Raw genomic sequence first — 57671 nt, 5'->3', positions numbered from 1 at the left:
ATACTAATTATGTTGTAGGGTGTGACGCAACGCTCGATTTCGAATCGGAGGTAACGATGGGCTCGGCAGATCCGGTCGGGTGGACTTCGCTAGGTGATGTCCTGCGGGAGCACAGGCGCAGTCGCGGATCGATGACTGCGCTGGTAGATGGCAAAGTTAGGCTTGATTACGTCACCCTCGACGATCGCGTCACCCAGTGGGCGAACGTGCTTTCCGAGCGTGGTGTGGGGGCCGGGGAACGGGTGCTCTGGATCGGTCAGAACTCCTTCCGGCTCCTCGAGACTCTGCTCGCCTGTGCCAAATTGGGTGCACTCCTAGTGCCGGTCAACTGGCGGCAGTCGGCCGCCGAGCTCGCTGCGGTCATCGACGATGTGAATGCAGCTGTGGTGCTCTGGCAGAAGAGGGATATCGGTGAGCTGGTCGAGCGGGCACATGCTCTTGCGACCACCGACGCGGAGTGGATCCAGCATGACTCCGTCGCCGCCGACGGTTACGAAGCCGTCCTCGCTACGGGGTCCACAGTCGATGCCGAGAAACCGATCGACCCTGATCTGTCGGTCCTGGGCATTTACACGGCGGCTTTCGGCGGCCGTCCGCATGCGGCGGCGCTGTCGCATCGTGCGACCCTCATCGAAGGCCTGGTGATTGCGCGAATCGCCGAGATCAGTGATGAGACGGTGTTCCTCAATTCCGGCCCGCTGTTCCACCTGGGCACCCTGATGACGACGCTCGCAACGTTCCTATTGGGTGGCACGAATGTAGTGGTGGCGCGGACCGAGGCCGAGGAGATGTGCGAGGTGATCGACCGGGAGAAATGCAACCGCGCATTCATTATGGCCCCGACTGTCGAGGCGATGCGCGAAGCGAACCAAAACGGCCGGTGGGATCTTCGGAGCTTGTGGCCGGATCCTGACCCGGCGACGTGGACGATGTGCACGCCGAGCGCGAACCCGACCAGCGGACGCGCTGGCGGGTATGGACAATCCGAGGTCACGGGCCTGATCACCAGCTATGGACTGGGTTCGAAGGCGGACTCGATATACGGACGCACCACTCCACTGGGGCAGGTTCGCATCGTGGACGCCGCCGGTGTCGAGGTGCCGACCGGCGAGACCGGCGAGATCATCTGCCGCGGCCCCGTGGTGATGAACGGCTACCTGAATCGCGATGAGCTCAACGCCGAGCGCCGCTTGAACGGATGGCATCGCACCGGGGATCTGGGGCGCCGGGAGAAGGATGGCTCGATCACGTTCGTCGGGCCCATGATGAAAATGATCAAATCGGCCTCGGAGAACATCTATCCGATCGAGGTCGAACGGTGTCTGGGCGCTCATCCCGCAGTGTCGGACGTGGTCGTGCTCGGGGTGCCCGATCAGCGGTGGACGCAGTCGGTGAAGGCCGTGGTTGTCACTGTCCCCGGCACCACGGTGACCGGGGAGGAACTGATCGAATACTGTCGCGAGCACATTGCTTCGTACAAGAAGCCCCGGTTCGTGACTTTCGCGACGGCGTTGCCGAAGACGAAGACCGGTCAGGTGGATCGCGATGCGGTCGACCGCGAATACGGCGGCGGTGGATATCCGGGGCAGGTGTCCAGCGGAAGGCGTGACGTTCCGGTCGGCCCGGCGACGGGAGCGGTGGCACGATGAGCGAGATGTTGGCCAGCAAGCCGGAACACGACGCCGATCTGGATACCTACCGCGCGAATGTGCGCCGATGGCTGGAGGCCAACACCCCGGCCGGGTGGGAGCAGACCCTTCCCTTCGCCGATGACGACGAGGTCGCCGAGTTTTTCGAGAACTGGGCGCGCACACTGCATTCCGCAGGGCTGCTGGTCGCGCACTGGCCGGAGCGATTCGGCGGCGCCGGCGCCTCGGTGGCGCAGCAGTTGATCTTGCAGGAGGAGATGACGCGAGCCAACGCGCCACGGCCTCGATACCTCGCGATCTCGCTGGGGCACGCCGCGGCCACACTGATGGAGCACGGCACACCTGAACAGCAGAAGCTGCTCGACGGAATCCTGGCCGGTGATATCTGGTGCCAGGGCTTCTCCGAGCCGGGCGCGGGCTCCGATCTGGCGTCGCTGCGCACCCGCGCGCGGCGTGAGGGGGATGTCTACGTGGTCAACGGCCAGAAGATCTGGTCCAGTATGGGCTTGTATGCGAAATGGGGCCTGCTTCTCGCGCGGACCGACGCGGAGGCTCCCAAACATCGCGGAATCTCCATGTTCATCCTCGATATGCAGAGCCCGGGTGTGGAGGTTCGACCGATCCGCCAGGCGACGGGGGCAAAGGAGTTCGCCGAGGTATTCCTCACGGATGTGCGGATCCCGGCGGACCGCCTGATCGGGGCGGAGAACAACGGATGGCGGATCGCGCAGACCACGCTCAGCACCGAGCGGTATTCGCAGATGATCGAACTGCAGGAGGGACTCCGGTCACTGGTGGCCCAGTTGCTCTCGCAGGCCAATGCCTCTGGTGTGAGCGCTGATTCGGCCTTCCGGCTCGAACTCGCGCGGTTCGCCGGGGAGGTCGAGGTATTCGGCCTGATGAACGATCGAGTCCTGGGTCAGCTTGCCGAGGGACAGGATCCGGGTGCGGCCGGTTCGGTGCTCAAACTCCAATTCAGCCAGATCCTGCAGCGTCTCACCGAATTCGGCGTACAGACCAATGGGTTGAATGCCCACATCGATCCGCAGCGCAAGAACGACATCAGCTACACCTCCGGAGACTGGATGCTCGATCACATCCGGTCATGGACGTGGACGATCGCGGGGGGCACCTCGGAGATCCAGCGGAACATCATCGGAGAACGGCTGCTCGGCCTGCCCCGCGAACCCAAGTGACGCCGGACGCGTCACGTACCACGAAAGAAGAGCAGTGAACGAACCCAGCGTTGCGGAACTGGCCGATCTCCGTGCCAGCGTGCGTGGACTTCTGGAGCGGCGGCTGCCGATGTCGCGAGTTCGGGAGATCGCCGCCGACGACGGGCAGGATTTCGACCGGTCCCTGTGGGATGCGCTGAACAGTGAGGTCGGCCTGTCGGCCATGGCGGTGCCGGAAAGCCATGGTGGTCTGGAGGCCGGACCCATGGCCATGGCGGTGATCGGGGAAGAGTTGGGTCGCGCACTGGCGCCGGTTCCGTTCCTGTCCAGTGCTGTTCTGACGGTGGGCGCGCTGGCGGCCTACGCGAGCACCGACGTGGCCGCGGCGTGGCTGCCGCGGCTGGCCGAGGGACTTGTCGGCACAGTCGTACTCAGTGACCGTGACGGCAACCCCTCGATCGAGGGCGCTGCTGTCGAGGCGATTTCGGATGATTCGGGTGTCCGACTGTACGGTGAGTGTGGTTTCGTCCCAGACGCCGCCTCCGCGTCGGTTCTGCTGGTTGCCGCACATACCGGTGACGAGACCGTCATCTACGCTGTCGAACCCGATCGCAATGGGACGACGATCTTTCCGGTGCGTGTACACGACCGTACTCGCAGACTGTGCACGGTAACTTTCTCCGGAACCGCCGTTGAACCCCGTGACCTGCTGGTTCGCGGACAGGAGGCGATCGATCTGGTCGACCGTCTGACGTGTGCGGCGTCGGTCGCACTGGCATCCGATGCTGCCGGCGGGGCCGATCGTTTGCTGCACATGGCCGCCGAATATGCGATCGAGCGGACCCAGTTCGATCGGCCGATCGGTTCGTTCCAAGCCGTGAAGCATAAGCTGGCGGACGATTTCGTGCAGGTCGAGGGCGCGGTTGCGGCATCCGCCGGTGCCGCGCGCGCCTTGGCGGACGGCGATCTCGTGCGAGCTCGATTGGTGGCGGCCTTCGCTCGCGACGCATATGTGAAGGTGGCCGGCGACGCGATTCAGGTTCACGGCGGTATCGGCTACACGTGGGAGCACGACTGCCATCTGTTCTTCAAACGTGCTCAGCTGGACCGGGATCTGCTGGGAAGCGCGAACTGGCACCGGTTGAACGCCGCAGCGAGTCTGATCGACGCGGCGTGACCCAGGGGGAGGGGTGCCGGGTGGACTGCGGCATGCCGAGCTGACGTGAGTTTTTTTGGTGTTGAACAACATGTACCCCGCCAGGCGGAACACCGCCTCCCGAAACCGGTGATCGGCATGTTGTCCACGGGCAGGTGCATAGCAAGAGGCGGCGGCACCTGCGAACTCCAAGCTGCCGCGGCTGTCAGCATGATTCTTGATCGAGCGGCTCCATATGTCGCTCGCTGTGCCGCAGATCCTCGGGCACAGTTCGCGTTCCCAGCGCAGTCGCCGGTGATCTTTTAGCCGGTCGCCCCGGAGTGGCGTGTCCGGCCGCGGGCGGTAGACAAGCGCCAGCCGCGACGTTGCCGTCGATCGACTACGACGTCGCCGCACGAGAAGGTCGTTTGACCGGGATCTGCTGGAAAGCGCGGACACACATCGATCGAGCGCTGTGGCAGACCCGGTCGGTGTGATGCGACAGCGAACGTATGCGCCTGGCGGGCAACAATGCCGTCAGGCGCATCGTGGTTGCCCGCCTACTTCACGTAGTTCAACCGCTCAATCACCGAAACGTCGCTGCAGGCTCCACAATTGGGGCGCGCGCTCCAGCAATACCGCCGCGCGCGGCGTCGGTGCGGTCTCGGCAACGGTGCGGTAGGTCCACGTGACCGCCCGGGACAGCCGTGCGTCCGGTCCCGCACCCGCCGCCGTCTGGAGCGCGGTCGTGTCGAGTTCGGCCGCAGGCACGGCTCGCCATGCGAAGCCGGACGCGACGGCCTGCTCGGCGTTCATCTCCTGGTTGAACAACGCGATCGCGGCTCCCGCTACTGCCGACAGGTTCTGCCGCAACATGGTCAGATGGCCGCCTCCAGGGTGGACGCCTGCCCTCCCGAAGCCGATGATCCGTACGTTGTCGGCGACCAGGCGCAGATCGCAGGCGAGCGGCAAATTGATTCCAGCGCCCACGACAGTGCCGCTGACCGCCGCGAGAGTCGGAATCCGGGCGTCGCGCAGCCGCTCGAACATCGAGTAGATCTTTCCGATAGCGGCGTAGTTGGCCTCTTCGAGAGGATCCGCGGCCACCGTGCTCAGAAGTTCGAGATCTGCACCGCTGCAGAAGGTTTTCCCTTCGGAGCGGATCAGCACCGAGGTGATCGTGTCGTCCTTTTCGGCACTCTCCAGGTTCGCGACCAACGCGTCGGCGAACTGAGGTGTCAAAGCGTTGCGGTGCGGTGCGTCCAGGGACAGGACCGCCACCGTGTCCTCACGGTGGAAGGTGATGCCGGTCGAGTTATCTGTCTCGCTGTCTGTTGTCAGCTGAGCCATGTGCGGAAGACCTCCTCGTTGTCGGCCCCTACGGGGGAGCACACGTCTGCGCCGGTACCCGGCCGGGTACCGGAATCCATCCACCGGATGGGCGACAAGATATTGGGAACGGTGCCGTGCCAGTTGCGTTCGAGCAGGCCGCGGGCCGTCGTGTGCTCGAAATTCGCTAGGTCGTCGGGAGTTTCGACAATTCCGCCAGGGACATCCCATTCGATGAAGCGGTCCAGCCACTCTTGCGCGGTCGCGGTTCGGAACACGGTGTCGAGTTCGGTTCGCATACTCGCGTCGCCGTAGTCGACGCTTCCCCCCACGGGGCTCGACCACCGTGCGAGCAGGTCTTCGCGCCCGATTCCTGTGCAGAACGCAGCGAAGAACTTCCGCTCGATCGCGCAGATCACCACGTCCCGTCCGTCCGAGGCACGATAAATGGCGTAGAGGGACCATTTGTCCATTGATACCGGACGAGGTGCGTCCATCGCGGCTCTGTGCGCGATTGCGGCCCGACTCATCTCGACTGCCGCATCCCAGAAGGAGATATCGATCCACGCACCGATTCCGGTGGTCCGTGCGCCGAACAACGCGGCCATCGTGGCGGTAGCAGCAGCTGAGGCGCCAGCCTCGGAGCTTATACTGGAGGAGGGGCCGCCATCAGCGAATTCGGTACGGTCCGGCTTGCGATCGACAATCGCGGTACCGGCGAGTGCGTCCATGCTGTAGCCGTGGGAAGGCAACGTCGCCAACGGTCCGGTCTGTCCGAATCCTGTCATCGAGCAGATCACCAATTCCGGCCGCTGGCGGCGCATCTCGGCGAAATCGATACCCATCTGCTGAAAACGTCCGGGCTGTGAGACCTCCATGATGGCGTCGGCTTTGTTCGCCAACGCGTGGAAATCCCGCAGGCCGGCCTCGGTGCGCAAGTCCAGCGCGACGCTCTTCTTACCGCGGTTCAGTGCCAAGTGATGGTAGGAGTCAGGCCCATACATGGGCGGAATGTTGCGTAGGTAGTCCCCTGTTCCCGGCAGTTCCACCTTCACCACTTCGGCACCCAGGTCGGCCAAGATGCGCGTGGCGAGGTCGCCCGGGATCAGTTTGGCCATGTCCAAGATGCGGACACCGGACAGCGGCAGGTAGTGAGCGGTCTGACCTTCAGTCATGGAAACAGTGTACTCTATCCATGATTCCGGCAATCGACGCCGAGGAGGCAGACGTGGATGTTTCGACCCGTATCCGTCGAGTGATGGCCGTGGACCCGGCCGTACCCGTCGTTGATTACGAGGGGCAATGGTCGACGTGGGGAGACGTCGAGTTCGTCACCGGGGAACTGCAGCGCGCGGCGTCGGGATTGCCCGCGAACGCGGTGATAGCTGTGATCACGCGCAACAGGCCGACGATCGCCGCCGCGATCCTCGGTTTGCTCGCGTTGCGTCGCGCTTGCGTGACGATCAACGGCATGCATCCGGATGCTGCCATGGTGGACGAGATCGCGACCCTACGCCCGGCTATCGTCGTGGCCGACGAAGAGGACTGGAAGCGGGATGGTGTTGCCGGGGCGGTTTCCGCTACCGGTGGCCTCGGATTGCGGATCGCCGCGGACCTACGGGAGGTGTCGGAGGTCGTCGCGGCTTCTCCGGGCGCGGACTTCGGCAAGGTCGAAGAGGACACCGCGATCAGTTTGCAGACCAGTGGCACGACCGGCCCGCCCAAGCGGGTTTCGATGACCTACGCCAATATCGACGCGTCTGTGGCCGGCGTGCTGGGTCACTACGGCCCCGGGGGTGAGCCCGAACTGAAGCTGCGTCCGGGGGTCGCTGTGCAGATGCTTCCCCTTGGACACACGAGTGCCCTGCTCGCGCTGTGTGTGATGGCGGTCGAGGGGCGGAGAATGGTGCTCCTCGACAGGTTCGATCCGTGGAAGTGGGCGGCGGCCGTCCGGGATCATGAGATCGCCGTGTCCGGGATGCCCCCTGCCGCGCTGCGTATGGTTCTCGATGCCGACATTCCGAAGGAGTGGCTCGGGTCGTTGCGGGCGGTCCGAGCCGGTACCGCGCCCCTGCCCCAGTCGCTCGCCGACGAGTTCACCGCCCGCTACGACATTCCGGTGATTCAGGCATACGGGGCGACCGAGTTCCAGGGCGTTGCGAGTTGGACGCTACGGGACCACAAGAAGTTCGGCCCGAGCAAACGGGGCAGTGTCGGTAGGGCTCATCCCGGTGTCGAACTGCGGGTTATCGACGGGGCCACCGCTGCGGAGGATTCTGCTCCCGCAGTACTGGGTCCGGACTCGGTTGGAATCCTCGAGGTTCGTTCGGCGCAGGCCGCAGGTGATCGCGCCGGGCAATGGATCCGGACGAGCGATCTGGCCCGTATCGATTCGGATGGGTTCCTGTACATCGAAGGGCGGGTCGACGACGTCATCAACCGTGGTGGTTTCAAGGTCGACGCGGGAGAGGTGGCTGCCACATTGCGGGCCCACCCTGCGGTGGCGGACGCTGTGGTCGTGGGCGCGCCGGATCCCCGACTGGGTAGCGTGCCGGTTGCTGTGGTGACTCCCGCGTCTGGCGGTGCGCCGGAGGAGGAGGAACTGAAATCATTCGTCCGGGAGCGCCTCGAGGCCTATAAGATTCCGGTCGCGATAGCGGTTGCCGATGAACTTCCGCGAAACGCGGCGATGAAGGTGGGGGTGCGTGAGGTGTTGCAGCTCGTAGGCCGCACTGCGGATCGAGATGCCTCCCTACGGAGTTCAGAAGCCTATTGAGGCTACTGAACTAATTGCAGGGGATGGTTTGCCGTCCGTTGGGCGGTGCTTAGTTCTACGGCACGGATGCCGGTCCGCCGGCCAGTACCCGAATCGGGCGGACGACGTCCGGTAACAGCTTCGGATCGTCAGGAGACGCGCTCGCTTCGAAATTCGGCATGAGCATCCAGCCGGGCTGCGGTGTCGGTCGGTGTCGTTGTGCGGCTAACCCTTCGGATTGCGGTGTGCGGGCCGCGCCGAAAGTTCTCGGTGGTCGCTTCTGAGCGACCGTCGTGTCCGAACGTCCCGGCACGGTCGCCGACTATTTGGCCGGGGCGGGGCCGGGCGGGGGGCTGTTGACGGTCGTGAAGTATTGGATGGCGGCCATGATCGCGACGGGCGCGGTCACCGGTAGCTGTCCGGCCGCGGTGCCGAGCGCTCCGACGGCCATGATGCCGTCGAGGCAGCCAATGGCGGCGGCCGGGATGAACGGGCCGAACATGCCGACGATGGTCGCGGCGGCGACGGTCGCACCCGCGATGCCGCCGAGCACACAGCCGACCGCCGCACCGCCGAGCCCGCCCACCATGGTTCCGATGGTGGCGCCCGCCGTGATCGTGGTGACCAGGCGACTCCAGGCGGCCTGCTCGCGGTCGTATTGCGTTTTCCGAAGCGCCTGCTCCTCGCATGGCAGGCTGACCGGTCGATAGCTGGCGTGGGCGAGGTCGAACCGTGGGGTGAGCGTCGCGGTGCGGTAATTGATCTGGACGTCGATGGGGAAATCGGTGGTGACCGTCCCGGTGGGTGTTGCGGAGGTCGTGTAGTGGATCGCGTCCGGTGGGTCGTCGCGTGCGGTGGGCGATCGTCGAACTTGTTCGACGTTGTCGATTCACGCGCGCGCAAAATCTATGGTCGTGAAACCTGATTGATCATCTCGAGAGTGTCGCCAGGTTTCGTGCTGCTCGGCGTGGGAGGCGCTTCGAGCATAGACTCGAGAGTCCCAGTGTCGGCCGGGGTCTCCACACCGCTGCAGTCGCTGTTCGGTGGTGCCGCTCCGATCGTTGTCGGTGCGATGCTCGGTCGGCTCGGGAGCTTCGTTCCGGTCCTCATCGCATTGGCACTGGTGAGCACGGTGGCTGCGATCATGGCACTCCTCGCCCGACCACCACACACGCACACCGCGCCGGCTCTTCAGCCAGCGATGCAGTAGCACGCGCCGAGACCGGCGGGGCCGAGATGATCGGCCCCGCCGGCCTCGACAATCTGACTGTCAGCTCGCCGCCAGCGCATCGGCGACATTGATCAGGTCGTTCTGCGCCTTGATGATGGCGCCGTCGTGCACCATGTACATAACGTCCTTGGTGTTGAACAGCCGCTTGTACTTGGGGTTCGAGTTCTCCTTCGTGAAGTCGATCGGACTCGGGTAGGTCTCGAGCTTCATCGCCGTCGTCTTCTTCAACTGGTCGATCACGCTCGATGCGGTCACCGGACCTTGGATCTGTTTGGCCACCTCGATGAATACGGTTGCTGCGGACCAGGCAAGCTCGGCGCTCGTATCCACCTCGGCCTTCGGATTCTGTGCCTTCAACTGCGCCACGAAATTGGGTGTATCGGTCGGGTTGGGAAGGACCTTGCTGTCGGGAAGCAGGACGCCTTCCATGGCTGCACCCGACGAAGCCAGGACACTCGGTGGAACATTCGCCAGGCTGGCTGCGATCGGGAGCTGTGGGTTACTGCTCTGGCGGGCCGCCATGATGAATTTCATCTGTGCTGCGGCGGGAAGGGCCACGCCGACGCAGCGCGCGCCTCCTTGCAACAGGGTGGAAACCGCAGGTGCGAGGTCGGGAGCATCACTGGTGACACCGATCGAGGAAGTAACTTGTCCGCCACCGGATTTCACCCCTTGTTCGATCAGCTCCGCCGAAACCTGCGCGGCCGCGCTGTCCGAACTGGATATGATCCCTACTTGTTTGCAGCCTCGCTGCGCCAGCGCCAGTCCAGCTGCGGTGAATTGCCCTGGATTGCCACCGTCGGCCGGGTACGAGATCGGGCTGGTGAAATCGGCACTGGTCAATGGAAGTGCGCCGATCAATGGAATGTGGGCAGCTTCCAACACGGGCGTGACGCCGGTGTTGAACAGCGAGATGCTCCCGAGGACCGCGGCGGCGTGTTCCGTCACTGCTCGTCGTGCACATTTCGCGGCGACGTTCGGGTCGCCCTGGTCGTTGCAGGTCGTGAGTTCGATCTTCTTGCCGTTGATGCCGCCCGCGGCGTTGGCGGCATTGATCGCCCCCTCCACTGCGTCCTTCATTTCGGGGAAGGAGAATTGGGACGACTGGTACTGCCCCATGGCCATCACCTTGATGGTGCTTCCGTCGGACCCGCCCCCTCCGTCGGAACACGCTGTCATCGCGGTGACCAATCCTGCCACCGTCATGCCCACCAGGGCAGTTTTTACTTTTGTCCGCATGGCAGACTCCATTTCTCGAATTTCTTTTGAGAAATTCGATTTGATCAACTGAAATTTCTATTCGGATGTGCTGGGGCCAGCGAGGTAATTTGCCTCGATATCACCGATGCGCGAGAGCAATTCGGCGGACGTTCCGGTCATGACCACACGGCCGCGTCGAAGTACGTATCCACGGTCGGCGATGGACAGTGCGTTGCGGACATGCTGCTCCACGAGGATGACGCCGATCCCGGAGTCGGCCGCCTTCCGGACGGCGTCGAGCAGCCGCCGAGCCATCTTCGGCGCAAGGCCCAGTGACAATTCGTCGGCGAGCAATACCGCGGGGCGGGCCGCGATGGCCCGGGTGAGGGCAAGCATCTGTTGTTCGCCGCCGGAGAGCAGCCCAGCCTTGCGATCGAGGAGCTTTTCGAGCTCAGGGGTGATGTCGAGTGCCGCGCGAACCCCGCCCCGCCCGAGCCGAAGATTTTCCGCGGTGGTCAATTTCGTGAATACGGCACGTTCCTCGGTCAGGAACGCCATGCCTTCTCGGCTGCGTCGGTAGGGAGGCGTCCGGATGGGACGGCCTTTCCAAACGACCTGGCCCTGAAGCGGTCGGAGATTGCCGGCCAAAGTCAGGAGTGTCGTCGTCTTGCCCGCGCCGTTCGCCCCGAGCAACGTCACGACCTCACCAGGCTCGACATGAAGACAGACGTTCTCCAGGACCGGGATGCCGTTGTACCCCGCGGCAATCTTTTCGGCCGCCAGCAACGTGTTCGATGTGGTCATGACCGGACCTCCTGGGAATCGATTCGGACGGAGCGGATTTCGTCGTCGATCGCGATCTCTTCGGTCGCCACTGCGCCGAGATAGGAGGCGACAACCGCGGCGTTCTCGCGAATTTCGGCGGGAGACCCTTGTGCGATCACCTGGCCGAAATCGAGGGCGACGATCCGCTCACACAACCGCATGACGAGTTCCACGTCGTGCTCGATCAGCAGGATGGCGATCCCGCGCTCGCGTGCGAGGTGAGTGACCAGCTCTCCGAGTTCGTCGCGTTCCACTTCGCTCAAACCCGCCGCGGGTTCGTCCAGGAGCAAGACGGAGGGCTCCGACGCCACCGCGCGGGCGATGGCGACCAGCCTGCGCTGGCCGTACGGTAGTTCGCTCGGGCGCTTGTCGAGTACTTCCCCGAGGCGGAATACCTCGATCGCCTCGGCCATCGCCGGTGAGGTGGTGGGGTGGCCCGGGAAAATAGGATCGGTGATGTAGTTCCACCATCGGCAGCGCTCGGCGGCTATCCGGAGGTTCTCGAGCACCGTCATGTCGTCGAACAGTTCGAGCGACTGATACGACCGCGCGATCCCGGTCCGAGCACGCTGGTACGCAGCGCGGTGGACTGGTTCGCCGTTCAACTTCACAGTGCCGTGCGAGGGAGTGACGAAGCCGGTGATCACGTCGATCAATGTCGTTTTACCTGCTCCGTTCGGCCCTATCAGGCCCACGACGGACCCGGGCTGGACGTCCAGCGATACGTTCCGTAGTACTTCGGTTGCGCCGAAGCGCACCGCGATATCGCTGATCTCGAGCGCCTGCTCGGTGACCCTGGTCGCCTTCCGGGCGACGGCATCCGTTCCGGTTCCCGCGTTGGCGGCGGGCTCAGACACACTGACGTCAGCAGGCCGGTTTCGGCGAATCCTCCCCGTGATCCTCTTGCCGACGCTGCTCCAACGCCGGATTTCCGAGGCGACAACACCGTCGACATTGGCGACCACCGTGAGAATGAGCAGCGGACCGCTCGCCACCAGGAGATACTGTTCGATTCCCTCTCCGAACAGGTTGCCGAGGGTGGTTCCGACGCCGCCGGGTTGCAGGGCCGAACCCACCAATGGGCCCGTGACGAAGCCGAGCCCGCCGATGACGGCATAGCCGACGACGGTGACAGATTGGAATGCCGGATAGTCGCTGAACAGGACAGCGGGGTTGCGGAACGAGAAGACCACCCCACCGACCGCGGCTACCATCCCGGCGAAAGCGAATGCGTAGAGCTTGCCGCCGGTGACCGACACGCCCAGCGACGCGGCGGCCCGTTCGTTCGATCGCAGCGCTAGTAGTCCGCGCCCGGCGCGACCCCGCCGCAGGTTGGCCACGGCCACCGCACAGATCGTGAACAGGCATATCGAGACCACCGCGTAGGACCGCGGATGGATTATGTTGTCGACATCGATCCCGAAGACGGTGGGGAAGCCGACCTGCAACCCGGTGCTGCCGCCGGTGAGTGCAGGCGAGTTGAAGATCAACTGCTCGATCGCGACGCTGACGCCCAGTGTGACGATCGCCAGCTGATCGCCCCTCGATCGCAAGGCGGGTAGTCCGATGACCACCCCGATGGGAATCATGACCACCACCGCGATCAACAGCGCGGCCAGCATCGAGAATCCGGCAGAAGTGACCAGTTTCGCGGCGATCCAGGCCCCCAAACCGGCCATCATCCACTGTGCGAGCGATACCTGGCCGGCGTATCCGGTGACGACCACGATGGACAGCACCACAATCGCGACGGTTATCGATACGGTGATGCCATCGACCCACTCCGGTGGGACCACCTGTACCAGACCGATTACGACCGCCAGTGCGATTGCTAGGAGCCATAGTCGGATTCGACCCAGGCCGACTGCCGGCATCCGTTGTGATTCGGTGCCGCGCGTCGGGAGTCCGGTCCCTCGCAATGACAGCATGACGATGATGACGAAGAAGGGGACTGCGTTGGCCCATCCCGGCGAGCTTACGTAACGAGTTATCTCGGATTGCGCGACGCCGATCAGCACACCTGCCAGCAGCGTCACCGGGAACGACAGCATCCGCCCCACCACGGCCGCGGCCAGTGCCGGGATGACCAGCAAAGTCAGGCCGGCCACCGAAAGGCCGGTGATCGGAGCGAGCAATATCCCCGCCAGACCCGCCAACATCGAACCCATCGCCCAGTTAGCGCACGCGATTGCGGTCGGCGAGTGTCCCAGATGCGCTGCGGCACGCGGATTTTCGGCAACTGCGGCGGTAGCTATGCCGAACTTGCTGTAACGGTAGAGGGCGAACAAGATCGCGACGAGCACTACGACCAAGGCGAAGATGAGCAGGCGGTCCCACCCGATGACAGCACCGGCGATCTGCACCGTCGACCGAGGTAGTGATGACGCGACCACGACCGAGCCCGAGTGGTACCGAAGGCCTGCCAGTCCCTCCAGGGTAGTCAGCACGCCAAGGGTGGCCAGCAGTTTGGCAAGGCCTGAACTGTGCTGTAGTGGCCCCATGACCAGCAACTGAATCGCGACGCCCAGCAGGGCGCACACGACCAATGCCGGTACGGCGGCCGATGCGAAGCTCCAGTGGCGTACATCGTGGAGCTCGTAGAACGCGAATGTGCCGATCATCCCCACGGCGCCATGTGCGAAGTTGATGACTCCCGAACCTCGATAAACCAACACGAGTCCCAGCGCGGCAAGACCGTAAGCGGCACCTGCCCCCAAGCCGAGCAACGCGAATTGTATTGGGACAGTCACAGGAGCCTCCACAATGAGGACTGACACTCCACTTCTTAAGAGTGTACTAATTGGGCTCAGAGTAGACGTGGGTCACACTTGGCGCAACGGTCAGATTTTCTGCCCGATTTTTACTAATTGACGCGTCATTGACGCTACTATGCGCGCGATTCTGGCAGGGTTCATCGCGTAGGTGGGTCAAGTTGGTGACGGAAGATCTCAAGTCTTCCCGAGCAACAGTGTCCTCATTTATACTGAGTAACTATCGCTCGCAGCGCTGCGGGCCTCGTGGTCACCACAGGAGCCTCATTGACGCGGACCAGCCCTGCGCCCATGTTCCTCGGCATGTTCGCCGAGCGGACCCCAGACAAGCCGGCCGTGGTGATGGCCTCCAGCGGCGCGACACTCACCTACGCCGAACTCGAGCGTGGGTCGAATCAGGTCGCGCAGGCGATGCGTCGTGCCGGGCTGCGCCGCGGCGACCATGTCGCGTACCTTCTGGAGAATTGCCCGACCGCCTTCGAAATCATCTGGGGCGCAACGCGTGCTGGCTGTTACTACACGCCGATCAATGTCCGGTTGAGTGCCGCTGAAGCGGCGTACATCGTGCGCGACTCGGGTTGTACGGTGCTGTTCGTGTCAGCCCGCTACTCGGCGACTGCCGAGGAGATGATGCGGCTGGTCCCAGAGGTGCCCCTGCTGATTTCCGTCGAGGGAACGATTCACGGATTCCGCACGTACGAGGAGACGGTGCGAACCGAACCGACGGAACCGATTCTCGATGAGTCGCAGGGAAGTTCGATGAAGTACTCGGCCGGCACCACGGGGCGCCCGAAGGGGGTGAAGCGGCCCCTCCCGGAGGGTGCGTTCGCCGCGGCGGATCCCTGGCTGGACAGTCTGTGCGAGCTCTACGGTTGGGGTTCCGACACCCGATACCTGTGCCCGGCTCCGCTGTACCACGGTGCAGGGCTTTGGTACACAACCGCGATGCACCGGATCGGCGCGACGGCGATCGTGATGGAGCGCTTCGACGCCGAGGGAATGCTGCGGGGCATCGAGCAGTACGCGGTGACGTGCGTTCAGGTTGTGCCTACCATGCTCATCCGCGCGCTGCGACTTCCCGAAGACGTGCGCACCAGCTATGACCTCAGCAGCCTCTCGTCGGTAATCCATTCCGCGGCACCGTGCCCCATTCCGGTCAAGGAGGCGATGCTCGACTGGCTCGGCCCCATCGTCTACGAGTACTACGCGGGTACCGAGGGCATCGGATACTGCTGGATATCGCCGCAGGAGTGGCTGACGCATCGGGGCTCGGTCGGCCGGCCGAAGGTCGGCGTCGCCCATATCGTCGACGGCGACGGCAACGAACTTCCTGTGGGGGAGACCGGCGCCATCTACTTCGAGACTGTCGGCGAGCCGTTCGCGTACCACGGAGACGCCGAGAAGACTGCGAGGTCGCGGCATCCGAAGGGCTGGACGACAGCCGATGACGTCGGCCATCTGGATGCCGACGGCTACCTCTACCTGAGCGACCGCCGATCGCACCTGATCATTTCCGGAGGCGTCAACATCTATCCGCAAGAGGTCGAGGACTTCTTGATCACTCACCCCGCCGTCGATGACGCCGCGGTCATTGGAGCTCCCAACGACGAGTTCGGCGAAGAGGTCAAGGCCGTGGTGGTGACCACACCTGGCGCGGCCGCGGGGCCGGAACTGGCGCGACGATTGATCGAAGACTGCCGCCGTGCCCTCGCGCATTACAAGTGCCCCCGGACAGTCGATTTCGTGCCCGAACTTCCGCGTGGCGAGAACGGGAAGCTGTACAAGCGGCAGATCCGCGACGCTTACTGGCCCCAACGGTAACGCTGCGCGAAGCTCACAGGCCCGCCGGAGTCCTCGCGTCTGACGCCTACACAACACCAGTGCTGAACAAACAATAGGAGTGCCCATGGGACCGCTGTCCACCGTCCGCGTCGTCGAGCTTGTCGGGACCGGGCCAGGGCCCTTTTGCGGCATGGTGCTGGCCGACCTCGGCGCCGACGTTCTGCGGATCGAGCGTCCCGGGCGGAAGCCGAGGTCCGCGGCGGACGCGCGGGCCGATCTGATGAACCGCGGTCGCCCATCGGTCGGTGTGGATCTGAGCTCACCCGACGGTGCCGAACTGGTGCTCGACCTGGTCGCACAGGCGGATGCTCTCATCGACCCATTCCGTCCCGGCGTAGCCGAGCGCCTGGGTGTGGGTCCTGAGCAGTGCCTCGCGCGTAATCCGGGGCTGGTCTTCGCGCGCATGACCGGATGGGGCCAGACCGGGCCGATGGCTCCGCGCGCGGGGCACGACATCAACTACATCGCGCGGGCTGGGGTACTCGGCCTGTTCGGTCGCGCCGGAGAACGCCCGGTGCCGCCGATGAATCTGGTCGGTGACTTCGGCGGTGGCGCGATGATGTGTGCGGTCTCCATCCTGTCCGGAATCACGCACGCACGGGCGACCGGCACAGGGCAGGTAGTCGATGTCGCGATGGTGGATGCGGCCGCCTGGCTGGCGACCGTTGTGCACACGCTGCGCGCGATGGGACAGTGGCGAGGTCGTGGCGAAAACCTTCTCGACACCGGCGCGCCGTTCTACGAGGTCTACGAAACCGCCGACGGGCGATACCTGAGCGTGGGCGCTATCGAGCCGCAATTCTTCGCGATCCTCGTCGAGGGGATGGGGATCGCGGATCAGGCGCTACTCGATCAGCAAAACGATCGAGATCGGTGGCCTGCTTTGAAAAAGCGGTTCGCCGAGGTCTTCCTGACTCGCACACGTGACGAGTGGATGGCGGTGTTCGACGGCGTGGATGCCTGCGTGGCTCCCGTGCTGGACATCGATGAGGCCATCACCGATCCGCACATGCGGTCACGTGGCACATTCGTCGATGTGCACGGCGTCGTCCAGCCCGCACCCGCGCCCAAATTCAGCGCCACCCCGGCCGCGATCGGTGCGGCGCCGGCGGTACCAGGAGAGAACACACGCGCGGGTCTGCTCGCCTGGGGGATCGCGCCGGACCGGGTCGACGCGTTGATCGCGAACGGTACTGCGCTGGAGGCGGAGTAGGACAAAGAGCGTGGCCCGAGGCAAACACTGCTCGGGCCACGTTCCGTCAGTGGCGAATGGTCAATGATCCGTTGCTGAGCACCGGTTCGGCGCGCTCTTTGCTCGACACCTCGACTCCGATCCGATCGGCGTCCTGCCATGTCGACACGATGAGAGTCTCCCCGGGGTAGACCACGCCGGAGAAGCGCCCGCTCCACGAACCAACTGCGGTGGTGTCGCCGCCGAGGATCTCGTCCACCACCAGTTTGCACGCCATGCCCCATGTGCACAGGCCGTGTGTGATGGGGCGCTGGAATCCCGCTCGTTCGGCGAACTCGGGATCTATATGCAGTGGATTGTGATCGCCGCTGAGCCGGTAGAGAGCGGCCTGCTGTGGAAGCGTCCGCAATTCATACACGGCATCCGGGGCCCGGGTGGGTGTCCTCTTGCTCGTCGCCGGTCCCGGATCGCCACCGAATCCGCCCGCACCTCGCAGAAAGCTGCTGAATCGGTTGGTACACAACGGCCCGTCGCCGTCGGCCAGCACCACCTCGGTCACCAGGACCGCGGCCTTGCCCTTGTCGTACAGGCCGACGATGCGACCGGTGCTCGTGGTGCCCGCACCGAGCGCCGGCAGTCGACGATGGACCACGAGTTCCTGTTCACCGTGCAGCATGAGCATAGGGTCGAACACTATTCCGGGTGCGGTGAGCATCTCTCTCGCCACCGGCTGCGCGGTGATCACCCCGAAGGTGGGCAGTACCTTCAGGTCCGCTTCGAAGACGTACCGCAAATGCTCAGTGTCGACCGGGTGTGCGCCTGCGCCCAGGCCAAGGTGGTAGAGGATCACCTCCTCTGGTTTCCACTCCGTAGGCCGCTTGATGGGCTGCGTGGCGAGCACCGTATCCGGATCCATCGTCACAACCTCTCTCCTGTCGACATTCGAACCGCGGCCGGTCGGTGAATTCACCTGCACCGCAGTGGATGTCTTGGTCCATAACTACGAATTCAACATCGAACGCATGGCGCGCTCGGTCTCTTCGTCGGTGGCGGACAGACTCTTCTCGATGAGCTCTTCGGCATCCGGGCTGCCGTACCACCGGAGCCGGGGAGTCTCCTCGGCCAGCGCCTGGACCACTACCGCCGCCACCTCGGAGGCGGGGTAGGGCGTCGTTCGCTGTGCCGCGACCGTGGCCATGAAACGACGGCCGATCTCGTCGTAGGGCGGCCGGTCCAGACCGGCGACCTTCCGGTTCTGCGGGAAGTTGGACTCGACCGCCCCAGGTTCGATGAGGATCACTCGGATCCCGAGATGTCCTACCTCCCAACGCAATACCTCGGTCAGCACCTCCAGAGCATGTTTGGTCGCGGAGTACCAGCCGAGAATCGGCCGGGCGCGGGTGCGCCCTGCGGCCGACGACATATTGACCACGGCGCCCCGGCCGCGTTCGCGCATCGCCGGCAGGAACGCCTGAGTCACGCGCACCACGCCCAGCACATTCGTCTCGAAGATCGACTGCACCGCATCGAGTGGTGTGGTCTCGATCGGCCCCCATACGCTGATTCCCGCGTTGTTGATCAGGACATCGATCGGTCCGGCCGCTTCGACCGCTGCGGCCACTGACGCATCGTCGGTCACGTCCAGGCAAAGCCGTTGCGCGACATCGAGATCGGCCAGCCGTTCCTTGTCGCGTGCGGTCGCCACCACCTCATATCCCTTGCGTGTCAACTCTATTGCCACTTCACGGCCGATGCCGGTCGAGCAACCTGTGACGAGGACCCGCTCCATAATCACTCCTTCATCGAGCAGAGGACAGCATCGAAATCGACTGGTCGACTTCGGTACGCAGTCGTTGCGCCTGCATGCGCAACTCGTCGCTGTCTGGGCGCAGCGGCTTTCGTTTGAGCAGCAGCGCACCCGCGGAGGCCTGTTTGAACCGGACCAGCGCGGCGAACCACGCCAGGTCTGTCACCGTCGTGCGGGAGGACTCCTCATACATGGCCACGATGCGGTCGACCGACGGCATCCCGGGCGCCGTGCATTGCTGATGAGGGTTGCCCGCGGTGTCATGGTGCAGGAGGAACCAGCCCAGATCCAGGCGTGGGTCGGACATGGCCCACAGCTCCCAGTCGACGATCGCGTTGACCTCGCCGCCCTGGCACAGCATATTGCCGAGACGGTAATCGCCGTGCACCAGCGATGTGCGGGATTGCTCAGGCACGTCCGCTCGCAGTAGCGCAGCCGCCTCGTCCGCCCTGCCGCGAAATTCCTCGGGAACGGTACTGAATGCGCGCACCCACTTGTCGATCTCCGCGGTCAGTGCGATGACCGGCTCGTCTCCCAGGCCGATTTCATTCGGGCTCACACGGTGCAGAGCGCCGAGCATCCAGGCGGCCGCCATAACCCGGTTGCCCACCTCGGTCGGCGAGGGCAGCGGGCCGTATCCGAAGATCGGCTCCAGACACTCTCCCGGTTCGAACGACATCGCGAACAGCGGTGGCACACTCGGTGGTTCGCCTTCATCGACGAACAGGACACGCGGCACGCGTACCTCGGGCACGGCCGCCAGTCCGGAGATCGCGCGAGCCTGCCGCAGCACATCGCGATTCTTGATGGGGGCCAGACCAGGTGGGGCCATCTTGACGATCATGACCGTGGTCCCGGCCGGATCAGTGAGAGTCGCTCGGTACGTCAGTCCGGATGCTCCTCCAGCCATTCGCTCGAGATGTGTGAGACGCCCGGCCCCTGACTGTGCGGCCGCCGCGTCAATTCGGTCCGTCAGCTCGGCGAGATCTACTGTCCTGCGGTTCTCGTCGTTTCGCGAATTCGCGTCGGCCGTCATTTCGTCGCGAAGTCCCAACCGCGGCCTTCCGCGTACTGCTTCAAGATGGTCTTGCCCACTCGCTCGATGTGCACCTCGTCCGGACCGTCGACGATCCGATAGATGCGTGCCATCCGGTACATCTGCTCGAGCGGGGTGTCGTCGCAGACCCCCAGTGCACCGTGCACCTGTACCGCTCGATCGAGGACCCGCTGCAGCATGTTCGCTGCGTATGTCTTCACCGCACTGATCTCGACGCGGGCTTGCCGGCCCGCATCCATCTTCTCGGCTGCGTCGAGCACCATCATCCGCGCGGTGTGGATGTCGGTGTAGGACTGGTAGACGTAGTGCTGCATGAGTTGCTTGTCAGCGAGAACACCACCTCGAACCTGCCGGGTGTTGATGCGATCGCACATGAGGTCGAACGCGCGCTGCGCCTGACCCAGCCAGCGCATGCAGTTCGTCAAGCGCGCCGGCCCGAGCCGGGTCTGGAACAGCGAGAAGCCTTGTCCGCGTTCACCGAGCAGGTTTTCCCGCGGGACTCGCACATCGGTGTAGCTGCATTCGGGATGATTGGAGTTCAGGCCCATGACGAAGACGTCACGTTCGATTGTGTAGCCAGGCGCCGAACTCGGTACCAGGATCATCGAGAACCGCTCGTGTCGTGGCGCGTCGTCGGATTCCGTGCGGCACATGACGCAAATCCAGTCGGACGTGCGCGCCGCGCTCGTGTACCACTTGCGGCCGTTGATGACCCATTCGTCACCTTCGAGGCGGGCAGTGGTGGTGATGGTCGTGGGATCGGAGCTGGCTGCACCCGGTTCGGTCACCGCGAACGCGACATGGAACTCGCCCTGCACCGCCGGCAGCAGAATCTGCGCGCGCTGACTGTCGGTGACGGCCTTGTCCAGCATCAGACACGTCTGCACAGAATAGGAACCGAATATGTGCATCGCCGGATCCGACCGGCCGATGACTTCGTTGACGTAGGCGTAATCGAGCCAGGGCAGACCGCGCCCGCCGATATCGGCGGGATGACCCATTGCCCAGAGACCTTCGGACTTGGCCTCGGTGATCAGCCTGGTGCGCAACGCATCCGCTTCGTCGCCGCCGCGCAGTAGGAGCCGCTCGTGCGGGATGATCCGATCGTCGACGAATCGCCGAACCTGCTCGCGCAGTGGACGTATCCGTTCGGGTACCACGTATGCCATCTACCTGTTGTCCTTTCCCGCATGGGCTTGACGATCGAGATCGACTGGCAATAGCTTTGCCACGGTGCTTCTGTCGACCGGAGTGGAGCTGACCAGTGCCAGTACCGGGTCTGTGACACCCGCATCCGCGTAGGCCGACAGCCCGGATCGGCAGCGCTCAGGAGTGCCCCAGACGCATACCGCGTCGATCAGCTCGTCGGGAACGGCGGCGATCGCTGCCGACCGCTCGCCTTGTTCCCACGCGCTCGCGACCGGATCCACCCACGAGGCGTGACCGAGCCATTCGTAGAACTTTCGATACACCGGAGTGGAGAGGTAGGCCGCCACGATAGGCGCCAGCGTTTTGTGTACCAAGTTGAAATCGCCTGTGGGACACACCATTACGCGGTCTACAATCCGGGCCTTCGGATTGCGTGAGCGGACCTCGTCGACCAGTCGCCGCACGTCACTCGCGCTCACCCAGTTGAGAATGACGCCGTCCGCTTCGTCTCCCGCCAGGGCCAGCATGCGCGGCCTGAGCGCGGCAAGTAACAACTCTGGTGGCTGACTCGGCGGGTCGACGAGCCGGAACCCGTTGGAACTGAATGTGTCGAAGTGGTCCCGCACACGCTCTCCGGCCAGCGCTTGCCGGAGAAATCGCAGTACATCGCGGGTCTTCGAATAGGGGTGGTCGAACGCGATTCCGTTCCAGCCGGAGACGATGTTCGGCGACGACGCCCCCAGTCCGAATCGCACGCGCCCAGGGGCGACCCGTGCGAGGGTGGCCGCGGTTACGGCAAGTACCGACGGCGCGCGGGTGAACGTCGAGACCACCGCGCAACCGAGGTCCAGGCGGGGTTCGGCCGCGGCCAGTCCCAGCGGTGTGATTGCGTCCGTACTCGCGGACTCTGAGGTCCAAACACTGCCGTACCCGTGGTCGGCCAGTTCCGACCAGAAATCGGTGTGTTCGGGCAACGTCAGCCCTTGAAAGGGAACGCTGAATCCCCATGTCGTGACGCCCACCAGACCTCCCACTTCATCGTTTGTCGGCGGCCGCCGAATCGGAACGGCTGAATAAAAGAGTAGTCTATACTATGTGCGCCGGGAGGGGGTTTGATCGATTATCCGAGTAAGTCGAGCATTCGACGAAGCTCATTCGCTACAGGGGAAGTTAAGAGTATACTGTACTCCGGCGGAGTTGCTCGTCGGAGAGTTGCCTGCTGTCTGGGGCTTCAATCCGATCCGCTGTCTTCATCGAGCGGCTGCTCGCCCGGCAACCCGAGTTGATCGCAAGGCCCGGCGGTGACCGAAGAACCGTCACCACACGACCGGAACATTCGGCCGGCAGCCCTGACCGGCTCACCGCATTCGAGGAAGGACCTGGGCATGACTGCAGTGGACAGCGTCAGTGCACACCCGCTTCCAACCGATCCGACACCGGAGGTGTTGCGCGAACTCCTGGACTGTCAGCGACGCGCGTTCGCCTCCGAAGTCTTACCGGACGTCGAGACAAGTTGGATCGAATCGATCGTTTCGTTCTTGCCGCGCTGGAATCGGCAGAGGAGATCTCGGCCGCGCTCGACGCTGACTTCGGAAGCCGGCACCGCCTTGGCCAATCTGCGCAGCGACGTGGCCGGTGCGCTCGGCCCGGTGAGGACGGTGCCCGAGAACCTGGCCGACTGATGAAGAATTCCGTCGGTGTCACCCCTGCCATGAAGATTGCCACCGAGGAGACCTTCGGCCCGGTGATCGTCGTCTTCACCTACGACCATCTCGTCGAGACGATCGATTACATCAACGCGCATCCGAGACCGCTCGCCGCGTACTGGTTCGGCCCCAATGACTCGGAGTATCGAGTGAGCGGCCCACCGGTGTTTGTGCATCTACCATGCCGCCCGCAGGCGCAGCCGAAGCGGATGCTGTCAGCGCGATGATCCTGCGCGGAATAGCTGAGATAGAACAACGTATCGAAGCGCGAGAGTCGTTCGGACGAAACCTCTTTGATGTCCGAGGAGCGGATGGTGTGTCCGTCTGCGACTCGGGTCGAGGTTCTGGGTGAGTAGGCGAGATGGTGGTGTCGCGAATGCAGTGCACCACCATCTCGAACAAGTCGGTTGTTTAGTGGGTGTTTTGTGGTTGGTGGGTGGGGAGTTGGATGGGTCCGTGTTGGTGGGAGGGGAGGAGGATGGTGGCGGTGCCTCGGATGTTTTGTTGGTGGCGTTGGTTGGTGCCGGTGAGTTGGAGTTCGATGAGGGGGCCGTGTTGTGGGTCGATGCGTTTGTCGGTGATGTGGCCGGTGATCCAGGTGGTGTCGCCGATGTAGTTGAAGCGGCGGAATTCGGCGCGGACGTTGAAGACCCAGCCGTTGTTGCCGGCGTAGTTGGTGCAGTAGTGGGTGAGCCAGGTCCAGCGGATGGGGCCGATGTCGTAGGCGGCGGGGACGCCGATGTCGCGGGCGGTGTGGTCTTCCCAGTGGATGCGCATGATGGCGTCCCAGGAGTTGAAGTCGTTGCGGCTGTAGAAGCCTCGGAGGGTGCGTCGGTTTTCGCGGGCGAGGCGCAGGGCGGGGAAGCCGTAGCCGTACCAGCCGGCGCCCATGAAGAAGTTCATGAGGTCGGTGATGGTGAGGGGGCCTTTGACCATGGGTGGTAGTTGGGTGCCGATGTGGGCGTCTTCGTAGTAGAGGGTGTCGTCGCCGCGGATGTATTCGGCGTCGTAGGCGGCGTCGATTGCGTCGATTTCGGCGTCGGTGTAGTGGGCGCGTTGGTCTTTGGCGTATTTGTTGTCGGAGTCGACTTTTTTGCGTTCGGCGTGGATGTACCAGGGGCGGCGGATGGCGTAGGTGGTGCCGTCCTCGTCGTACCAGCGGTGTTCGTTGGTGGCGATGGCGGAGGTGCCGGCGAATTCGGATTTTTTGACTTCGACGTCGGCGAGGACGCTGCTGCGGTAGAGGCGGGTTCCGGGGGTGATGGGCCGGTAGTACCAGCCTTCGTGGCCGGCGTTGAACAGGTGGACTCCGCGTAGGGCTCCGCGGGTGGCTTCGCGCAGTTCGTCGCTGACGGTGGGGGATCGGTCGATGCCCATGGTCCATTCGTATCCGGGTGGGGCGATGACTGTTCCCCAGCGGGTACCGGCGGCGTACTCGGGGTTGGTGTAGAGGGGATTGAGGTCGCCGTATCCGTGGGTGTATTGGCGGATGGAGTCGATGCTGGCTGTTTCGTTCCAGGGCCAGTCGACGAACCCGGTACGCAGGGTGGGGTTCGGGGTCCCGATCCGTGCTCGCATCTTGGCCAGGGATTCCTCGGTGATCTCACCATGAATCAAACCATCAGACATACCTACTCCGATCGCATCTCACTCAGCCGGGCTACGAACTCGCTGACACGGCCACCAATAGAAGAGTACACTAAATCATGGTTATCGTTTTGTGTGTGTGACGGGTTGTTCCGAGGAAATGGTTCCGGCCGCACCGACCAGCTGGGGGGAGTTGTCCACCGGGCGGGCGGTGCTGGTCGGCGTTGTCGGTGTCGCGGAATCGGTTGGTGTTGACCTCCGCGGCGATATGCGGAAGCCGGGGGGCAAGTGCGTGAGGATGACCGAAGACGCTCGCCGACGGTCTTCTGCCAGCAGGTGCCGTGCGGGATGCTGGTGAATCCGCAGTCGAACTTGCCGAGGTGGTCGCGAAGAAGCTGATTGCCGGATCGCTGAACTTCGCTACCCGGTTGGTGCGATTATCGGGGCGGAGCCCGAGTTGGTGGCCGAGCCCGGTGTCAGTCGTGCGGTGTTCCGAGAAGCGGCGCGGCTCTTGGAACGTGACGAGATCGGTCGTATGCGGCGCGGGCCTGGCGGGGGGCTGATGGTCACCGAACCGCATGCTGCGTCGGTGGCCAGGTCGGCGGCGATGTATCTGCAACTTCACGAGGTGAGCCCGCGGGACATTTTTGAGGCTCGGCGTGCCGTGGAGTTGACGATTGTCGAGCTTGTTGCCGAGCGGATAGACGAAGACGGAGTTGTCATGTTGCGCGAGACGCTCGCTCGGCAGGAGCGGCTTCAGGAGTCCGGTGGGCACCTGGAAGCAACAGTCTGCATCTGCTGATCGCCGATCTGACCGGCGCTCCGGCGCTGCGGGTGTTTCTCGAGGTCATGGCACGGTTGACACCCGAGATCAAACCAGTCGAGCAGGATGCGGTGGAAGGCCATCAGTCGGCCGCCGGTACGCACACGGCCGGATTGTCGACGCCATCATCGCCAAGGAGGCTTCTCTCGCCAAGCATCGGATGCTGCGGCACCTGCACGGGATCGGCAGGTACCCCGAGGCCGGCGAGCGGGTGGATCGTGATTCCGGCGGCGTCCCCGAATCTGATTGGCCAGATCCGGGGACGCGCATCTAAACGAACTGTAGAGTATCCCTAATTGCAGGACGAGTGGTTACGGCGAAGGGCGTGCCAAAGAAAGCGGAGTATGGGTACATCCGAGCTCGATAACTCCGATGGTAGGACCGGTGATTTGGGAGTCATTCTCGTTCACGGTGGCCTGCATGGTGGCTGGTGTTGGGACAACCTTCGACGAGAGCTGAGCTTCCCGTCGGTTGCTGTCGATCTTCCAGGGCGTGGCGCAAGCTCCGAGCAGCTTCTGTCCATAACTTTGGAGGACTGGGTGTTCTCGGCCGCCGCGCAGGCATCCGATCTGGAGGCCGGACGCCTGATTCTGGTTGGCCATTCGCTCGGGGGTCTCACGCTTCCGGGGCTCGCGGCCGCGCTGGGGGACCGTGTCCATGCGATGGTGTTTGTCGCTGCGTTGGGGCCCGCCGAGGGACAGACGGTGGCACAGTTGTTGAACCCTGCCGATCCCGGTGCGGTGCTCGATGTGGGAGGTTTGTTCCCCGTTCCTCCATTCGAAGTAGCCAGCTATATGCTCGGTCTCGAAGACCTGCGCCCGGATGAGATCGATCCGCGGCTGCGTCGTTTGGTGCCGGAGCCGCCGCTGCCGATCGCGACTCCTGTCGACCGGTCTGGCATGCCGCGGGTCCGGACGATTTACGTGCGCGGTGAACGAGACGCCGCGGTCGGTCCTGAACTCGCCGCGCAGATCATTCGCAACCTGGGCAATGAGGTCGAGGAAGTGGTGGTCTCGGCCGGGCACAACATGATCGCGACTCACGCTCAGTTGATCGCTCGAATCGTGGAAGGCGCGGCGGAAGTGAACGCGACGCCGCAGATTGCCTGATCAACCCTCCGTCAGCCGCCGAGGCCGCGGAAGAACTCTGCGGCCTCGGCGAATCGCTGGCGCAACAGGCTCGGATAGTCGAGCTTCTCGCCCAGCGCAGCGCTTTCCTGCGCCACCTTGTGGGCGATCGCGAAACCCATGGCCGACCACAGCCCTGGACGGGGGTCGGATCCGACATCCGTACCCAGACGTTCCGCCAGCACTTCGGCGACATCCGCTTCCCAGGTTCTTGCATGCTCGTAGTAGGCAGTCAACAGTCGGGGGGTCGAGAAGATCAGCGACAGGATCGGGTCGTGCAGGGTGCCCTCTCGCGAGAGTGGTGTCGCGGCGATCAAAGCCTCGCAGAGGGCATCGCTCGGGGCCACGGCAGGCCGTTGCCTACGCAGCATCTCGTGCACTGTCGGCGCGGTTTCGTCGATCCAATCGAGCGCGACGGATTCTTTCGTCGGGAAGTAGCGATAGAAGGTGCGCTCCGAAACCCCGGCCCGCTCGGCGATTTCGGTGATGTTGGCTTCGTGGTAGCCCTGGGTCAGAAACGCATCGATCGCGACGGCGCGGAGTTCCTCCCGTATCGCGGCCTTCTGTCGCTCACGTCGGGTCGTGCGGACGGGCAAGGAACCTCCTGTGATCGGGCTTGTTCTCAGCCTACGGCCACGGCCGGGTGCATCGTCTCGCAACGTCATCGGGGACGGGTGCCCTCCCGGCCGGCACCACCGGCCGGGAGAGAGCTTCACCGGGTGGTGGCGCCGAGCCGTGTCAGACCCTCAGCGAGTGTGGGCAGGACGGCGCGGAAGCCCAGTGGATCGTCGGTCGGGGCGAAGTGGCCAAGGTTTCCAACTCCTGGTAGACCACGCCCGGGAACGCCTTCGCCACGGCAGGCCCACCGTGGTCGCATCTGTCGCCACCGGGTCGTACTCACCGGCCAGGACGTACACCGGGTCGCGGTCTGTATCGATGTCGGCGGCGCCGATGGTGAAGTTGTGCCCGGTCATGAAGTAGTCGTTGTCGCCTGCGTAGACACCGGGGTCACCCCGTCCTCACGCTGACAGGAGACCCGGACCACGTCGTCGCGGAACTCCTGGGGTAGGGCTTCGGCACGATGAACATCCTTCGAGGCCGGCCTCTCGGCAAGCCAGATCGATGTCACCTATCCGTGCAGCAGCCCCACGGGGGACAGTCTGCCGTCGTGCCGGTCGAGAGTTTATCCGGGTTTCGTTGCCGCTGGCTGGGCGATCTTCGCACGGAGTGCCTGAAGCGCTGATTCCTTTGCCATCCGTATATGGGGGCGAGCCGCTTCCACAGCGCGAGCGGAGTCCCGTGCTTCGATCCACGCCACGGTCTGCTCGGCCTCTCGCCGGCTTTCTTCGGCTCTGCCCGGGGAACGGATCGATAGGTTCTGCATCATGACGATTCGAGCCGTGATCGACCCGAACAGTTGCTGGAGGAGTGCGTTTCCTGCGCCGGTGAAGAGGATCTCGTAGTAAGCGGACGACGGATTGATTGCGTTGTCGTTGTGACCCGGGGAGTCCGCGAAATGACGTAAGAGAGCTGTGATTTGTTCGCCGGTGACATTGGCGATGAACAGTTCCACTGCGGCGCTCTCGAGGTATTCGCGGACTTCGTACAGTTCTGCGAGCTCTGCTCCCTGAGAAGAATGACTTGCAGCACTCTGCCGGGCGCGGGCTCGATTAGGCCCTCGGCCTGGAGCTGTCGGAGTCCTTCGCGTAGTGACGTGCGGCTGACGGCCGTGAGTTCGACAAGTTTGCGTTCGGTGAGGCGGTCGCCGGGATTGAATACGCCGTCGAGGACGGCCTTGCGCAGTGCGTCGGTTACCTGGTCGCGCACGAGGCGCTCCGGACGGTGGATGCGCAAATCCGTCATTTCCCATACCTCTCCCAGACGCGCCGCTCCCGGGGACGGAGGGAACGCGGTCATCGTGTCGATCGACAAGAGTACCGATCAGGCTCCCATAGGCTGCCGATCCGCCAGGGTGAGCTGTTCAGCAGTAGGTCACGGTCAGGGCCAAACCGGCGCGCAACTCTCGGCTTCGTCCATCCGACAGTGAACAGCTGATGATGCTTTGTCTGGAGTACGGCCGCGAAGCGGATCGGCTTAGTGGGCTGTGCCCGCAGCCTTGGCCGCTGGCCGCTGCCCATCCGGTCCGCTGGCCAACAGCCCAGGAAAATGGCAGCCGAGGACAGTGCCTCCGCCGTCGTCTAGATCTCGAACGAGTTGGTACAGGGTTTCGGTCGCCAGTCGCATGTCGATGTCCGAGGCTGCGCGCCAATCCGGCCTGAGCATTTGCCCAGGGCAGTACAGGGCATCGCCTACGAGAGTCACCCGATCCCCGCGGTCGTGCACGGTGTAGAACGTGTGTCCTGGCGTATGACCGGGTGCGGGCAAGCTCCGCACACCCGGTGCGATGTCTGTCTCGCTATCGAGGAGTTCGATTCTGCCCGCGCGATCGAGTTGCTGCAGTGCGTGTAGGAGATGAGGCGCGGGTGCCGGATCGGCGCCACCAGTCACGAAATATTCCCAGTCTCTACGGCCTAAATAGACGGTGGCATTCGGGAATGTCGGCCTTCCACCTGCGTCGGCAAGCCATCCAATGTGGTCAGCATGAAGATGACTGAGTGCTATCGCATGGATCGCGCTCGGCGTCATATCCATTGCCGCCAGGTGTTCGAGCAGGCGCCCCCCGATCAGAAGGCCTCGTCCTCCGAGGTCGGTTGGGCCTGCCCCCAGGTCGATGAGCGTGTTGCGTTCGCCGGGGACAAGGAAGCATCCGATCGGCAGCCGCACGTCACTGCCCTGCTCGTCGGCGAGGTGGTCGTAGCCGGCGGTCGGCGATTCGGCTGTGCCGAGAAAGCGCTCGGGAACGCGGAAAAAGCCATCGGACATTGCGATAAGTTTCAGATGTCCGACCTCGACCGTGTTGATCGCATTCGCTGAGACAGGATCTTGGCGAAGTGGATGGATGTCTATGGGGCCGGCCATCAGTTCGTCTCCTCGAATATCTGTCGAAAACAACGGCTTCTGCGGTGTGGGATCGCCGTCGTGGACCGGTTGCTGTGGGGCAACCGGTCCACGCGTTCAATGAGTGAATGGCTGTCCCGAGCCTGATTTCGCAATCGGGACGTGGACAGTGGTTCGATGGGCCGCTGACCCGTGCACTAAGAGATGTCGCGAGGTGTGAATTCGAGTGGTATCAGACTCGGCTGGACCTTGCTCTGCCCGCCGACGTACTTGATGTCCTGCCCCTCCGGCAATCGGTAGTCCGGGATGGCGGTATTGAATTCTTCGAGGGCTATCCGCAGCTGCAACTTCGCAAGGGGGGCTCCGAGACAGCGGTGGATACCGGTCCCGAATGTCAGGTGACTGGTTTCGAAACGACTGAAGTCGACTTTGTCGGGATTCTCGAACGCTTCTGGGTCATGGTTTGCCCCGCCGGTGTGCACCAGGATTCGGTCGCCGGCTTTGAGTTGGACGCCGGCGATTTCGATGTCCTCCGCGACGTCGCGGACATTGTGGTGGAAGCCGTGGAAGCGGATCAGCTCCTCGACAGCATCCGGGATGATCGCCGGATCATCGAGCAACTCCTGCCGGTACTCGGGGTTCTTGGCGAGGAATCCCATGGAATACCCGATCATCGAGCCGGTGGAGTCGGTTCCCGCGAAGAACAAGAGAGAAGCGATATTGAGGACGTCTTCGTCGCTGAGCCGGCTCCCATCGAGTTCGGCCTCGACCAGGAAACTGATGATGTCGTCGCCAGTATCCTCGCGCCGCTGCTGGATGACCTCGGTGATGATCTGATCGATCTGCTCCACCACGTTCTTTCGGAACGCCGCGCCTGCCTCGGCTCCCTGTGTCCGTCGCACATCTTCGGCACCGAACACCAGATCGTAGGACAACTGGTTGAAGTGTGTGAAGTGCTCCGGTGGGAGTCCCAGGAGGTGACAGTAAGTCGCCGCCGGCAGTAGCAGAGCGAAGTCGCTCATGAATTCGCATCGGCCAGTCGGTGCGATGCGGGCCAGTCGTTCGTGCGCAGTCTGCCGGATGATGGATTCGAGACTCTTCAGCCGGTTCGGTGAGAACATCGGCATCAGCATCCGGCGGTACTTGTGATGCTCAGGCGGGTTGAGTCGCAGCGGGATGTGTTGGCGCCCAGTCCAGTTGGGCGTCACCGTCCCCCATTGCGGGAATGCCTTGTAGTTCTGAAAGGCATCTCTGATGTCGTTGAATCGCGTCAGTACCCAGAACCCGCCGCCGAAGGGCGTGTAGAAGATCGGCTTGTCCCGGAAGGCGTTGAGAGCGGCAGGGGGAAACGTCATGACCTCTGGACCGTTCTGCGGATCGTAGTCCACGACGAGTTCAGGTGGGACGTGTGCGGGTATTGCCGGTGTCGAAGATGCGGCCTGCGGGGTCGTCACGGATGGTTCCCTTTCTCGACTACGTTTTCAGCTCGGTTATCGAGCGGTTCGAGGGGACGGCCTACCGCTCCGCCGGCGGTGTGGCATGACCGGAGCTGTTCGGCGAACCGCGCACCGCGACCGGACGCTGTGCCGACGCCGTGCAACGGTCGAATCTGCAACGACTGTCCAACCGTCACGTCCGTGCCCTCTCATCTCGGTGACCGCGTACCGCGCGCCCGGAAGGGGGCAGCAGCACTGCGGTATAAATCAGGATACTCATAGACGTCAAGTCTAGCTGCCATGCCGTCGTGCGATGTTCTGAAACCGGTCCCAGCCAGGCATTAGAGGGTGCATCGCGACCTCATCCTGTGCGCTGCCCACGCAATTGAGTGCGCCTAAGGTGCAAACCCGGCTGGGTGTGTTCGTCCGGTGGGTTTGTAATTGCCCCCTCGGTGCCGCGAAGAACGCTGGCCGTCGAACGATGACCGAGGTGGTCTGCCGGAGGGGCTCTCGCCGGTGGGCCCGTCTGTTCACGGCCGCTGCGGGGAGATCAATCCGGCCGATGTCCTTTCGGAGGATGACGGGTTTTCGTGCGGAGTGCGTGGAGGGCCGATTGCTTTGCCATCCGTACGTGGTGGCAAGTGGCGTCTACCGCGCGACCGGAGTCTCGAACTCGAATCCATGCCAGGGTCTGCTCGACCTCGCGTCGGCTCTCCGCGGCTCTGCCCGGCGAGCGAATCGATAGGTTCTGGATCATGACGATCCGAGCCGTGATCGATTCGTATATTCGTCGCAAGAGCGTGTTTCCCGCGCTCGCGAACAGATAGCCGTAGAAGTTCGACGAGGGGCTTCCGGCGCCGTCATCGCAGTCGGCAACTGTGAGCTGCTGGGCAAGAGTCGCGACCTGGTCGTCGGAAGCGTTGGCGATGAACAGTTCGGCCGCGGCGCTCTCGAGATATTCGCGAACTTCATACAGTTCGGCCAGCGCGGTCTCGGTGAGGAGGATGACCTGCAGACCTCTTCTGGGTGCGGGTTCGACCAGGCCCTCGGCCTGGAGCTGTTGAAGGCCTTCGCGCAGTGATGTGCGGCTGACGCCCGTGAGTTCGATCAGCTTGCGTTGAGTGAGTCGATCGCCCGGGCTGAATATGCCGTCGAGGACAGCCTTGCGCAGTGGGTCTGTTACCTGATCGCGCAGGAGGCGCTCCAGATGTTGGATGCGCACTCGTCGAGACGCGGCGATTCCCTCCCGGGTCATTTTCGTCGTCTCTCCTGCCCGGCCCGGCTGGGATCTTCGCATCGGCCTGGTATTCAGGACCGAATTGTCCGACTCTGTGCCGTTTCGAACATAGCGGTTGTTCGCACGCATCGTGGGTCGGTGCCTCTGCTCGCGGCCGCCCTTCGGGCGTCTCGCGCGCGTTCGTCGGCCGCCGCATGCCATTGAGTGCACGCATTGACAGGACGCCTAAATAGTATACTGTATTACGTACTGCAAACTTCCCGCGCGATGGCGTGCTGCAGCCTGTGCAGGGCTGGTCGGCAAGGTCATCGGCGATGTCGTCGATTGTGAGGACCTACATGTCGGATAGCAGTGGCAAGACCGAGAAGCCTCAGACGCCGTATCAGGAACTGGTCCAGGTTGATGATCGGGGTGATTACGCGATCCTCACGATCAACCGTCCGGAGAAGCGCAATGCGATGAGCTTCGACTCGCTCGCTCGCTTCCGGGAAGCGCTCCAGGAGGTGCGTGGCAAGAAGGCGGTGGTCCTGACCGGTACGGGGCCGTCGTTCTGCGCCGGCATGGACTTGTCCGAAGCGGCGAAAAGTGCTGAGTTCTTTGCGAATCGGACCAGTCAGGAGACGCACCCCTGGACAGCGATCCAAGCTCAGATTCGGGCTCACGGTGCGGTGTTCATCGCCGCGGTCAACGGATATGCGCTCGGCGGTGGATCGACCTTGATTCACAGCTGCGACCTGGCGATCGCCGCGGAGTCGGCGAAGATTGGTGCGCCGGAGATGGGCTTCGGCGGGTTCCCGCTGCAGGCCGGGCCCGCCGCTGCGAAGCGCATGGCGCCCAAGCACGCGGCCGAATTGATTCTCACCGCTCGGCGTGTGGACGCACACGAGGCCTACCGCATGGCGATAGTCAACAAGGTCGTGCCCGACGATCAGCTGCTTGCCGAGGCGGTCGCCCTGGCTGAGCAGCTGGCTGGGTTCGACGCGGTGGCCCTCGACTGGGGCAAGAAGACTCTCCAGCGTATGGAGGATCTGACCTGGGACGAGGCGATGGACTACTGCCAGATCACCAACCTGGTCACGCGGAGCCGGAGCGATGCGACGCAGCAGGGGTTGAGCAACTTCGTGCAGGGCAAGCGGACCATCGGTCAAGGCGCCTGAGACTACTCGCGGATTCGGAGATGAGTATAAGCAATGTTGAGAGCATCCGATCTTCGGGCGAGCGGCTGGACGAGGACCGGTTCAAAGATCCGGCCGCTCGGGCTCAGCGCCAGGCTGAACTCGCCGCTGTCATCGAGGAGACAACCCGCACGTTGTCGAAGATGGACCTCTACCATCGCGCGCTGGTACGGGGCATCCCTGCGGGCCATGTCGCTACGATGACCGACCTGCTGACATCGCCACAGGCCAGGCCCCGCAGGCGGTTCAACGACGACGAGTACCCGTCACGTGACAATCCGAGTCGGGTCTTCTCTTCCCTGGAAGGGGTTTGGTCACCACCTCGGAAACGGCTGCGGAGAGCGGGGATTGGTCGTGGGGCACGGAGTCGACGTCGAGATCCCTGCATCGGGGCACAACCCCATGTTCGAGCAGCCGCTGGCCCTCGTCGGTGTCTTGCGGACTCTCCTGACGGCATGGTTTCCCGTCGTTTCCCGGCGGGGCGAGGCCAACGGGTGATCATGGTTCCGACCTGAATTCGCCGCAACAGTACGAATCGGCCGCGGATTCCAGACGGGTGTCCGCTCTCCGACCTGAGAGTGGACACCCTTTCTTTCTGCAGAATGAGACTACTCAGTAGACGTCGCGTAGGTAGCGCTTGGCCAGAACGAGCGCGTCGAGGTAGGACTGGGCTCCCGCTTCGTCGACACCACGTTGAGTCGCGATGATCGTCAGGAGGGCGGACTCGACATCCGGCGCCATTCGCTCCGCATTGCCGCAGACATAGACGTAGGCCCCTTCCTCGAGCCACGCGTACAGCTCTTCTGCGTGCTCGAGCATGCGCGTCTGAACGTATTCTTTGTGTGCCTGGTCGCGTGAAAATGCCGTGTCGAGGTGGGTGAGAACCCCAGCGTCAACCCACTGCGCGAGTTCCTGCTCGTAGAGAAAGTCGTCGGCACGGTGGCGCGCTCCGAAGAAGAGCCAGTTGCGCCCGGTGGCGCCGCTGAGCTGGCGATCCCGGAGGAATCCGCGAAAAGGTGCGATCCCGGTTCCGGCCCCGATCATGATCAACGCCGCTGCCGGGTCGCGCGGAAGGCCGAATGCGGCGTTCGGCTGCGGGAAAACCTTCACCGTTTCTCCGATGGCGATACGATCCGCCAGATAGGTCGTCGCCACTCCTCGGTACTCTCGATTGTCGCCGTAACGCACGGTGGCGACGGTGAGGTCGACACGATCGGGCGCCTCGAGGGGCTCGACGCGATCGAGAACTGACGCGCAAGAAGCGGCCGGAACAGATTGGTGATCTCTAGGCGGGTGAGTTGAACTTTCGGGCTTGTTTCCAGGAGGTCGAGGACATCGCGTCCGTACAGCCACGCATCCAGTTCCGCGCGGTTGTTTCGCTGTAGAACGATCGCGAGCTCACCTTCGGGGTCGCGCTGCGCGATGACCGCAACCAGATCGTTCGACGGTGTACGTATCTCCCAGTCGTAGGTCAGACGGTCTTGCAACGAGCGGCCATCGATGCTGTCGCCAGGTTGCAGCTTCAGGCGCTCGATTCCAGCAAGGAGGATGTCGCGAAGCGATTCGGCGCTACGGACTTCCTGCAGCCGATCGCAACTGAGAACACGCTCGCTGACCAGGTCACCGAGCTGCTGAGCGGGCCGGCCGACTACTCGTTCGAGTGTGTCGGCAACACCCGGCTCATCGAACAGGCCCTCGCGATGGTCAACCCGTTCAGCGGCGTGTGTGTGGCTGTTGGGATCGCGCCGGGCGGAAGCGAATTGACGCTGCCGGCGTCGAGGTTCTGGATGGGACGGCGTCTGCAGGGCACCTTCCTCGGTAATGTCAATCCGCTGACGGACATCCCACGAATCGTCGACTGGTACTGCGACGGCACGGTCCTGCTCGACGAACTCGTCACCCATCGGCTGAACCACGCGAACATCAACGATGGATTCGATCTGGTTTCCAGTGGCCAGGCCGTGAGAACCGTAGTCGTGTACTGAGAAAGGAGTAGGTGCATGGACGATCTCGAGCGTCTCGTTGCCGAGAGCGACATCCGGCAACTTCTCGGCTTGTATCCGCAGCATGCCGATGACGGGGAACACGACGCCTTCGCCGGTCTGTTCTCCGACGATGGCGTCATTCGTATCGGTGACCGGGTCATCGCGGGCCAATCGGAGATCCGCGACTGGATTGCCTCGACCGCCGCGGCAGGTCCGCTCCGACATCTGATGATGAATTCGTACGTGTATGTGACATCGACTGCGGAGGCGTACGGCAGTATCGACATGGTTCTGCTGGGTAAACCGCACGGCCACTGGGAGATTCGGGCAACGCCGCGCTATTCGGACCGGTTCGTGAAGACCGCCGCGGGATGGCGGTTCGCGGAGCGGGCCCTGCACCTCAGGTGATCGGTTGTCGAAAGGCCGTCGCTGTTCGGCCGTGTGCAGCTTTGCCGTCCAAAATAGTAACTAAATAGTTGACATTCTGGCTCGTCTCGGCCTACGTTGTGGGCAGCGCTGGCGTGGGCGTCGCCGCGCTCAAATCTGCAAGGAGGCAGACAATGACCGATCTGACGGGCACCCTGACGGTCGTCACTGGAGGGGGACAGGGGGTGGGGTTCGCTCTCGCCGCCGAGGCCGCGCGGCTCGGTTCCCGCGTGGTGATCGGGTCTCTGACCGATGCCGCGCCTGCCGTCGAGAAGCTCAGGTCCGAAGGACACGAAGCCGACTGGTTCCAGGTCGACGTCTCCGACCCCGATGAGGTGGATGCTTTCGCTACATTCGTGCAGGAGAAGCACGGGCCTGCGAATGTGGTAATCAACAATGCGGCCGGCGGCGGTGCGCAGGGCTCACTGTTCGAGAGTGAGGTCGACGCTTTGCGCCGCACCATCGAGGTCAATGTTCTGGGCTACGTCTGGATCATTCGCGCTTTCGCGGGCGACCTGGCCGCGAATGCGAAGGAAGGTAAGCCGGCATATGTGCTGAACGTCGGCTCCGAGCACTCGCTGGGCGTGCCGCCTCACGTCATGCCGCTCAGCGGCTACACGATCAGCAAACAAGCGGATCTCGCCATCACCGAGACTGTGCGCCGTGATCTCGCCGCCACGGGGGTCCAGGTGTCTCTCCTGGCGCCCGGCTGGGTGCTGACGGAGTCCGTTTCCGCGATCATGGACAAGTCGGAGGAATTCCGCGCGGCCGTCGAGCCGTACGTACAGCCGGCCGCCGACGTCGCCCGCATCGCTTTGGAGGGGCTGAGCAACGGCCGAGAGATCATCGTGACCAATCCGAAGTCAGTGCCTTTCGCGCGTGCTCGCGCCGAGGCGGTCCTGCGCGACCTGGACGCGGCCGAGCGTGGCCGCGGCCAGGACCATAGCGGCGACATCAGCAAATGCCCGGTCATGGGCCGGTAACAACCAACTCTGCTGGGAACTACCTGAGGAACACCATGAGTACCGTCGTCTCTGAAACCCCACTTCCGGATCTCAGCGATCCAGCGACTTTCGTCGATGCTGTCCCGTATGAAGCATTCAAGCGTATCCGTGAGAAGCCCGGCCTGTATTGGCAGCCAACCGAATTGTCGACCGTGAACGGCGGCTATTGGGCCGTCACCAGATTCAAGGACATCCAGCAACTGGAGAAGAACGTCGAGGTCTTCACCTCGACTCAGGGCGCGGCGTATCCACTCATGACACGTGAGCCGATGACCAGCCCGCACGGTGACGTGCTGATACACACCGACCCTCCCCGGCACGCGCGGCTTCGGCGCGCCGCGGCCGGCGGCTTCGGCCCGCGGGTCGTGCAGCACTTCGAGCCCTGGGTGCGCGAGATCGTCGACGAGGTCATCGAAGGGGTCGCAGACAAGGACGAGTTCGACTACGTCGAGGAGTTTGCTCGTACTGTCCCGGCGTATGTCATCGGGCGTGTGCTCGGTGTGCCGCGTTCGGACCGGAAGAAGATGGTCGATTGGACCATTGCCTCGTTCAACGCCACGCAGCAGCGCAAGCCCGATGAGAAGGGAGAGGCTGGTCTCCACGCGATCCAGGAGGCTCAGGCCGAGATGGTCGAGTACGCCCTGCAGATGCAGGCGTACAAGCGTGAACACCCTGCCGAGGACATGTTCACCGAATTGGGTGCACTTGTCGAGGACGGCACGCTCAGCTCCACGGAGTTCGTCCGATGGATGGTGCTCATGATGTCGGCGGGATTCGAGACCACACACACCGTGATCGGGCAGTCCATGCGGATGTATCTCGAGGACACGGACGTCCGGGAGAAGGTCGATCGAGCCATCGCGAACGGTGAAAGCGAGCTTGTGGCCAAGGAATTCATCCGGATGATCTCGCCGGCGATACAGATGGCGCGCACCGCGACGACGGACATCGAGTTCGCCGGGACACAGGTGCGCAAAGGCGACGTCATGGTGCTCTACTTTGCCGCCGCGAACCGCGATGAGACGGTGTTCGACAACCCCGACACGTTCGATCCGTGGCGCAAGGAGACGGTGACGCTCGCGTTCGGCTCGGGTATCCACCGCTGTATCGGGTCGTATCTGGCCATCCTCGAGATACAGGTGCTGTTCGAGGAGTTGGCCGCCAGGAACATTCAGCTGAAGCTCAATGGAACGCCTGAGCGCGGCTGGTCGAACTTCATCAACCAGCTTCAGGCGCTCCCGGTCGCCAGGGAGAAGTGAGCACGAGCAATTCGTTGTGTCCGAGGCGACCCAGTCGGCTCGCGCTTTCCCGAGATCCCCGAGGACGCACGTTATGGTCTGCTGATCGACGGCGAGAGTACGACGGCGGAAGGTGCGGCGACGTTCCGTTGTGTCGATCCCTTCACAATCTGCGCGCCCTTCCCGCCGAGTTCCCATGTGACAGCCCGGCTCGGACGAGTCCACAATGTGGTTCGGCAAGGGCGCGGACCAGAATCTCGGTAAGCGCTTCCGGGTCCGAAGATCAACATCCCGCTCGACGGCCCGTGGCAGGACCGGATCTGTACAAGGCCGACGGGATCTGAAGAAGCCGGGCAGGTTCCCGGCATAGCCAACCATGTAGTTACTATGTGGACATGTCGAGTGAATTAGACGGCGGTCCGGAGGCGTCCGGGAACGCCTCTGGACCGCCCGACACTGCATCTGTCGCTGGTAAGGGGAATTCCAGAATCGACAAGCGTGGCGATCCGGAGGCGACACGTGCGCGGATTCTGGCTGCGGCTGCCGCGGAGTTTGCTGAATACGGAATTGCTGGCGCGCGCGTTGATCGTATTGCCGAAAATGCGAAGTCGAACAAGCAGCTCATTTATCGCTACTTCGGAACCAAGCAGGGCTTGTACGAATCGGTGATGGATCGACTGGTGACCCAAGCGCGCGCAGCGATCGAAGAAGATCGATCGAGTGGCCGTTCCTACATGGCCTCTCGGCAGTTCCATGCCGGTCGGGACGACGCCCGCCTCATCTGGGCTCGCCTGCAGAGCTGGGAGGGGCTTACCGAAGGGGTGGAGAGCCCCGAGCTGGATGCCAAGCGCGCGGAGAATTTCAGGATAATGCGCGAGTGGATCGAGGAGGATCAGGCAGCTGGACGGATTACGAACCGCCTCTCCGCGGACAAGTTGGTCGCGCTTGTTGTCTTCGGCCGGATAATTCCTCTGGCCATGCCCAAGGTCTTTCGCCTGGTTATCGGTCAGCCGTATTCGGACGAGTTCGAGAAGTCTTGGTTTGAATTCCTCAGAGAGATGTTGACTCCCGTCCCGGGTGGGACATCGGACTGATCTACGCCGGACCTGCGGTATGTTGCGAGAAAAATTGATCGCTGGAAATACTGGATAATGGCGAAAGCCTGCTGACCAGGTAACTGCTCCTGAATCCCGGCGTCAAAGCCCTGCTGAAGGACCTCGGCGTGTCATCCACCCGGGTGCTCCGGCGCGCCCAGCTGCCTGCCGACCTGTTCGGCCGCGGCCCGGTCGACCTCTCCGTCGAGGAGTACTTCCGACTGTGGGAGGCACTCGACGCCGAGAGCGGCGATCCGGACCTGGCTGTCGCGATCGGCCGGTCGATTTCGGTCGAGATGTTCAACCCGCCGATCTTCGCCGCCCTGTGCAGCCCCGATCTGCGGACCGCAGCCGAGCGCATCGCCACCCACAAGCCCCTCATCGGGCCCCTGCACTTGCGCCTCGACAACGACGACGAAGGCTTGACGATCAGCTTCCGGTGGCCGCCGGACACGCCCCCGCCGCCCCTGCTGGCCGCCGCCGAGATGGTGTTCTGGGTCGCTCTGGCCCGGATCGCGACCCGCCACGACGTCCGAGCGGTCCGGGCCACCGCTCCCTGGCTCGCTGCCGAGCACACCGGCCTGGACGACTACCTCGGCGTAAAAGTCCACAACGGAAAGACGCACGCGATCACCTTCGCGCTCGCCGACGCGACTTTACCCGCTCGTTGCCGAGCGGGCGGTGTTGAGGATTTCCAGTAGCCCGTCACGCACTGTATCGGTATATGGCGGCATCATTGTGGGGGCGATGCCGACACCGAGTTGGTTGGTCGTGATGGCGCGAGTGTGAGTAAAGGTGTCGAAACCGGCCTTTCCGTGATAATAACCCATGCCACTATGGCCGACTCCGCCGAACGGGGCACCGTCAACCCGCAAATGCAAGGCAATGTCGTTGCGTGCGACTCCGCCCGAAGTCGTCAATCGTAGGAATGTCTGATAGTCGGCAGTGTCGTCGCCGTACCAATAGGCGACGAGCGGATGGGGCCGAGCCCTCATATAGTCGATTGCCTCAGTGACGTCTTGGTAGGAGAAGACGGCGATGACCGGTCCGAAGATCTCCTCTCGAGCAATGGCCATCTCGTCCGTGACGCCCAGCACGATGATGGGTGGTATCCGCCTCGTTTCAGGGTCGGGAAGGCTGTCGGTTTCTCCGGCGGGTGCGATGGTGATGATCTCGGCACCCTTCGCTGCGGCGTCCTGGATCAGGCCGACGATCCGGCGGTAGTTGGCATCGTTGATCACCGTCGTCACATCGGGATTGCCGAGATAGGTCGGAAAGAACCGGCCGATGTGTTCCCGATACGCGGTGATGAATGTGTCGGCCTGGTCGGTGGGAACGAAAACATAGTCCGGACACAGACAGACCTGACCGCCGTTGATCATCCGGTTGGCGGCAATCCGCTCGGCAGCCACATTCACGTCGGCATCCGGGGCCACGACGACGGGGTTCTTCCCGCCCAGTTCGAGGGTGACCGGAACGAGGTTGGCACCCGCGGCCGCGGCGACACGCCGCCCGACAGCTGGGGATCCCGTGAAGAACAAGTGGTCGAATTCGAGATCGGAGAATGCTTGCGCCGTTTCCAGGCCGCCCCGGCAGACGTACACCTCCTCGGGTGCGAAGCGTTCGGCGATCGCCTCGGCAAAGACCTCGGCTGTCCGCTCCGGAACGTCCGAGAATTTGATCATCACACGATTCCCCGCCGCGAGTGCCTCGGCGGCGGGCTGGATGACCAATCCGAGCGGGAAGTTCCAAGGCCCGATCACTCCGACGACGCCTTTCGGGCGGTGTTGCAGGACCGTAGGCAGACCCGTTTCGGCAGATCCCGCGACGACCTCGTCTCGCATCCAGGTTTCCAGGTTTTCGTTCAGCTTCATCACGCTGGGCAGCACACCGGCCATGTCCGACATCAGGCTGAACAGTTCCGGGCGGTTGCCGAAATCGGCGTTCATCGCGGCGGTGAGTTCGGCGGAGTTGTCGGCGACCGCTTGTACGAGACAGTTGATCCGATCGCGGCGGGTTTGTGCGGTCGGCGGCCCTTCTAGCAAGAACGCAGCTCGCTGGGCGTTCAGAACTGCGCGAAGCTGCGCTGCGGATGGATCGGCATCGAGTGAAAGCGGCTGGCTGGTGGGCATTGTGAAGTCCTCTCGTTCGAATACAGTGATCGGCAAGGTCAGGGAAAGGTAAGAACCGGTTTGATCGCACCGCCCGCGGCCATGGCCGCGACAGCGGTGTTGATCTCGGCGAATGGGAACGGCGTGACGATTCGCTCGATGGGGAACCGACCTGCGCGATGCCATTCGACGAGGCGCGGGATGAACTCGCCGGGGACGGCGTCTCCCTCGATGCACCCGCGCAGGGACCGCCCGCCACCGATGAATGGAGGGATATCGATGGTGGCCTGGGGCGCGCCGAGCCCGACCAGTACCAGTGTGCCCAACGGGCCCAGGGCATTGGCTGCGCCGGCGATCACCGCAGGCACCCCCGTGGTGTCCAGTGCATGCGTTATCTCGCCGCCGGCCGCGGTCTTGACCTGCTCGATGACATCGGCGGCCGAGCCGTCGATCGACGCAGCGACGCCGAGTTTCAGGGCCGTTTCACGTCGGCTCTCGGAGAGATCGACGGCGACAATGGTGGACACATCCAAGGCGCGGGCGGCCATGATGGCTGCCATACCGACCGAGCCGGCGCCGTAAACGGCAAGGCGTGCATCCGATCCCGGCCGTAGCACGTTGGCCACCGCCCCCGCACCGGTCTGCATTCCGCAGCCGAATGACGCCGTGGTCGTGAGATCGACATCGTCCTCGACAACCACGGCATTGCGCTCGGTGACCAGTGCGTGAGTGGCGAAACTCGACTGTCCGAAAAACGCCCCGGCAACACGATTTCCGTCCTGGCTCAGCGGGCTGGAACCGTCCGCCCGTCCACCGGAAGAGTTCAGGACCGCGAATTGCGCGCAGTAGCTCGGCATCCCCGCTGTACACCGTGGACAGGAGCCACAGCTGTCATAGCTGATCAGGACATGGTCGCCGACGGACACACGCCGCACCGACGCCCCCACCTTCAAAACCACGCCCGCGCCCTCGTGGCCCAGAACGACCGGCGTGTCGGTGGGAAACATCTGTCGAGTCAGGAGATCGGTATGGCAGATGCCGACGGCCCGCATACGGACCAGGATTTCGTCGGGTCGTGGATCATCGATGTCGATCTCTTCGATGCTGAAAGGGTGGGACGCCCCTCGGGACAGTGCGGCTTGGATTTTCATGGTTCACTCGATGGTGAGTAGGGAAATGGGGTTCCGACGGCGCGTCGGCAGTTTGTTCGGTGTCATCGGTTCGCCCACTGTGGCGAGCGGAAGTTGTTGAGACGGTGAATATTTCGGCAGCCAATGTGCGGGCGAAGGAGAGTGTGCCGTCCGTGGGCACGACGCGATCTTCGACGCCACCTGCCGGCCGAAACCCACAGCTCCCGGCACGGCCTGCTCCGAACTGGTCACCAACCTGCTGCGCACTTTGGGGATCCCGGTCTGAGTCCGGACGGTTTGAGCGTTCGATTCGACCATGTCCCGTGTCTCGGGGCTGTCACCTCCACTGTCACGGGTTCCGTCGGCGCCGAGGCAGCGTGAACGGAATCAATCGTTCGGGACCGCAGGTGACGTTGTGTAGCGCGACCACCGACTGCCGCAGTCCGGGGATCGGATGACCGATCTGCGCCTAGCCACGAGTCGACTTCGTATGCTCCGCGATGGGCTGCAGCACCTGGTTGACCAGGGTGACCGGAGTCGTTGGTGCCGCGGCCCCGATCGCATTGAGTAACGCGTGGCCGGATGGGGGCGCCGGTGGCTTCCCTTGACGGACCGGAGATCACGGCTACTGTGCCGACCGCGGGATCATCGGAGACGGCTTCGATCGCCTTGGTCCGGACCGTCGGATCGATGACGGCGGCACCAGTGACATCCAGCGGATTCCGCACCGTGCAGCACCCTGGCAGCGCCTGACGCAACCGCTGCTGTGTGACCGGGGCAAAGCCGAGCCGGAACAACGTCCATACGCGATCCGAAGTGATCTCGGTACTCATCCTTGGGCACGCTCCTTGCGTGAAGTTTCCAACTGCTGAAATGCAGTCGGTACAGTTCACGAACTGGGCCGTTCAGCTTTTGCTGTTGCAGGCTATACTGAACGAGCTCGTTCAGCAATAGTGGAGCCCAGCTTCTCGTGTGCGGTGTGCTCGATGATCTCGGCAGCGCACGGTGGGGCGGCTTCCGGGTAGATGCGCACTACCTGCCTGGGCACCACCACTCGCGGGATGGTACGACTCGTGGTCGAGGCTCCTCGGGATTCGGCCACGACTGATCTCGCGCCACGACTGATCTCGCGCCACGCGGCGTTCGAACCACACCCGATCGTGCTACCCGACCGACCTCCGCCACGGCGTTGGCCCGGTTAACGTCTGAAGGTTGCGCCTCGCAATGCACCCTCGATGAGATTGTCGACCATTATGGGGTCAAGCGAAGCGTTGTCGGTGTCCTGATCGACGAGGGCGCGCATCATCACTGCCCCACTGAGTGTCAGCATCAACTCCCCGGCATCCAGATCGTGCATGCCCTCGGCTCGCGCATGAGCGTCTACGGCTTGGATGATCGCGACCAGCTGCGGCTCCAGCAGCCTTTGCCGGTACTCCCTGAACACCTCCGGGATCCGGTTGGCCTCTACGTGTAACCGCAGGTGCGCGCCTCCGTCCACCGAGGAGAAGTAGTGGTAGACATTGGTGGCGAAATCGGTCAGCTGGACGCGAAGAGATCGGTTGCTCTCGTATCGGAATACCGGCCATCGGGCATACTCGAGAGCTGCGAGGAGCAGTGCGTCGCTGCTGGCGTAACGCCGATAGAGTGCATCCCGCGAAACGCGGGCAACCTTGGCCACGGCGTCGAAGTGGAAACCCGCGTGGCCGACATCTCGATAAACCAACCGGGCAGCTGACAGTACGCGCTCGTCGATGGCAGGGTCTCGTGGCCGACCGGTACGTGTCCCGGGCCCACTCGGTTTCACGCCGTCCGAGGACACAGCTCGTCCACCCAAAGTCCTCTCCTTCCCTTGTCCGGAGTGGCGAATCGGCTGCCACTGCGGGGATCTGACTACCACCGTATCCGGATCGGTCCGAACAACTACTTGCCAACACAGTCTGTCGGTAAGTATGGTGCGATGCAGATCACAGCCAGGCCGCCTTCCGTATTGCGGATCGCCGGATTGGGCAGTAAGTAGATGAGGAGCTTGTTGTGTCCGACCTTCCGATCAGCATGAAGGCATACCGTGTTCCGGCGGGTGGTGGTGCCGGTGTGTGGCGCGATATCCCTGTTCCGGTCCCGGGGCCCGATGATGTGCTGATTCAGATGACGGCTGCGGGTATCTGTCGTACGGATCTCGAACTGATGGATCACGGCTTCATGCAGCCTGCCGAGGAGTACACGCTGGGGCACGAAAACGTGGGATGGGTTGCCGCTGTCGGCAGCAATGTTCGTGACCTGAGCATCGGGGATTCGGTTGCGGTGTCGCCCTCGAGCTCGTGCGGTGCCTGCGAGTATTGCGCCGAGGGCAACGACAATGTCTGCCTCGATCGGCCTATGAGGTATGGGGTGGCGGGCGACGGTGGTCTGGCACCGTATATGGTGGCGCGGCGCCGGGACACTCTTCCGATCGGGGAGCTGGACCATCTTCTCATCGCGCCTGCCGCGGACGCGGGTGCTGCCGCGTATGGTGTGATCCATCGGGTGCTGCCGCACGTACGTGACAACGGGTATATCGCGGTTGTCGGTGTCGGTGGCGTTGGTGCTTTCGCATTGCAGCTGCTGCGTTTCATGACGCCGGCGACGGTGATCGCGGTCGATTTGGCGGAGCGTCTGGACAACGCGATTGCGCGCGGTGCGGATGTGGGCGTGGTCTCCGGCCCAGACACGGTCGAGGAAATCATGAAACTCACCTCGGGACGCGGTGTGGATGCCGTCCTGGAATTCGTGGGTATCGACGCGACGCTGGAGTTGTCGTCGCGGATCGTGAGGCCGCTCGGTGCAATCGGACTCGTCGGCACGGGCGGAGGTATGTTGCCGTTCAGATTCGGGTTGCCGCAATTCGGTGCGGTGGTGTTCAACTCCGCCAGTTGCTCGTTGTCGGAACTGAAGGCACTCTTCGAGCTGGTGGGGGCGGGTAAAGCCGAAATCGACATCACCGAGTACGACTTCGAGAACCTCGAGCAGGGCTACAGCGACTTGCGTGCGGGCCGGATCATCGGTCGAGGTGTGATTCGTTTTCCGGGAGACCGCCCGGCGCCTTAGCGCCCGCGTATCCACTCGATCCAGATGATGGCGAGCCGGTTCGTCGAGCCCGCTGTCCGAGTTTCGTAAGCCGGGCCGATCGGTCCGTATTCAAGGAGATCTGCAATGAAGACCTGGAAAGGCCTGTTCATCGGGGGCGAGTGGGTCACAGCCTCCTCATCGGATGTACTCGAAGTACGCGATGCCGCCACCGAGCAGGTGTGTGGCACGGTTCCGGTTGTCACCGAAGACGACATCGACCGTGCGATCGCTGTGGCCCGCGAGGCCTTCGACCATGGGCCGTGGCCGCATACGACGCTCGAGGAGCGGGCCGATGTGCTGGGCCGGATCGCGGGGGAGTTGCGTCGGCGCGAACCCGAGCTCGCCGATCTGATCACTGCCGAGGTCGGTTCTCCGATCGCGTTCAGCACGGTCGGCCAAGCCCCGGCCGGAGCGGTCTTCTTCGACTACTACGCCGGGTTGCTCAAAAGTGCGCCCTGGCGGGAGCCGCGACCCGGGTTGTCCGGGCTGGACTCCGTGCTGGTGCGTGAGCCGGTCGGCGTGGTGGCCGCGATCGTCCCGTGGAACGGGCCTGTCTATCTTCTCGCCAGCAAGCTCGCGCCGGCGCTCGCGGCCGGCTGCACGATCGTCATCAAGCCATCCCCGGAAACGGCACTCGATGCGATGGTCGTGGCCGAAGCGGTCCATGCTGCGGGATTGCCGCACGGTGTCGTCAGCATCCTTCCGGCCGGGCGAGAGGCGGGAGCCCATCTTGTCGCGTCGACACGCGTCGACAAGGTGTCCTTTACCGGTAGTACGCTGGCGGGCCGTGATATCGCGGAGGTATGCGGTCGTAACCTCACCCGCGTAGCCCTCGAATTGGGTGGCAAATCCGCAGCCGTGATCCTCGATGACGTCGACCCGGCCGAGGTGCTTCCCAGTCTCCTTCCCGGCATGTTCCTCAACAACGGACAGGCATGTGCCGCATTGACGAGGGTTCTCGTGCCGCGATCGCGTCACGACGAATGGGTCGCTGCCTTGTCCGCTGCCGTCGGTGCTCTGACCGTCGGTGATCCGCGAGAGGAAGGGACCGCCATCGGGCCGTTGGTCGCCGAGCGTCAACGTGACCGCGTGGAGTCCTACATCGCGCTTGCCCGGGAAGAGGGCGCCACCATCAGCGTTGGTGGCGGCCGCCCCGCCGGTCTCACCACCGGGTGGTTCGTGGAGCCGACGATCATTTCCGGCTTGTCTAACGACAGTCGCGTCGCGCAAGAGGAGATCTTCGGCCCCGTCGCTGTCGTCATTCCCTACGGCACCGACGAGGAGGCCCTCGATTTGGCCAACGCCTCGGGATACGGACTGGCCGGGGCGATTTTCGGTTCGAACCCGGAACGTATCGAACGGTTCACGCAGTCGATGCGGGTCGGCACATGCAGCGTCAACGGATTCTTCCTCGACCCGGCATGGCCGTTCGGCGGATTCAAGGCCTCCGGAATCGGACGAGAAGGAGGCATCGAAGGCTTGCTCGAATACACAGAAATCAAGACGATCGCCAGGGCTTCCAAGGCATGACGATCGCTTCACCCTCACAAATCTTCGATCCTGCCAAGGGGTACCCATGACCGAATTTTCACCGGTGACCGACTTCAACTCTTTCGACGTGTTCGGCGCATTCGAGGAGGCGGCCGGCAAGGCACGCAATGAGACAAAAGATATCTACTCGGTGCTCCGGCGCTATCGAAAAAATAGCCCGGTCTACGCGGGTGACATACTCACGGAAGAATTCGAGACGTTCTCCATAGCCGGTATTGCCGCGTCGACGGTCGGCAAGTCCGTGGTATCGGTCTTCGGCTACGACGAAGTCGCGGCCGTACTGAAGGACCCGACCGTCTTCTCCTCCGAGGTGTATCTCCCCACCCTCGGGCAATTGCATGGGCGCAGCTTCATGATGATGGACCCACCGGATCATACGTTCTACCGCGGCCTGGTGAAGGACGCGTTCGCACGGCGCATCGCCGAAACGATGCGCGGAGAAATCGTGGAACCTGCGATCTCCAAGCTGCTCGACAAGCTGATCGCCGCTGGCTCGGCAGACCTTGTCAAAGACTTTGCCCTGATCTTTCCGGTCGAAGTTCTGCACCACTTCCTCGGCCTTCGCCCGGAGAATGCGGACGAGTTTCTCAAACTCGGGGTGTCCTCGCTGCTGTTCGGCACCCACCCCGAGATCGCGATGGCCGGTGCCGTGCGCCTGCACGATCTCCTGCGTGAGGAGGTGGACGAGCGGCGCGCAGGCAAATACAGCCGGCCTGGGTTGATGCAGGATCTGGTGGACATCGAGGTCGACGGCCGCCGGTTGACCTCCGAGGAAATCACGCCCTACTTCGGAACCCTGCTGGCGGCAGGCGCCGAAACTGCCATGCGCGGAACACTGAACACGATGGTGGCACTTCTCACGCATCCCGATCAGCGGGCCGCGGTCGTCGCGAACCGAAACCTGTTGCCCAAGGCCGTCGAAGAGACACTCAGGTGGGAGGGGCCGATTGTCGCGGTCTTCCGTCAAGCGAAAGCGGATACTTCGATTGCAGGCATCGATGTGCCGGCGGGTACGGGTGTTGTTGCGTGGGTCGGCTCGGCCAACCACGACGACGATGTATACACCGACCCCGAAACATTCGATCTAGCAAGGAGTGGACGACCCCACATCGGTTTCGGGTATGGCCCGCACTTGTGCATAGGACTTCATGTGGCACGGGTCGAGATCACCGCAGCCGTCGGCATGCTCCTGGATCGCGCACCGGATATCCGGCTCGACCCGTCGTTCGCCGCGCCGGAAATACTCGGACATAGTTTCCGCTCTCCAGCAGAGCTGCGGGTGCTCTTCTAGCTTCGAATCTGCAGGCTTCCTGAAATCCCCATAGCCTGCGGTTCCAGTACGTGGAAAGGATAGCGATCGATGACTGCAACGGTGCCGTCGGTCGCCGGACAATCGCCGCCCGGGCTCGACGCATCATCGGTCGGCGAACCGGAAGAGCTCCGCCCGGGCGGCGGGTCAGGCCTCCTGACGTATCTGCGCGAAGCGCCGATCCGTTCACTGGCAACTATCGGTAGATCCGCAGAACTCACCGCGGCGGTGGTGCGATACCTGGTCGTCGACGGCATGCGGTTGCGGCTGCCGCTGTACGAAATTCTGGATCAGACATGGAATCTGCTGAAGGTCACGGCATTGCCGGCGCTGTTGATGGCGATTCCGATCGGCGCCGAGGTCGCGGTCGAGGTGGGCGGAATTATGAATCAGGTCGGGGCGAACTCCCTAGCCGGCGCCGCGAGCGGTCTGGGGGTAGTCGGACAGGGCGCGCCGATGGCCGCCGGGATGCTGATGAGTGGTGCAGCAGCCTCGGCGATTGCCTCGGATCTGGGCGCGCGCTCGATCCGCGAGGAGATCGATGCGATGCGGGTGATGGGCGTGGATCCGGTGCAGCGATTGGTGATGCCGCGGTTCCTGGCGATGATCGCGATCGCGCCGGTGCTCTGCGCGGTCATCATCGCGGCCGGTGTGGCAGCGGGCCTGGTCATCTCGACGACGGTCAACCATGTTGTGCCGGGCAGCTTCTGGCAGACGTTCGGAGCCTTCGCTAAGCCCACCGACGTGGTCTTCGCTGTAGTCAAGGCGTTGCTGTTCGCTGCGATCGTCGTGCTGGTGGCGAGTCTGCGCGGCCTGGAAGCGAAGGGCGGACCTAAGGGTGTCGCCGACGCGGTCAATGCCTCCGTGGTGCTCAGCGTGTTCTGCATCTTCATGATGAACCTGCTGGTCAGCCAGCTTCAGCAGATGTTCTTCCCGGCGCATCTGGCGTGATCATGAACGGATTATCGATGATGTTCCCAATTTCCCCGAGATCGGTAGTCGTTCGGTCCGCGCGGTCGATCGGACGCAGAGTGTCCGAGGTGCTGGGCGAGATCGGGCAGATCGTCGTATTCAGCGCCAAGACGCTTTATCTGCTGCCGAAGACCGTGCGGCACTACCACAAGGCGACGGTCAAGACCATGAACCAGATGGCTTGGGGCAGTGGGTCGTTGATCGTGGATGGCGGCGTAGTGAGCCTGATGTTCTTCCTGGGCATCGCGGTTGGTGCGGTGGTCGCGATCGAGTCGTTCATCGCGCTGAATCTGCTGGGCTTCGGCGCGATGAGCGGGATCATCGGATCGTTCGGAAACCTGCGGGTGATCGCGCCGATCATCACCGGAGTCGGATTCGCCGCACAGGCGGGTTGCCGGATGACCGCGGAGATCGGCGCAATGCGCATCTCCGAGGAGATCGATGCCACCGAATCCATGGGTCTGCAAGCGATTCCGTTCGTGGTCGGCACCCGGCTGATCGGCGGCATGCTGGTGGTCCTGCCCGGATATCTGATGGCTTTGGTGGTAAGTTTCATCACAGGCAGCATTGTGGTGAAGATCTTCTTCTCCCAGCCGGCGGGCACCTACGATCACTACTTCCGGATGTTCCTGAGTCCGGGGGATCTGCTCGCCTCCATCGTCAAAGTGCTGGTCTTCTGCACGGCCGTCACGCTCATCCATTGTTACTACGGGTATTTCGCCTCCGGCGGGCCGGCTGGTGTGGGCGCAGCGTCCGGTCGAGCTATTCGCGCGAGTCTCGTCATGCTTGTTGTGCTCAATTTCGTGATGACAGTGGCTCTGTGGGGATTGAGCCCGGTCCTGATCTTCAAAGGATAGGAATGAGCAAGTTCAGAAGTCAGGACTTCCTTCGAGGCACGGGTGCGCGCCAAGCCATGGTCCTGAATGTGACCGCGATCGGCGTCATCGTGGTCGTCGTCATCGTGGTCGTCGCCTACAAATGGGTGTATCCGCGGTTCGAGACTTCGGACACGCTGGATCTGGCTGTTGACGTACCAGCTGTGGCGCCGGGCATATATACCGGGACCAAGGTCATTCTGCGTGGTCAGGAGGTTGGCGAGGTCGAGGGTCTGACCCGTCGTCAGGACAACTCGGTGCGGATGAACCTGTCGCTGCGGCCGGGCGATATCACGGGTCTGACCGACGCATTCGATCTGGATTTCCGGCCGGAGAACTACTTCGGCGTCGCGGCGGTGAATCTCGTGGGCAAGGCCGGCGGCGGCCCCCTGAGTTCCGGACGGGTTCTGGACCGGAGGCCATCGGGTGACTTCACCATGTCGACGATGATCGAGAAGGGCTCGCTCGTGGTCAACGGCACGCTGACCGACTCGATGATCCAGACTCTCGACAAGGTCGTTCGCTATACCGATGGTCTCACGCCGATGATCCAGACCGGCATCGTACTCGCCGATCGCATCGCCCAAACGCAGCAGGCGATGCCGAGTGTCCTTCTCGCGGACATGAATCGGACCTTGGAGGTGCTGCCCGGATTCAGTCAGCAGGCCATCGACGCGCTGTACAACATGTACGACAACCAGACGCAGCGAGATACGTGGGGCCTCTCACCCGAGGATCGTGACGCGTGGTGGTCCGAATTGAACGAAGGTCTGAATCTGATCCTGGGTGGGTTGTTCGACGCTTCCGGGACCTTGTTGAAGAGCCATTCGGGCGAACTCACTCCACTGACGCAAACGGTGACGGCGCTGACCAGCGCCGTGCCGAATCTCCTCGACGGCGGTGCGGCGGCGTCGAAGCTCTCCCGGCTCGTGGAGCAATACGGTAAGGCATACTCCGGCCCGCCAGGGGAGAAGACGCTGAACATGCGGGTCATCCTCGACGATCTGCCGTCGTTCGCCACGCCGCTGGCGCTCACCGGAACTCCGCACGCGTCGCAGCCGGGAGCCCCGCGATGACTCAGTCCATCCGCATGATCACCAGAGTGGTGCAGCTGTCCATCGTCGCAGTCGTGACCGCACTGCTGTTCATCATTACGATCAATGCCATCCGCAATCCGGTCTCGGACGCAACTGCCTCGTACACAGCCGATTTCACCGACGTCTCTGGTTTGCACGTCGATGGTGATGTGCGCATCAAGGGCGTTCTCATCGGCAAGGTGAAGTCGATCGATCTGGTCCGGCAGAACGGGCAGAGTATCGCGAAGGTCGGTCTGGCCCTGACGCGGCCGCATCGACTGACCGATAAAACGGTGCTCGCCGTCAAGTACCAGAATCTCACCGGTGTCCGCTATCTCGACATGAGCGAGCCGAACGGTCCCGGTGCGCCGACCGATCATCTGACGACCGCGATGACCAAGCCGTCGTTCGACATCACCCGGTTGTTCAACGGCCTTCAGCCGGTGCTGAATACGATGAGCACCGACGAGGTGAACAGGTTCACCCAGAACGCCATCGCCATGCTGCAGGGCGACGGCAACGGCCTCGCGCCGATCATGGACAGCGTGCAGAAGCTGGGTGACTATGCGCGCGACCGCGAGCAGGTCATTTCGATTCTCACCGCTAACTTGAATCGGATATCCCAGACGATGGGCGGTAAATCCCCGGATCTCATCAATTTCCTGCAGTCCATGAGTATTCCGGTCGGCCGGACCATGACAGTGCTGGACGAGTTCACCAAGGCCGCCGCCTTCGGGCCCGCATTCACCCGGCCGATCGACAAGATGCTTATCGATCTGGGACTGGATCCCGAGCTGGACGTCGACAGGTTCCTGCACTCGGCATTTCCCTCGATCTCGGCCGCGGCCGATGCCCTGCGCCTGCTGCCGAATGCGTTCGCGGGGCTGCAACTACCCGCGCTCCAGAACAGTTCGGGCGCGGTGAAATGCAGCAACGGGATTGCAGTACTTCCGACGGATGTGCAGATCCTGCTGAACGGCAGTGAGGTCACGGTATGCAACGCGCACTGAGTGAACTGATGGCTCGTCTGCGGTCCAGAGCGGTGTCCGTGCTGCGCAGGATCGGCGGCAACAAAACACTGCTGGGTCTGATGGTGGTCGCAGTCGCGATCACGGTACTGGTCGCAGCTACCGGTTTATACCTGCATCCATTGGGACGCAAGACGATTGCGTTCGAGACGACCGACGCGTCCGCGCTCACCGCGGGTGAGGAGGTTCGGGTTGCCGGGATCAGCGTCGGTAAGGTCGCGAGTTTGTCGATCCAGCCCGACACCGTGCGAGTTGATCTTGACATCAAGGGCGATGTGTTCGTCGGCTCGAATACTACGGTGGACGTACGGATGCTGACTCCGGTGGGCGGGTACGCGGTCACGCTGATCCCGTCCGGCAGCGTGCCGCTGGACAAGGACGCCGTCATCCCGCCTGAACGGGTCACCGTCCCCTATTCGATCGCCGATCTCCTGCAGGCCGCACCGCACGTGACCGACAAGGTCGACGGCGGTACGATTCAAGCGAATATCGATCAGGTCGCCGATGCGCTGCAACACAATGCGCCCTCGGTCAAGTCGTTGATCGACGGCCTGAACAGCATTGCGACCGTGATGGATCACCAGCGTGACCAGGTCCGCACGATCATGGACACGGCCGCGGAATACATGCAGACGTTCAATCGGAGCCGCGACTTTATTTTCGAGTTGCTGCGTCAGGTGGAAATCGTCACTACCAGGTATAACATCACGAAAGCCGGGTTCGACCAGGCTTATGCGGATCTCGGTGACATCATCGGTCGCGTCGAGCCGTTCATGAAGTTCTATCTCAACCACTCGGACGAGATCTTCGCTGCGATCACCAGGACACGGGACTCGATCGGCGAATTTCAGAAGACAATGGGGCCGGCGCTGGACCGGATGACCGAGCTGCGGGCGCAGTTGCAGCAATGGCTCGGGCCGGACGGTCTGAAGGCGATCGGCGGCGGCAGACTGCTGGCCTCGGACATCTGTATTCCGACACCAGGGCGGACGTGCTGACATGATCAAGAAAACCAATAGGGCAATCGCGGCGATGGCGGTCCCAGCAGTTGTCGCTGCGGCGTGTGGGATCGCCTACGTATCCACCTCCGACACCTCGTCCGGTGGCGGCTCGGGGTTCTGCGCGGAGATGCCCGACGCAGTGGGGCTGTACACCGGTAACCCGGTCACTCAAATGGGTGTCAAGGTCGGCAAGGTGACCAGTATCGTTCCGAAGGCGGATCATGTCGAGGTCACCTTCTCCCTCGACGATGGACGCCGGTATCCCGCGGATGTGAAGGCGGTGACCCGGTCGAAATCGCTGCTGGCCGATCGTAGTGTGGAACTTGTCGGCAACTACAAATCAGGCTCTCAGCTCGCGTCCGGTAAATGTATCGCGCTCGGCAATAGTTTCACGCCCAAGAGCATCTCGCAGATCACGGGATCGGCCGCTGACTTCATCGAGGCCATAGCGCCCGAGGACGGCGGCCAGGGTCTGCGGCGGGCGTTGGCAGGCATGGAGACCGCGCTGCACGGCAACGGGAACGATGCACAGGCAATGATGCGGCATGCGGCTGCGGCGATGGACAGCCCGGACCAGCTGATCTCGGACATCGGTGCCGCGATCATGAACATGGCGCCGCTGAGTGAGGAGGCGCTGCAGCGGTGGTCCGCCATTCGGTCGATACTCGACCAGGCTCCGGCCGTGGTGAACGCCGTCACGTATGACCTGTTGCCGGGCGTGATCGAATTGTGTGAGGGCGTCGGATATACCGGCAAGACCCTCTACGACGTGCAACGTCGCTACGGCGATCAGATCTGGCCGTTCATGCACGGCAGTGTCACCGACGTGATCCACCTGGCGGCCACTCGCTCGAAAGACATCGCCGGGCTCCTGAGCGTGATTCCCTCGGTCACCGCGGTGATCCGGCAGCAGACCCGGGACGCGAACGGGATGACTGTCACGTATCAGCAGCCGATCGTCGAAACAGGTGCCGGCGCCGTGCCCACGATGCCGTTGCTGGATCTCGTGCTGGGGAAGGCAGAGCGATGAAGGCTTTCGAACGACTCGTCCCGAGAGTTGCCGCCGCCCTGTTGTGCGGTGCGGTGACCGCCGGGTGTTCTTTGGGCCCCAAGGATATTCCGAGCTTCCAGTCCAGTTCCGGTGGTGCGGACATCGTGCTGCACTTCGCGAGTGTGATGAACCTGCCCGACGGGGCGACGGTGACGATGGACGGTTTGCCGATCGGCAGGGTCGGCAGGGTGGACCTGGGCGCCTCGGATGTCGCCGTGACGGTCACGCTGTCGCCGGGTGTGCGTGTTCCTTCGAACGTGAAAGCCACGATCCGGCAGGACACCATTCTCGGCGACACCTACATCGGGCTGGATCGCACTGCGGCGCAGGGGGATACGAGGTACCTACCGACGGGCGGGAATGTCCCGGTCGGCGACACCACCTCGCCCCCGCAACTGGAGGACACGCTGGCCGTGCTCGCCTACTTCGTCAACGGAGGCAGTATTCAGAAGATCGAGGACGCGATGTCGCGCCTGAACACCGTCATGCCGGCCGAGAGCGAGATCCGCAAGCTGTCCACGGTCATCACCGGCGATCTGCACGATCTGTCGCAGAACACCGGCGAAATCGACCGCACACTCGCCGGATTCGATCGCACCTCGAGCGTCGTCGCAGACAATTCCGCCACGCTGAATCGGGTACTGCTGAACGACTGGGCATTGCAGTACTGGAACTACTCCGCGCGTGTGATGTTCGGCGCGGTCGGAAGAGGACTTCCATCGATCGGCAGCCTCTTCGTCGGCGGCAACTGGATGGTCCCGATGCTGAATTCGCTCTCGGAGACAACGCACGATGGCCGGGGCATATGGGATACGGCCCCCAGCGCGGCCGGAAACATGGCAACGTTCCTGCGGACCGTGGTTCTTCCGTTCGCGCAGCGCCCGTCGGTGAACATTCAGTCCGTGCAGGCAGCCAACGGTGATCAACTGGTCGGTGATATCGAGAACGTGCTGCGCATGTTGGGGGCCGTGCGATGATCAACCGCACTGTCGCGTCGGTGCTGGGCATGGCCCTGATCGCCGGTGGCTCTTTCGGCTACATGTACGAGATCGGTATGCCGGTGGACGCGCTGCACGACCTGAACACCGTCAAAATGTCACTGCCCGATACCAACGGCGTTGTCGTCGGTTCTCCGGTGTTGTTGCGCGGCGTGCACATCGGCGCTGTGTCGAGGGTCGTCTCGTCCGCCGACAGGATCGAGGTCGAGTGGAAATTCGACAAGAAACATCGGGTACCGCTGGACAGCAACTATCGGGTGGATAACCTCTCGGCGCTCGGGGAGACCTATATCGCGGTCACACCGGTCACCGAAGAGGGGCCGCATCTGGCCGACCACTCGGTCATTGACACCGGCAAGGTGGTCGTGCCGACGACGATCAAGGAACTGTCCGCGCGCCTGACCAGACTGCTCGAACAGGTGGATCCAGACCAGGTCCGGGCGATCTTCCACGAAATGGATGTCGCCCTGCCGCAGGATGCGCAGGTGCTGGACGATCTGAACCGGGCGGGCAGGTTGCTGGCCTCGATGATCACCACGCAATCGGGCGCGTTCACCAAGCTGTTGACCGCCATTCAGACGATGCTGCAGGACAGTTCCTGGATCGGCCCCGATCTCAGCGGCGCCGGTCCGGTTGTCCCGAAGATGGGCAGATCCTTCAGCGACCTGTGGGATCTCTTCGCGTTTATCAAGAACTGGCAGCCGATGGTTGCGGCCAACAGGGACGGAACAGTCCCTTTCGTGTCCGAAGTCCAGAAGTTCACGGACGAGAATGCTGCAGATTTGCTAACGCTGGGGGTGACTCTGCTTCCCGCCGCGCAGAACGGGGCTGCGTCGCTGAAGACGATCGACGTCGGGCGATTGCTGGACGAGGCGCTCGCGGCGGCCGATTCGGAAGGCAGCGTCACTGTCCATGTCCCGACTCCAGGGAGGTGAGGCCATCCTGAGCGATCCGATCGAGAACAGTTGGCGGGGGCGAATATTTGCGGAAACGGATTGGAACACATGACAGCCCGGACGTCGATAACCATGAACAGCAGCGAGAACAAAGACACTGTGAAGGATCCCGTGGCCGAAGAGGCCGTCGAAACTTTCGGTGATGCAGGCGAATCCGATGCAAGAAAAATTGGTGCGGCGAAGCGCCCGGCACGGATCGACGCGATGGTCGCGCAGGGAAATAGGATCGCGGGCTCATCGATCCAGCTCAAGACCCTGATGATTTCGGCCGCCGTCGTCGTTCTGGTCGCTGTGGTAGCGGTGCTCGGGTGGCAGGTCCATGCCAAGTCGAGCGACCTGGCCGCGGTGAATCAGCAGTCCCAGGATCGGTCGCACGCCGAGCAGATCGCGCTCGACTACGCCACCGGCGCAGCCGAAATGGACTTCCACGACCTCACCGCTTGGCGAGGCCGGTTGACGAAGGGAACCACCCCGGAGTTGTCCAACCGGCTCACCCAGGCGGCGATTTCGATGGAGCAGATCATTTCACCGCTGCAGTGGACTTCGACGGCCAAGCCGATCGCCGCGAAGGTGCGCTCCGAGACCAACGGCGCATACTCGGTGGACTGCTTCGTCAACGTGCTCACCAAGAACAGCCAGGCGCCGGATGGCATCAACTCGACCGCAACCTACCGGCTGACCATCGACGGCGAGCACAACTGGAAGATCACCGATATCGCTGGCATCGACTCGGCGCTCGCCTCGAAGTAGGAGGTTCATCGGCGCACCATCTTACCTGACCCAAGGGTTGGCCTTGTTAGCCTCGGGCTTTCACCGGGGTGAAGGCCGGTAGTCGGCCTTCGATGAGAGAATGGTGCGGTGCGGGTGCCGCGTTTCTTCGTGCGGGCGACGGCCTTGTCTTGGCCGGAGCCCTTGCCGTGCACCCGCCAGCCGCCGTCGGGAATGCGTCCGACCTTCTTCACGTCGATATGCACCATGTGGCCGGGACGGTGGGCGATGATGCGGCGCGGTGCCCGGTTCGATGCGCCGGCGGGGTCAAGAACCCGCCGCTGGTTCAGTCCCAGCCGGTGCAGGTGGCGGCTGACCGTGCGTACCGAGACCGACGTGCCTTCAGTGCGCAGTTCGGTGGCGATGCGTCGTGCCGACCATTTGCGCTCACGTCGCAGTTGTTCGATCCGCACGATGGTCTCGGCTGGTGTCGCTGTCGGTGACCGGTGCGGCACCGGGGATCGGTCGAGCAGGCCCAGCTCGCCGAAGCGGCGAAACCTGTTCACCCACTTGCTTGCACACTGGTAGCGCTCGGTGTCTGCGAGCCTGTTGGTCCGCGGACATCCACGTCGTCGAGTGCATGCGCACCACTTCCACCTTGTACCACGTGCTCGTCGCGAGATCGCGCCCCTGATGATCGAGTTGTATAAACCACGCGGCCAGCTGGGACGCAATCACTTCCGCTCTCGGCATCAGCCGCCAGATGCGCAACCCGAACAACTTCGGCCGCACCTGAATCGCCCCGGCGAGTCCGGAGACCTATTGGTGTGACAGCCCAGCGGATGGCTGGGCAGGGTTTTGAGCGTAGTAGGCGGCCTCCATCTCGG

General features: G+C 63.3%; 49 protein-coding genes and 3 pseudogenes. 29 read left to right on the top strand and 23 right to left on the bottom strand.

Annotated elements, in window-relative coordinates; genetic code table 11:
• Positions 1–56: 56 nt before the first annotated feature.
• The 3 genes from ACGF7Y_RS35515 to ACGF7Y_RS35505 are packed head-to-tail and all read left to right on the top strand — an operon-like array spanning position 57 to position 4001.
• The gene (locus ACGF7Y_RS35515; protein ID WP_393241991.1) at positions 57–1649 is read left to right on the top strand and encodes an AMP-binding protein; all 1593 of its coding nucleotides are present in this window, start codon (positions 57–59) and stop codon (positions 1647–1649) included.
• Positions 1646–2845, top strand: coding sequence for an acyl-CoA dehydrogenase family protein (locus tag ACGF7Y_RS35510; RefSeq protein WP_228819991.1), 1200 nt, complete (start codon positions 1646–1648; stop codon positions 2843–2845). The genes ACGF7Y_RS35515 and ACGF7Y_RS35510 overlap by 4 nt, the downstream gene beginning before the upstream one ends.
• A 34-nt stretch (positions 2846–2879) precedes the next feature.
• On the top strand, positions 2880–4001 hold the full coding sequence (locus tag ACGF7Y_RS35505; RefSeq protein WP_195065982.1) for an acyl-CoA dehydrogenase family protein: 1122 nt from the start codon (positions 2880–2882) through the stop codon (positions 3999–4001).
• Positions 4002–4541: 540 nt separating this feature from the next.
• Here ACGF7Y_RS35505 and ACGF7Y_RS35500 read toward each other — a convergent pair.
• The gene (locus ACGF7Y_RS35500) at positions 4542–5309 is read right to left on the bottom strand and encodes an enoyl-CoA hydratase/isomerase family protein (RefSeq protein WP_195065983.1); all 768 of its coding nucleotides are present in this window, start codon (positions 5307–5309) and stop codon (positions 4542–4544) included.
• The gene (locus tag ACGF7Y_RS35495) at positions 5297–6463 is read right to left on the bottom strand and encodes a CaiB/BaiF CoA transferase family protein (protein ID WP_393241987.1); all 1167 of its coding nucleotides are present in this window, start codon (positions 6461–6463) and stop codon (positions 5297–5299) included. Before ACGF7Y_RS35495 ends, ACGF7Y_RS35500 begins: the two co-directional genes overlap by 13 nt.
• A 20-nt stretch (positions 6464–6483) precedes the next feature.
• Between ACGF7Y_RS35495 and ACGF7Y_RS35490 the strand changes: the two genes are divergently transcribed.
• On the top strand, positions 6484–8064 hold the full coding sequence (locus ACGF7Y_RS35490; protein ID WP_393241984.1) for an AMP-binding protein: 1581 nt from the start codon (positions 6484–6486) through the stop codon (positions 8062–8064).
• A gap of 301 nt (positions 8065–8365) precedes the next feature.
• Here the strand turns inward: ACGF7Y_RS35490 and ACGF7Y_RS35485 are convergent.
• From ACGF7Y_RS35485 to ACGF7Y_RS35470, 4 genes and pseudogenes are all read right to left on the bottom strand, one after another.
• Positions 8366–8827 (bottom strand): annotated as a pseudogene (locus tag ACGF7Y_RS35485) (hypothetical protein); the annotation flags it as partial.
• 486 nt (positions 8828–9313) lie between these two features.
• The gene (locus tag ACGF7Y_RS35480; protein ID WP_195065986.1) at positions 9314–10561 is read right to left on the bottom strand and encodes an ABC transporter substrate-binding protein; all 1248 of its coding nucleotides are present in this window, start codon (positions 10559–10561) and stop codon (positions 9314–9316) included.
• 9 nt (positions 10562–10570) lie between these two features.
• Entirely contained in the window at positions 10571–11278 is a 708-nt protein-coding gene (locus tag ACGF7Y_RS35475) for an ABC transporter ATP-binding protein (RefSeq protein ID WP_062986096.1), read from the bottom strand.
• Positions 11275–14025, bottom strand: coding sequence for an ATP-binding cassette domain-containing protein (locus ACGF7Y_RS35470; RefSeq protein ID WP_393241981.1), 2751 nt, complete (start codon positions 14023–14025; stop codon positions 11275–11277). The genes ACGF7Y_RS35475 and ACGF7Y_RS35470 overlap by 4 nt, the downstream gene beginning before the upstream one ends.
• Positions 14026–14337: 312 nt before the next feature.
• On the opposite strand from ACGF7Y_RS35470, the gene ACGF7Y_RS35465 reads away from it, so the two are divergent.
• A complete protein-coding gene (locus ACGF7Y_RS35465) occupies positions 14338–15891 on the top strand; it encodes an acyl-CoA synthetase (protein WP_393241978.1) in 1554 nt (517 codons plus the stop codon).
• Between the two features lie 85 nt (positions 15892–15976).
• Positions 15977–17125 (top strand): CaiB/BaiF CoA-transferase family protein, encoded by a 1149-nt coding sequence (locus ACGF7Y_RS35460; protein ID WP_195065989.1) that lies wholly within the window; start codon positions 15977–15979, stop codon positions 17123–17125.
• A 46-nt stretch (positions 17126–17171) separates the two neighbouring features.
• Here the strand turns inward: ACGF7Y_RS35460 and ACGF7Y_RS35455 are convergent, their stop codons facing one another.
• From ACGF7Y_RS35455 to ACGF7Y_RS35435, 5 genes are all read right to left on the bottom strand, one after another.
• Complete coding sequence (locus ACGF7Y_RS35455) at positions 17172–18020, bottom strand: MaoC/PaaZ C-terminal domain-containing protein (protein ID WP_195065990.1); 849 nt, start codon at positions 18018–18020, stop codon at positions 17172–17174.
• Positions 18021–18104: 84 nt separating this feature from the next.
• The gene (locus tag ACGF7Y_RS35450; protein WP_195065991.1) at positions 18105–18893 is read right to left on the bottom strand and encodes an SDR family oxidoreductase; all 789 of its coding nucleotides are present in this window, start codon (positions 18891–18893) and stop codon (positions 18105–18107) included.
• 10 nt (positions 18894–18903) lie between these two features.
• Entirely contained in the window at positions 18904–19821 is a 918-nt protein-coding gene (locus ACGF7Y_RS35445) for a phosphotransferase family protein (RefSeq protein WP_195065992.1), read from the bottom strand.
• 122 nt (positions 19822–19943) lie between these two features.
• A complete protein-coding gene (locus ACGF7Y_RS35440) occupies positions 19944–21137 on the bottom strand; it encodes an acyl-CoA dehydrogenase family protein (protein ID WP_393241974.1) in 1194 nt (397 codons plus the stop codon).
• A complete protein-coding gene (locus ACGF7Y_RS35435; RefSeq protein WP_195065994.1) occupies positions 21138–22139 on the bottom strand; it encodes an LLM class F420-dependent oxidoreductase in 1002 nt (333 codons plus the stop codon). It abuts the gene before it with no gap.
• A gap of 279 nt (positions 22140–22418) precedes the next feature.
• On the opposite strand from ACGF7Y_RS35435, the gene ACGF7Y_RS35430 reads away from it, so the two are divergent.
• Together ACGF7Y_RS35430 and ACGF7Y_RS35425 are read left to right on the top strand one after the other, a co-directional pair.
• On the top strand, positions 22419–22799 hold the full coding sequence (locus ACGF7Y_RS35430) for a hypothetical protein (RefSeq protein WP_393241971.1): 381 nt from the start codon (positions 22419–22421) through the stop codon (positions 22797–22799).
• Positions 22799–23050 carry an aldehyde dehydrogenase family protein gene (locus ACGF7Y_RS35425; RefSeq protein WP_195065996.1) on the top strand — a complete coding sequence of 84 codons (252 nt, stop codon included), beginning with the start codon at positions 22799–22801 and terminating at the stop codon, positions 23048–23050. The genes ACGF7Y_RS35430 and ACGF7Y_RS35425 overlap by 1 nt, the downstream gene beginning before the upstream one ends.
• A gap of 184 nt (positions 23051–23234) precedes the next feature.
• Here the strand turns inward: ACGF7Y_RS35425 and ACGF7Y_RS35420 are convergent, their stop codons facing one another.
• Positions 23235–24452, bottom strand: a complete 1218-nt coding sequence (locus tag ACGF7Y_RS35420; RefSeq protein ID WP_195065997.1) for a MaoC family dehydratase N-terminal domain-containing protein — start codon at positions 24450–24452, stop codon at positions 23235–23237.
• A 418-nt stretch (positions 24453–24870) separates the two neighbouring features.
• Here ACGF7Y_RS35420 and ACGF7Y_RS35415 point away from each other — a divergent pair, with 418 nt between their 5' ends.
• The gene (locus tag ACGF7Y_RS35415; protein ID WP_324196011.1) at positions 24871–25212 is read left to right on the top strand and encodes an FCD domain-containing protein; all 342 of its coding nucleotides are present in this window, start codon (positions 24871–24873) and stop codon (positions 25210–25212) included.
• A 365-nt stretch (positions 25213–25577) separates the two neighbouring features.
• Positions 25578–26342: an alpha/beta fold hydrolase gene (locus ACGF7Y_RS35410; protein ID WP_195065998.1), complete on the top strand. Its 765-nt coding sequence runs from the start codon at positions 25578–25580 to the stop codon at positions 26340–26342.
• 11 nt (positions 26343–26353) lie between these two features.
• Here ACGF7Y_RS35410 and ACGF7Y_RS35405 read toward each other — a convergent pair whose 3' ends face one another.
• From ACGF7Y_RS35405 to ACGF7Y_RS35380, 6 genes and pseudogenes are all read right to left on the bottom strand, one after another.
• A complete protein-coding gene (locus tag ACGF7Y_RS35405; RefSeq protein WP_195065999.1) occupies positions 26354–26956 on the bottom strand; it encodes a TetR family transcriptional regulator in 603 nt (200 codons plus the stop codon).
• Between the two features lie 587 nt (positions 26957–27543).
• Positions 27544–27969 carry an FCD domain-containing protein gene (locus ACGF7Y_RS35400; RefSeq protein WP_393241998.1) on the bottom strand — a complete coding sequence of 142 codons (426 nt, stop codon included), beginning with the start codon at positions 27967–27969 and terminating at the stop codon, positions 27544–27546.
• A gap of 53 nt (positions 27970–28022) precedes the next feature.
• A pseudogene (locus ACGF7Y_RS35395) lies at positions 28023–28223 on the bottom strand (GntR family transcriptional regulator); the annotation flags it as partial.
• 231 nt (positions 28224–28454) lie between these two features.
• The gene (locus ACGF7Y_RS35390) at positions 28455–29339 is read right to left on the bottom strand and encodes an MBL fold metallo-hydrolase (RefSeq protein ID WP_195066001.1); all 885 of its coding nucleotides are present in this window, start codon (positions 29337–29339) and stop codon (positions 28455–28457) included.
• A gap of 176 nt (positions 29340–29515) precedes the next feature.
• The gene (locus ACGF7Y_RS35385; protein ID WP_195066002.1) at positions 29516–30772 is read right to left on the bottom strand and encodes a cytochrome P450; all 1257 of its coding nucleotides are present in this window, start codon (positions 30770–30772) and stop codon (positions 29516–29518) included.
• 532 nt (positions 30773–31304) lie between these two features.
• Positions 31305–32009 carry a GntR family transcriptional regulator gene (locus ACGF7Y_RS35380; RefSeq protein WP_393241966.1) on the bottom strand — a complete coding sequence of 235 codons (705 nt, stop codon included), beginning with the start codon at positions 32007–32009 and terminating at the stop codon, positions 31305–31307.
• A 296-nt stretch (positions 32010–32305) separates the two neighbouring features.
• Between ACGF7Y_RS35380 and ACGF7Y_RS35375 the strand changes: the two genes are divergently transcribed.
• Positions 32306–33148, top strand: a complete 843-nt coding sequence (locus tag ACGF7Y_RS35375) for an enoyl-CoA hydratase/isomerase family protein (protein ID WP_393241963.1) — start codon at positions 32306–32308, stop codon at positions 33146–33148.
• A gap of 630 nt (positions 33149–33778) precedes the next feature.
• Here ACGF7Y_RS35375 and ACGF7Y_RS35370 read toward each other — a convergent pair.
• Positions 33779–34354: a hypothetical protein gene (locus ACGF7Y_RS35370; protein ID WP_393241960.1), complete on the bottom strand. Its 576-nt coding sequence runs from the start codon at positions 34352–34354 to the stop codon at positions 33779–33781.
• Between the two features lie 227 nt (positions 34355–34581).
• On the opposite strand from ACGF7Y_RS35370, the gene ACGF7Y_RS35365 reads away from it, so the two are divergent.
• The 6 genes from ACGF7Y_RS35365 (at position 34582) to ACGF7Y_RS35340 (ending at position 39614) form a co-directional block, all read left to right on the top strand.
• The gene (locus ACGF7Y_RS35365; protein ID WP_393241995.1) at positions 34582–35151 is read left to right on the top strand and encodes a zinc-binding dehydrogenase; all 570 of its coding nucleotides are present in this window, start codon (positions 34582–34584) and stop codon (positions 35149–35151) included.
• 15 nt (positions 35152–35166) lie between these two features.
• The gene (locus ACGF7Y_RS35360; protein ID WP_195066006.1) at positions 35167–35559 is read left to right on the top strand and encodes a nuclear transport factor 2 family protein; all 393 of its coding nucleotides are present in this window, start codon (positions 35167–35169) and stop codon (positions 35557–35559) included.
• Between the two features lie 152 nt (positions 35560–35711).
• Positions 35712–36560 (top strand): SDR family NAD(P)-dependent oxidoreductase, encoded by an 849-nt coding sequence (locus tag ACGF7Y_RS35355; RefSeq protein ID WP_393241957.1) that lies wholly within the window; start codon positions 35712–35714, stop codon positions 36558–36560.
• 35 nt (positions 36561–36595) lie between these two features.
• Entirely contained in the window at positions 36596–37840 is a 1245-nt protein-coding gene (locus tag ACGF7Y_RS35350; RefSeq protein WP_393241955.1) for a cytochrome P450, read from the top strand.
• A 374-nt stretch (positions 37841–38214) separates the two neighbouring features.
• Positions 38215–38913, top strand: a complete 699-nt coding sequence (locus tag ACGF7Y_RS35345; protein WP_195066009.1) for a TetR/AcrR family transcriptional regulator — start codon at positions 38215–38217, stop codon at positions 38911–38913.
• Positions 38914–39041: 128 nt separating this feature from the next.
• Positions 39042–39614 carry an AraC family transcriptional regulator ligand-binding domain-containing protein gene (locus ACGF7Y_RS35340; protein ID WP_393241952.1) on the top strand — a complete coding sequence of 191 codons (573 nt, stop codon included), beginning with the start codon at positions 39042–39044 and terminating at the stop codon, positions 39612–39614.
• On the opposite strand, the gene ACGF7Y_RS35335 is transcribed toward ACGF7Y_RS35340, so the two are convergent.
• From ACGF7Y_RS35335 to ACGF7Y_RS35325, 3 genes are all read right to left on the bottom strand, one after another.
• Positions 39570–41045, bottom strand: a complete 1476-nt coding sequence (locus ACGF7Y_RS35335; RefSeq protein WP_393241949.1) for an aldehyde dehydrogenase family protein — start codon at positions 41043–41045, stop codon at positions 39570–39572. The genes ACGF7Y_RS35340 and ACGF7Y_RS35335 overlap by 45 nt on opposite strands.
• A gap of 38 nt (positions 41046–41083) precedes the next feature.
• On the bottom strand, positions 41084–42175 hold the full coding sequence (locus ACGF7Y_RS35330) for an NAD(P)-dependent alcohol dehydrogenase (protein ID WP_393241946.1): 1092 nt from the start codon (positions 42173–42175) through the stop codon (positions 41084–41086).
• Between the two features lie 1177 nt (positions 42176–43352).
• Complete coding sequence (locus ACGF7Y_RS35325) at positions 43353–43877, bottom strand: TetR/AcrR family transcriptional regulator C-terminal ligand-binding domain-containing protein (protein WP_195066012.1); 525 nt, start codon at positions 43875–43877, stop codon at positions 43353–43355.
• A 308-nt stretch (positions 43878–44185) separates the two neighbouring features.
• Between ACGF7Y_RS35325 and ACGF7Y_RS35320 the strand changes: the two genes are divergently transcribed.
• From ACGF7Y_RS35320 to ACGF7Y_RS35265, 12 genes are all read left to right on the top strand, one after another.
• Positions 44186–45238: an alcohol dehydrogenase catalytic domain-containing protein gene (locus ACGF7Y_RS35320; protein WP_393241942.1), complete on the top strand. Its 1053-nt coding sequence runs from the start codon at positions 44186–44188 to the stop codon at positions 45236–45238.
• A gap of 105 nt (positions 45239–45343) precedes the next feature.
• Entirely contained in the window at positions 45344–46789 is a 1446-nt protein-coding gene (locus tag ACGF7Y_RS35315; RefSeq protein WP_195066014.1) for an aldehyde dehydrogenase, read from the top strand.
• 46 nt (positions 46790–46835) lie between these two features.
• On the top strand, positions 46836–48101 hold the full coding sequence (locus tag ACGF7Y_RS35310) for a cytochrome P450 (protein ID WP_195066015.1): 1266 nt from the start codon (positions 46836–46838) through the stop codon (positions 48099–48101).
• A gap of 69 nt (positions 48102–48170) precedes the next feature.
• Positions 48171–49070 carry an ABC transporter permease gene (locus ACGF7Y_RS35305; RefSeq protein ID WP_195066016.1) on the top strand — a complete coding sequence of 300 codons (900 nt, stop codon included), beginning with the start codon at positions 48171–48173 and terminating at the stop codon, positions 49068–49070.
• Positions 49071–49087: 17 nt separating this feature from the next.
• Positions 49088–49948, top strand: a complete 861-nt coding sequence (locus ACGF7Y_RS35300) for an ABC transporter permease (protein WP_195066017.1) — start codon at positions 49088–49090, stop codon at positions 49946–49948.
• A 2-nt stretch (positions 49949–49950) separates the two neighbouring features.
• Entirely contained in the window at positions 49951–51042 is a 1092-nt protein-coding gene (locus ACGF7Y_RS35295; RefSeq protein WP_195066018.1) for an Mce family protein, read from the top strand.
• Positions 51039–52052, top strand: coding sequence for an MlaD family protein (locus ACGF7Y_RS35290; protein WP_195066019.1), 1014 nt, complete (start codon positions 51039–51041; stop codon positions 52050–52052). Before ACGF7Y_RS35295 ends, ACGF7Y_RS35290 begins: the two co-directional genes overlap by 4 nt.
• Positions 52037–53068, top strand: a complete 1032-nt coding sequence (locus ACGF7Y_RS35285) for an MlaD family protein (protein ID WP_195066020.1) — start codon at positions 52037–52039, stop codon at positions 53066–53068. Before ACGF7Y_RS35290 ends, ACGF7Y_RS35285 begins: the two co-directional genes overlap by 16 nt.
• A 1-nt stretch (position 53069) precedes the next feature.
• Positions 53070–54101 carry an MlaD family protein gene (locus tag ACGF7Y_RS35280; protein WP_228819994.1) on the top strand — a complete coding sequence of 344 codons (1032 nt, stop codon included), beginning with the start codon at positions 53070–53072 and terminating at the stop codon, positions 54099–54101.
• Between the two features lie 71 nt (positions 54102–54172).
• Positions 54173–55099, top strand: coding sequence for an MlaD family protein (locus tag ACGF7Y_RS35275; RefSeq protein WP_393241935.1), 927 nt, complete (start codon positions 54173–54175; stop codon positions 55097–55099).
• Positions 55096–56055 carry an MlaD family protein gene (locus tag ACGF7Y_RS35270; RefSeq protein ID WP_195066022.1) on the top strand — a complete coding sequence of 320 codons (960 nt, stop codon included), beginning with the start codon at positions 55096–55098 and terminating at the stop codon, positions 56053–56055. Before ACGF7Y_RS35275 ends, ACGF7Y_RS35270 begins: the two co-directional genes overlap by 4 nt.
• Positions 56056–56085: 30 nt before the next feature.
• Entirely contained in the window at positions 56086–56826 is a 741-nt protein-coding gene (locus ACGF7Y_RS35265; RefSeq protein ID WP_393241932.1) for a hypothetical protein, read from the top strand.
• Positions 56827–56933: 107 nt separating this feature from the next.
• Here the strand turns inward: ACGF7Y_RS35265 and ACGF7Y_RS35260 are convergent.
• Positions 56934–57368: pseudogene (locus ACGF7Y_RS35260) on the bottom strand (helix-turn-helix domain-containing protein); the annotation flags it as partial.
• Positions 57369–57671 lie beyond the last annotated feature (303 nt).

Origin of the sequence: Nocardia sp. NPDC047654, from assembly GCF_043205035.1 — a bacterium.
Taxonomy (GTDB): Bacteria; Actinomycetota; Actinomycetes; order Mycobacteriales; family Mycobacteriaceae; genus Nocardia.
Note: the sequence above shows the minus strand (reverse complement) of the source record. Positions and strands in the feature narration are given on the sequence as shown.

Coding starts and splice junctions, on each gene's coding strand:
- ACGF7Y_RS35375 (WP_393241963.1), top strand. CDS start 32,306: ATGTCGTCGATTGTGAGGACCTACATGTCGGATAGCAGTGGCAAGACC.
- ACGF7Y_RS35305 (WP_195066016.1), top strand. CDS start 48,171: ATGACTGCAACGGTGCCGTCGGTCGCCGGACAATCGCCGCCCGGGCTC.
- ACGF7Y_RS35285 (WP_195066020.1), top strand. CDS start 52,037: ATGCAACGCGCACTGAGTGAACTGATGGCTCGTCTGCGGTCCAGAGCG.
- ACGF7Y_RS35475 (WP_062986096.1), bottom strand. CDS start 11,278: ATGACCACATCGAACACGTTGCTGGCGGCCGAAAAGATTGCCGCGGGG.
- ACGF7Y_RS35330 (WP_393241946.1), bottom strand. CDS start 42,175: ATGAAAATCCAAGCCGCACTGTCCCGAGGGGCGTCCCACCCTTTCAGC.
- ACGF7Y_RS35310 (WP_195066015.1), top strand. CDS start 46,836: ATGACCGAATTTTCACCGGTGACCGACTTCAACTCTTTCGACGTGTTC.
- ACGF7Y_RS35410 (WP_195065998.1), top strand. CDS start 25,578: ATGGGTACATCCGAGCTCGATAACTCCGATGGTAGGACCGGTGATTTG.
- ACGF7Y_RS35335 (WP_393241949.1), bottom strand. CDS start 41,045: ATGCCCACCAGCCAGCCGCTTTCACTCGATGCCGATCCATCCGCAGCG.
- ACGF7Y_RS35390 (WP_195066001.1), bottom strand. CDS start 29,339: ATGGCCGGCCCCATAGACATCCATCCACTTCGCCAAGATCCTGTCTCA.
- ACGF7Y_RS35380 (WP_393241966.1), bottom strand. CDS start 32,009: ATGACCCGGGAGGGAATCGCCGCGTCTCGACGAGTGCGCATCCAACAT.
- ACGF7Y_RS35450 (WP_195065991.1), bottom strand. CDS start 18,893: ATGGAGCGGGTCCTCGTCACAGGTTGCTCGACCGGCATCGGCCGTGAA.
- ACGF7Y_RS35455 (WP_195065990.1), bottom strand. CDS start 18,020: ATGGATCCGGATACGGTGCTCGCCACGCAGCCCATCAAGCGGCCTACG.
- ACGF7Y_RS35290 (WP_195066019.1), top strand. CDS start 51,039: ATGACTCAGTCCATCCGCATGATCACCAGAGTGGTGCAGCTGTCCATC.
- ACGF7Y_RS35445 (WP_195065992.1), bottom strand. CDS start 19,821: ATGGCTGGAGGAGCATCCGGACTGACGTACCGAGCGACTCTCACTGAT.
- ACGF7Y_RS35425 (WP_195065996.1), top strand. CDS start 22,799: ATGAAGAATTCCGTCGGTGTCACCCCTGCCATGAAGATTGCCACCGAG.
- ACGF7Y_RS35460 (WP_195065989.1), top strand. CDS start 15,977: ATGGGACCGCTGTCCACCGTCCGCGTCGTCGAGCTTGTCGGGACCGGG.
- ACGF7Y_RS35510 (WP_228819991.1), top strand. CDS start 1,646: ATGAGCGAGATGTTGGCCAGCAAGCCGGAACACGACGCCGATCTGGAT.
- ACGF7Y_RS35300 (WP_195066017.1), top strand. CDS start 49,088: ATGATGTTCCCAATTTCCCCGAGATCGGTAGTCGTTCGGTCCGCGCGG.
- ACGF7Y_RS35440 (WP_393241974.1), bottom strand. CDS start 21,137: ATGGCATACGTGGTACCCGAACGGATACGTCCACTGCGCGAGCAGGTT.
- ACGF7Y_RS35315 (WP_195066014.1), top strand. CDS start 45,344: ATGAAGACCTGGAAAGGCCTGTTCATCGGGGGCGAGTGGGTCACAGCC.
- ACGF7Y_RS35280 (WP_228819994.1), top strand. CDS start 53,070: ATGATCAAGAAAACCAATAGGGCAATCGCGGCGATGGCGGTCCCAGCA.
- ACGF7Y_RS35500 (WP_195065983.1), bottom strand. CDS start 5,309: ATGGCTCAGCTGACAACAGACAGCGAGACAGATAACTCGACCGGCATC.
- ACGF7Y_RS35360 (WP_195066006.1), top strand. CDS start 35,167: ATGGACGATCTCGAGCGTCTCGTTGCCGAGAGCGACATCCGGCAACTT.
- ACGF7Y_RS35355 (WP_393241957.1), top strand. CDS start 35,712: ATGACCGATCTGACGGGCACCCTGACGGTCGTCACTGGAGGGGGACAG.
- ACGF7Y_RS35345 (WP_195066009.1), top strand. CDS start 38,215: ATGTCGAGTGAATTAGACGGCGGTCCGGAGGCGTCCGGGAACGCCTCT.
- ACGF7Y_RS35495 (WP_393241987.1), bottom strand. CDS start 6,463: ATGACTGAAGGTCAGACCGCTCACTACCTGCCGCTGTCCGGTGTCCGC.
- ACGF7Y_RS35295 (WP_195066018.1), top strand. CDS start 49,951: ATGAGCAAGTTCAGAAGTCAGGACTTCCTTCGAGGCACGGGTGCGCGC.
- ACGF7Y_RS35490 (WP_393241984.1), top strand. CDS start 6,484: ATGATTCCGGCAATCGACGCCGAGGAGGCAGACGTGGATGTTTCGACC.
- ACGF7Y_RS35420 (WP_195065997.1), bottom strand. CDS start 24,452: ATGTCTGATGGTTTGATTCATGGTGAGATCACCGAGGAATCCCTGGCC.
- ACGF7Y_RS35270 (WP_195066022.1), top strand. CDS start 55,096: ATGATCAACCGCACTGTCGCGTCGGTGCTGGGCATGGCCCTGATCGCC.
- ACGF7Y_RS35515 (WP_393241991.1), top strand. CDS start 57: ATGGGCTCGGCAGATCCGGTCGGGTGGACTTCGCTAGGTGATGTCCTG.
- ACGF7Y_RS35350 (WP_393241955.1), top strand. CDS start 36,596: ATGAGTACCGTCGTCTCTGAAACCCCACTTCCGGATCTCAGCGATCCA.